Source organism: Caulobacter sp. LjRoot300 (assembly GCF_964253875.1).
In the GTDB taxonomy this organism is placed as follows: domain Bacteria; phylum Pseudomonadota; class Alphaproteobacteria; order Caulobacterales; family Caulobacteraceae; genus Caulobacter.
In genome coordinates, this window is the sequence record NZ_CAXUSA020000001.1 from 1,009,054 (window position 1) to 1,065,326 (window position 56,273).

Annotated in this window: 49 protein-coding genes and 2 pseudogenes (2 of these 51 only partly in view); 29 read left to right on the forward strand and 22 right to left on the reverse strand. The window is 69.9% G+C overall.

Annotated features, from left to right (window positions below; translation table 11 throughout):
- Both ACSQ2G_RS04660 and ACSQ2G_RS04665 read right to left on the reverse strand, forming a co-directional pair.
- Positions 1-153, reverse strand: partial view of a DUF4019 domain-containing protein gene (locus ACSQ2G_RS04660; RefSeq protein WP_436028668.1) — the start only. It extends 621 nt beyond the left edge of the window; only the first 153 of its 774 coding nucleotides appear in the window; its start codon is at positions 151-153; the stop codon falls past the left edge of the window.
- Positions 154-159: 6 nt separating this feature from the next.
- Positions 160-2,415 carry a glycoside hydrolase family 3 N-terminal domain-containing protein gene (locus ACSQ2G_RS04665; RefSeq protein WP_436028940.1) on the reverse strand — a complete coding sequence of 752 codons (2,256 nt, stop codon included), beginning with the start codon at positions 2,413-2,415 and terminating at the stop codon, positions 160-162.
- 180 nt (positions 2,416-2,595) lie between these two features.
- Here ACSQ2G_RS04665 and ACSQ2G_RS04670 point away from each other — a divergent pair, with 180 nt between their 5' ends.
- Positions 2,596-2,829: a hypothetical protein gene (locus ACSQ2G_RS04670; protein ID WP_310081796.1), complete on the forward strand. Its 234-nt coding sequence runs from the start codon at positions 2,596-2,598 to the stop codon at positions 2,827-2,829.
- 130 nt (positions 2,830-2,959) lie between these two features.
- Here the strand turns inward: ACSQ2G_RS04670 and ACSQ2G_RS04675 are convergent, their stop codons facing one another.
- Both ACSQ2G_RS04675 and ACSQ2G_RS04680 read right to left on the reverse strand, forming a co-directional pair.
- Positions 2,960-3,892, reverse strand: a complete 933-nt coding sequence (locus ACSQ2G_RS04675) for an oxygenase MpaB family protein (RefSeq protein WP_436028670.1) — start codon at positions 3,890-3,892, stop codon at positions 2,960-2,962.
- Between the two features lie 209 nt (positions 3,893-4,101).
- Positions 4,102-5,694 (reverse strand): fatty acid--CoA ligase, encoded by a 1,593-nt coding sequence (locus ACSQ2G_RS04680; protein WP_436028672.1) that lies wholly within the window; start codon positions 5,692-5,694, stop codon positions 4,102-4,104.
- Between the two features lie 296 nt (positions 5,695-5,990).
- Here ACSQ2G_RS04680 and ACSQ2G_RS04685 point away from each other — a divergent pair, with 296 nt between their 5' ends.
- From ACSQ2G_RS04685 to ACSQ2G_RS04715, 7 genes are all read left to right on the forward strand, one after another.
- Positions 5,991-7,724 (forward strand): sensor histidine kinase, encoded by a 1,734-nt coding sequence (locus ACSQ2G_RS04685; protein ID WP_436028674.1) that lies wholly within the window; start codon positions 5,991-5,993, stop codon positions 7,722-7,724.
- A 373-nt stretch (positions 7,725-8,097) separates the two neighbouring features.
- Positions 8,098-8,793 carry a pyrimidine utilization protein B gene (gene rutB, locus ACSQ2G_RS04690; RefSeq protein ID WP_436028676.1) on the forward strand — a complete coding sequence of 232 codons (696 nt, stop codon included), beginning with the start codon at positions 8,098-8,100 and terminating at the stop codon, positions 8,791-8,793.
- A 143-nt stretch (positions 8,794-8,936) separates the two neighbouring features.
- Positions 8,937-9,326: a pyrimidine utilization protein C gene (rutC, locus tag ACSQ2G_RS04695; protein WP_436028678.1), complete on the forward strand. Its 390-nt coding sequence runs from the start codon at positions 8,937-8,939 to the stop codon at positions 9,324-9,326.
- Positions 9,326-10,135 carry a pyrimidine utilization protein D gene (gene rutD, locus ACSQ2G_RS04700; protein WP_436028680.1) on the forward strand — a complete coding sequence of 270 codons (810 nt, stop codon included), beginning with the start codon at positions 9,326-9,328 and terminating at the stop codon, positions 10,133-10,135. The genes rutC and rutD overlap by 1 nt, the downstream gene beginning before the upstream one ends.
- A 156-nt stretch (positions 10,136-10,291) precedes the next feature.
- Positions 10,292-11,356, forward strand: a complete 1,065-nt coding sequence (gene rutA, locus ACSQ2G_RS04705; RefSeq protein ID WP_436028682.1) for a pyrimidine utilization protein A — start codon at positions 10,292-10,294, stop codon at positions 11,354-11,356.
- A 48-nt stretch (positions 11,357-11,404) separates the two neighbouring features.
- Positions 11,405-11,584: a CopG family transcriptional regulator gene (locus tag ACSQ2G_RS04710; RefSeq protein WP_436028684.1), complete on the forward strand. Its 180-nt coding sequence runs from the start codon at positions 11,405-11,407 to the stop codon at positions 11,582-11,584.
- Between the two features lie 10 nt (positions 11,585-11,594).
- Complete coding sequence (locus tag ACSQ2G_RS04715) at positions 11,595-11,900, forward strand: type II toxin-antitoxin system RelE/ParE family toxin (RefSeq protein ID WP_436028686.1); 306 nt, start codon at positions 11,595-11,597, stop codon at positions 11,898-11,900.
- Here the strand turns inward: ACSQ2G_RS04715 and ACSQ2G_RS04720 are convergent.
- Both ACSQ2G_RS04720 and ACSQ2G_RS04725 read right to left on the reverse strand, forming a co-directional pair.
- On the reverse strand, positions 11,897-12,403 hold the full coding sequence (locus ACSQ2G_RS04720; protein WP_436028688.1) for an FKBP-type peptidyl-prolyl cis-trans isomerase: 507 nt from the start codon (positions 12,401-12,403) through the stop codon (positions 11,897-11,899). The two genes, ACSQ2G_RS04715 and ACSQ2G_RS04720, sit on opposite strands and share 4 nt — an antisense overlap.
- Positions 12,404-12,590: 187 nt before the next feature.
- On the reverse strand, positions 12,591-14,525 hold the full coding sequence (locus ACSQ2G_RS04725) for a M61 family metallopeptidase (protein ID WP_436028690.1): 1,935 nt from the start codon (positions 14,523-14,525) through the stop codon (positions 12,591-12,593).
- A gap of 264 nt (positions 14,526-14,789) precedes the next feature.
- Here ACSQ2G_RS04725 and ACSQ2G_RS04730 point away from each other — a divergent pair.
- Positions 14,790-15,132, forward strand: a pseudogene (locus ACSQ2G_RS04730) (endonuclease domain-containing protein).
- A 72-nt stretch (positions 15,133-15,204) separates the two neighbouring features.
- On the opposite strand, the gene ACSQ2G_RS04735 reads toward ACSQ2G_RS04730, so the two are convergent.
- A complete protein-coding gene (locus ACSQ2G_RS04735) occupies positions 15,205-15,573 on the reverse strand; it encodes a response regulator (RefSeq protein ID WP_436028692.1) in 369 nt (122 codons plus the stop codon).
- 218 nt (positions 15,574-15,791) lie between these two features.
- Between ACSQ2G_RS04735 and ACSQ2G_RS04740 the strand changes: the two genes are divergently transcribed.
- The 5 genes from ACSQ2G_RS04740 to ACSQ2G_RS04760 all read left to right on the forward strand — a co-directional run bounded on the left by ACSQ2G_RS04740 (position 15,792) and on the right by ACSQ2G_RS04760 (position 20,556).
- Positions 15,792-16,421: a PepSY-associated TM helix domain-containing protein gene (locus tag ACSQ2G_RS04740; protein ID WP_436028693.1), complete on the forward strand. Its 630-nt coding sequence runs from the start codon at positions 15,792-15,794 to the stop codon at positions 16,419-16,421.
- 11 nt (positions 16,422-16,432) lie between these two features.
- Entirely contained in the window at positions 16,433-16,984 is a 552-nt protein-coding gene (locus tag ACSQ2G_RS04745) for a DUF2271 domain-containing protein (protein ID WP_436028695.1), read from the forward strand.
- Between the two features lie 11 nt (positions 16,985-16,995).
- Positions 16,996-17,871: a DUF4198 domain-containing protein gene (locus ACSQ2G_RS04750; RefSeq protein WP_436028696.1), complete on the forward strand. Its 876-nt coding sequence runs from the start codon at positions 16,996-16,998 to the stop codon at positions 17,869-17,871.
- Positions 17,872-18,013: 142 nt separating this feature from the next.
- A complete protein-coding gene (locus ACSQ2G_RS04755; protein ID WP_436028698.1) occupies positions 18,014-19,006 on the forward strand; it encodes an FAD:protein FMN transferase in 993 nt (330 codons plus the stop codon).
- A complete protein-coding gene (locus ACSQ2G_RS04760; protein WP_436028700.1) occupies positions 19,003-20,556 on the forward strand; it encodes a flavodoxin domain-containing protein in 1,554 nt (517 codons plus the stop codon). The genes ACSQ2G_RS04755 and ACSQ2G_RS04760 overlap by 4 nt, the downstream gene beginning before the upstream one ends.
- Positions 20,557-20,634: 78 nt before the next feature.
- Here ACSQ2G_RS04760 and ACSQ2G_RS04765 read toward each other — a convergent pair whose 3' ends face one another.
- Positions 20,635-21,174: an NTP transferase domain-containing protein gene (locus ACSQ2G_RS04765; protein ID WP_436028702.1), complete on the reverse strand. Its 540-nt coding sequence runs from the start codon at positions 21,172-21,174 to the stop codon at positions 20,635-20,637.
- 145 nt (positions 21,175-21,319) lie between these two features.
- Here ACSQ2G_RS04765 and ACSQ2G_RS04770 point away from each other — a divergent pair, with 145 nt between their 5' ends.
- Complete coding sequence (locus ACSQ2G_RS04770; RefSeq protein ID WP_310081818.1) at positions 21,320-22,378, forward strand: LacI family DNA-binding transcriptional regulator; 1,059 nt, start codon at positions 21,320-21,322, stop codon at positions 22,376-22,378.
- Between the two features lie 60 nt (positions 22,379-22,438).
- Here ACSQ2G_RS04770 and rpiB read toward each other — a convergent pair whose 3' ends face one another.
- From rpiB to ACSQ2G_RS04785, 3 genes are all read right to left on the reverse strand, one after another.
- Positions 22,439-22,885 carry a ribose 5-phosphate isomerase B gene (gene rpiB, locus ACSQ2G_RS04775; protein ID WP_436028704.1) on the reverse strand — a complete coding sequence of 149 codons (447 nt, stop codon included), beginning with the start codon at positions 22,883-22,885 and terminating at the stop codon, positions 22,439-22,441.
- A 158-nt stretch (positions 22,886-23,043) separates the two neighbouring features.
- Positions 23,044-24,108: an alpha/beta fold hydrolase gene (locus ACSQ2G_RS04780; protein ID WP_436028706.1), complete on the reverse strand. Its 1,065-nt coding sequence runs from the start codon at positions 24,106-24,108 to the stop codon at positions 23,044-23,046.
- Between the two features lie 275 nt (positions 24,109-24,383).
- Positions 24,384-25,229, reverse strand: coding sequence for a helix-turn-helix transcriptional regulator (locus tag ACSQ2G_RS04785; protein WP_436028708.1), 846 nt, complete (start codon positions 25,227-25,229; stop codon positions 24,384-24,386).
- A gap of 78 nt (positions 25,230-25,307) precedes the next feature.
- Here ACSQ2G_RS04785 and ACSQ2G_RS04790 point away from each other — a divergent pair, with 78 nt between their 5' ends.
- Positions 25,308-26,198 (forward strand): SDR family oxidoreductase, encoded by an 891-nt coding sequence (locus tag ACSQ2G_RS04790; RefSeq protein ID WP_436028710.1) that lies wholly within the window; start codon positions 25,308-25,310, stop codon positions 26,196-26,198.
- A gap of 168 nt (positions 26,199-26,366) precedes the next feature.
- On the opposite strand, the gene ACSQ2G_RS04795 is transcribed toward ACSQ2G_RS04790, so the two are convergent.
- Positions 26,367-26,744, reverse strand: coding sequence for a DUF427 domain-containing protein (locus ACSQ2G_RS04795; protein WP_436028712.1), 378 nt, complete (start codon positions 26,742-26,744; stop codon positions 26,367-26,369).
- 211 nt (positions 26,745-26,955) lie between these two features.
- Here ACSQ2G_RS04795 and ACSQ2G_RS04800 point away from each other — a divergent pair, with 211 nt between their 5' ends.
- From ACSQ2G_RS04800 to xylD, 4 genes are all read left to right on the forward strand, one after another.
- Positions 26,956-28,107 carry a fumarylacetoacetate hydrolase family protein gene (locus ACSQ2G_RS04800; RefSeq protein ID WP_436028713.1) on the forward strand — a complete coding sequence of 384 codons (1,152 nt, stop codon included), beginning with the start codon at positions 26,956-26,958 and terminating at the stop codon, positions 28,105-28,107.
- A 37-nt stretch (positions 28,108-28,144) separates the two neighbouring features.
- Entirely contained in the window at positions 28,145-28,891 is a 747-nt protein-coding gene (xylB, locus tag ACSQ2G_RS04805) for a D-xylose 1-dehydrogenase (protein WP_436028715.1), read from the forward strand.
- Positions 28,892-29,055: 164 nt separating this feature from the next.
- Positions 29,056-29,934: an SMP-30/gluconolactonase/LRE family protein gene (locus ACSQ2G_RS04810; protein WP_436028717.1), complete on the forward strand. Its 879-nt coding sequence runs from the start codon at positions 29,056-29,058 to the stop codon at positions 29,932-29,934.
- On the forward strand, positions 29,921-31,702 hold the full coding sequence (xylD, locus tag ACSQ2G_RS04815) for a xylonate dehydratase XylD (RefSeq protein WP_436028719.1): 1,782 nt from the start codon (positions 29,921-29,923) through the stop codon (positions 31,700-31,702). The genes ACSQ2G_RS04810 and xylD overlap by 14 nt, the downstream gene beginning before the upstream one ends.
- A gap of 183 nt (positions 31,703-31,885) precedes the next feature.
- Here xylD and ACSQ2G_RS04820 read toward each other — a convergent pair whose 3' ends face one another.
- Positions 31,886-32,029, reverse strand: coding sequence for a hypothetical protein (locus tag ACSQ2G_RS04820; protein WP_436028720.1), 144 nt, complete (start codon positions 32,027-32,029; stop codon positions 31,886-31,888).
- A 273-nt stretch (positions 32,030-32,302) separates the two neighbouring features.
- Between ACSQ2G_RS04820 and ACSQ2G_RS04825 the strand changes: the two genes are divergently transcribed.
- Positions 32,303-33,742, forward strand: a complete 1,440-nt coding sequence (locus tag ACSQ2G_RS04825; protein ID WP_436028722.1) for a sugar porter family MFS transporter — start codon at positions 32,303-32,305, stop codon at positions 33,740-33,742.
- 230 nt (positions 33,743-33,972) lie between these two features.
- Positions 33,973-35,598 (forward strand): family 43 glycosylhydrolase, encoded by a 1,626-nt coding sequence (locus ACSQ2G_RS04830; protein WP_436028724.1) that lies wholly within the window; start codon positions 33,973-33,975, stop codon positions 35,596-35,598.
- Between the two features lie 581 nt (positions 35,599-36,179).
- Here the strand turns inward: ACSQ2G_RS04830 and ACSQ2G_RS04835 are convergent.
- Together ACSQ2G_RS04835 and ACSQ2G_RS04840 are read right to left on the reverse strand one after the other, a co-directional pair.
- Positions 36,180-36,938 carry a YceI family protein gene (locus tag ACSQ2G_RS04835; protein ID WP_436028726.1) on the reverse strand — a complete coding sequence of 253 codons (759 nt, stop codon included), beginning with the start codon at positions 36,936-36,938 and terminating at the stop codon, positions 36,180-36,182.
- A gap of 223 nt (positions 36,939-37,161) precedes the next feature.
- Entirely contained in the window at positions 37,162-37,761 is a 600-nt protein-coding gene (locus ACSQ2G_RS04840; RefSeq protein WP_436028727.1) for a TetR/AcrR family transcriptional regulator, read from the reverse strand.
- Positions 37,762-37,949: 188 nt separating this feature from the next.
- Here ACSQ2G_RS04840 and ACSQ2G_RS04845 point away from each other — a divergent pair, with 188 nt between their 5' ends.
- From ACSQ2G_RS04845 to ACSQ2G_RS04855, 3 genes are read left to right on the forward strand one after another with little or no spacing between them, the layout of a single operon-like run.
- The gene (locus tag ACSQ2G_RS04845) at positions 37,950-39,116 is read left to right on the forward strand and encodes an efflux RND transporter periplasmic adaptor subunit (protein WP_436028729.1); all 1,167 of its coding nucleotides are present in this window, start codon (positions 37,950-37,952) and stop codon (positions 39,114-39,116) included.
- A gap of 12 nt (positions 39,117-39,128) precedes the next feature.
- Complete coding sequence (locus tag ACSQ2G_RS04850; protein ID WP_436028731.1) at positions 39,129-42,323, forward strand: efflux RND transporter permease subunit; 3,195 nt, start codon at positions 39,129-39,131, stop codon at positions 42,321-42,323.
- A 1-nt stretch (position 42,324) separates the two neighbouring features.
- Complete coding sequence (locus tag ACSQ2G_RS04855) at positions 42,325-43,734, forward strand: efflux transporter outer membrane subunit (protein WP_436028733.1); 1,410 nt, start codon at positions 42,325-42,327, stop codon at positions 43,732-43,734.
- A gap of 309 nt (positions 43,735-44,043) precedes the next feature.
- Here ACSQ2G_RS04855 and ACSQ2G_RS04860 read toward each other — a convergent pair whose 3' ends face one another.
- Entirely contained in the window at positions 44,044-44,547 is a 504-nt protein-coding gene (locus ACSQ2G_RS04860) for a lipocalin-like domain-containing protein (RefSeq protein ID WP_436028735.1), read from the reverse strand.
- Between the two features lie 92 nt (positions 44,548-44,639).
- Here ACSQ2G_RS04860 and ACSQ2G_RS04865 point away from each other — a divergent pair, with 92 nt between their 5' ends.
- Positions 44,640-45,203 carry a CGNR zinc finger domain-containing protein gene (locus tag ACSQ2G_RS04865; RefSeq protein WP_436028737.1) on the forward strand — a complete coding sequence of 188 codons (564 nt, stop codon included), beginning with the start codon at positions 44,640-44,642 and terminating at the stop codon, positions 45,201-45,203.
- 5 nt (positions 45,204-45,208) lie between these two features.
- Here ACSQ2G_RS04865 and ACSQ2G_RS04870 read toward each other — a convergent pair.
- Both ACSQ2G_RS04870 and ACSQ2G_RS04875 read right to left on the reverse strand, forming a co-directional pair.
- Positions 45,209-45,314 (reverse strand): annotated as a pseudogene (locus ACSQ2G_RS04870) (hypothetical protein); the annotation flags it as partial.
- Between the two features lie 6 nt (positions 45,315-45,320).
- Positions 45,321-45,788 carry an Lrp/AsnC ligand binding domain-containing protein gene (locus tag ACSQ2G_RS04875; protein WP_436028738.1) on the reverse strand — a complete coding sequence of 156 codons (468 nt, stop codon included), beginning with the start codon at positions 45,786-45,788 and terminating at the stop codon, positions 45,321-45,323.
- Positions 45,789-46,335: 547 nt separating this feature from the next.
- Here ACSQ2G_RS04875 and putA point away from each other — a divergent pair.
- The gene (gene putA, locus ACSQ2G_RS04880; protein WP_436028942.1) at positions 46,336-49,449 is read left to right on the forward strand and encodes a bifunctional proline dehydrogenase/L-glutamate gamma-semialdehyde dehydrogenase PutA; all 3,114 of its coding nucleotides are present in this window, start codon (positions 46,336-46,338) and stop codon (positions 49,447-49,449) included.
- 155 nt (positions 49,450-49,604) lie between these two features.
- Here the strand turns inward: putA and ACSQ2G_RS04885 are convergent, their stop codons facing one another.
- Entirely contained in the window at positions 49,605-50,279 is a 675-nt protein-coding gene (locus ACSQ2G_RS04885; protein ID WP_436028739.1) for a glutathione S-transferase family protein, read from the reverse strand.
- A 201-nt stretch (positions 50,280-50,480) separates the two neighbouring features.
- On the opposite strand from ACSQ2G_RS04885, the gene ACSQ2G_RS04890 reads away from it, so the two are divergent.
- Both ACSQ2G_RS04890 and ACSQ2G_RS04895 read left to right on the forward strand, forming a co-directional pair.
- On the forward strand, positions 50,481-51,809 hold the full coding sequence (locus ACSQ2G_RS04890) for a glycoside hydrolase 5 family protein (protein WP_436028741.1): 1,329 nt from the start codon (positions 50,481-50,483) through the stop codon (positions 51,807-51,809).
- 220 nt (positions 51,810-52,029) lie between these two features.
- Positions 52,030-53,640 carry a carboxylesterase/lipase family protein gene (locus tag ACSQ2G_RS04895; RefSeq protein WP_436028742.1) on the forward strand — a complete coding sequence of 537 codons (1,611 nt, stop codon included), beginning with the start codon at positions 52,030-52,032 and terminating at the stop codon, positions 53,638-53,640.
- Positions 53,641-53,679: 39 nt separating this feature from the next.
- Here ACSQ2G_RS04895 and ACSQ2G_RS04900 read toward each other — a convergent pair whose 3' ends face one another.
- The 3 genes from ACSQ2G_RS04900 to carA form a co-directional block, all read right to left on the reverse strand.
- Positions 53,680-55,041 (reverse strand): S41 family peptidase, encoded by a 1,362-nt coding sequence (locus ACSQ2G_RS04900; RefSeq protein WP_436028743.1) that lies wholly within the window; start codon positions 55,039-55,041, stop codon positions 53,680-53,682.
- A complete protein-coding gene (locus ACSQ2G_RS04905; protein WP_436028745.1) occupies positions 55,038-55,496 on the reverse strand; it encodes a MarR family winged helix-turn-helix transcriptional regulator in 459 nt (152 codons plus the stop codon). Before ACSQ2G_RS04905 ends, ACSQ2G_RS04900 begins: the two co-directional genes overlap by 4 nt.
- 138 nt (positions 55,497-55,634) lie before the next feature.
- A protein-coding gene (gene carA, locus ACSQ2G_RS04910; RefSeq protein ID WP_436028747.1) for a glutamine-hydrolyzing carbamoyl-phosphate synthase small subunit crosses the window boundary here: on the reverse strand, positions 55,635-56,273 show its 3' portion. 528 nt of this gene lie beyond the right edge of the window; the window shows 639 of its 1,167 coding nt (coding positions 529-1,167); its start codon lies off the right edge, out of view; it ends in the stop codon at positions 55,635-55,637.

The window sequence follows — 56,273 nt, forward strand, 5'->3', positions numbered from 1 at the left end:
GCCCAGCTTTCGGCGCGCCTCGCGAAGGCGCTCATTCACCGTGTGGACCGAGAGACCCAGCGCCACGGCGATCGACTTGGCGTCATGTCCCTTGAGGAGAAGCCGCAACGTCTCCTTCTCGCGTTCGCTGAGCGTTTGGGAAGGCTCATGCATCTTTCCCTAGGCCCCCAGCAGCTCGAAACTCGCCGTCAGGCCGTCGACCGCGCTGTTGGCCACCCACAGGTCGAACATCCCCGGCTCGGCGATCCAGCGGTCGTTGTCGCCGACGAACATCAGCGAGCCGCGCTCGAGGCTGAAGCGGACGTCGCGCTTCTCGCCCGGCTTCAGCGCCACCCGCAGGAACCGCTTGAGCTCGCGCACCGGCCGCGTGCGGCTGGCCACCCGGTCGCGGACATAGAGCTGGACCACGTGCTCGCCGGCGACCTTGCCGGTGTTGGCGACATTGACCGTGATCGACAGCTTGTCGTTCCAGGCCAGGCGGGTGGTCGACAGCCGCACGTCGCTGAGCGCGAAGCTGGTGTAGGACAGGCCGTGGCCGAACGGGTACAGCGCCTCGTTGCGGGTGGTGCGCCAGCGGGCCTTGTACTCCTGGCTGTCGTCGGCCTGGGGCGCGGGGCGGCCGGTGGTCCGGTGGTTGTAGGCGTAGGGCTCCTGGCCGCTCTCGTGCGGGAAGCTGACCGGCAGGCGGGCCGACGGATTGACCTTGCCGAACAGCACGTCGGCCACCGCGTGGCCGGTCTCGGTGCCCAGGAACCAGGTGGCCAGCACGGCCGGGGCGGCCTTGACCGCGCCCTCCAGCACCAGGGCCCGGCCATGGCGCAGCAGCACCACCGTCGGCTTGCCGGCCGCCGCCACCAGCTCGGCCAGTTGCTGCTGCGCCCGGGGCAGGCCGATCTCTGTGCGCGACTGGGCCTCGCCCGACATATTCTGGCCCTCGCCCACCGCCAGCAGCACGATGTCGGCGGCCCGCGCGGCGGCGACGGCCTGGTCGTAGCCGCCGGGGATGGCGTTCTCGACGTCGCAGCCCCGGGCGATGGTCAGCTGCGAGGGGTCGGCCATCGCCTCGCGGATCCCGGTCGCCAGGTCGACGCCCAGGCTCTTGTCGCCGAAGAAGGCCCAGGGCCCCAGGATGTTGTCGCGGTCCTCGCCGAACGGTCCGATCAGGGCGAGCTTGCGCCCCCGGACCGGCAAGGGCAGCAGGCCGCCGTCGTTCCTCAGCAGCACGATCGACCGCGCGCCGGCCTCGCGCGACAGCGCCCGCATGGCCGGGGTGGCGGTGTTGGCCGCCTGGGCCTTGGGGTCGATCGAGCGGAACGGCCGGTCGAACAGGCCCAGGGTCTCCTTCAGGCTCAGCACCCGGCGCACGGCGTTGTCGACGGCGGCCATCGGAACCAGCCCCTGGGCGACCAGTTCGGGCAGGTAGCGGCTGTAGAGGCCGCTCTGCATGCTGATGTCGACCCCGGCCAGGATCGCCAGCCGCGCGGCGTCCTTGTCGTCGGCGGCGTAGCCGTGGGCCACCAGCTCCTGGTCGGCGGTGTAGTCGGAGATGACCACGCCCTTGAAGTTCCACTCGCCGCGCAGGATGTCGGTCAGCAGATGCCGGTTGGCCGTGGCCGGCACGCCGTTGATGTCGTTGAACGCCGACATCACCGCCAGGCAGCCGGCGTCGAAGGCGGCCTTGAACGGCGGCAGGTGCACCTCGCGCAGGGTCTCCTCGGAGATGTCGACCGTATTGTAATCCAGCCCCGCCGACACCGCGCCATAGGCGGCGAAGTGCTTGGCGGTCGACAGCAGGCTGTCGGGCGCCCTCAGGTCGGGGCCCTGGAAGCCGCGCACCCGGGCCTGGGCCATCACCTCGCCCAGGAACACGTCCTCGCCCGAGCCTTCCGCGCCCCGGCCCCAGCGCTGGTCGCGGGCCACGTCGACCATCGGCGCGAAGGTCCAGTGGTTGCCATGGGACGAGGCCTCGACCGCCGCCGCCCGCGCCGTGCGCTCGGCCAGGCCGGGGTCGAAGCTGGCGGATTCGGCCAGGGGGATCGGGTAGATGGTCTTGAAGCCGTGGATCACGTCGGCGGCGAACAGCAGCGGGATGCGCAGGCGCGACTGCTCGACGGCGGCGGTCTGGGCCAGCAGCGCCCCCTCGACCCCGACGCCGTTCACCAGCGCGCCGACCCGCCCGGCGCGGATGTCGGCCAGGATCTGCTGGGTGTTGCGCTGGTTGACCAGCGGGTTGATGTCGCCGACCGGCGGCCGGATCATGTCGGAATAGCACGACAGCTGGCCAGCCTTCTCCTCGATGGTCATCCGGGCGATCAGGGCCTCGACCCGCGGCGAGGCCGCGCGGGCCGCTCCCGCCCCGGTCAGGGCGTACCCCGCCAGGCCCGTCGCGCCGGCCAGGACCGCCCGCCGGTCCATGCCCTGCCGCTCGGGCCCCTGCCGCTCGGGCCCCTGCCGCTCGGGCCCCTGTCGCCCGCCACCCGTCGCCATGAAGCCTCCCCGCACTGGAATCGCCGCAACCTCGCCAGAAACGCCGCCAGGTGCAATGGTGCGTTATCTGAGGGGCGAACCCATGCCTTCAACCTTGGAGAAGCTCTCATGACCACCCGCTGGCGCATCGATGTCCGTCTCGGCGACGCTCCGCCGGAAGCGCCGCTTCGCAGCATGATGGTCGAGGCCCCGACCGAGGTCGAGGCCCTGCGGATCGTCCTGGCCCAGGCCGAGCAGGACAAGGCCGACGCCGAGGAACTGCTGCAGGACGGCCAGGAGGAGGTGTTCTCCCGCACCGAGGTGCGTCAGGGGCACGTGGAGCACCAGGGGCAGACGGATTGATGCAGCGTTTTCACCCTCTCCCAAAGGGAGAGGGCGGGGCCCGCCGCGAAGCGGTGGGAGGGTGAGGGGTTACGCCCTTACCGCTTTATCGCCAACGCCCTGCCGGCGCGCCGTCAGGCGCAGAACCCCCTCACCCTCCCAAGCTTCGCTTGGGCCCCTCCCTCTCCCCATGGGAGAGGGTCTTGTAAAGATAGTCCTCCGCCAACCCCATCCGCAGGCACGCCTCCACCGCCGGCGTCCCCTGGAGCGGCAGGCGGTCGGCCGCGGCGCCGGCCAGCTTGACCAACCGGCCCTCGATCGCCCCCAGGTCCCACTCCCGGCTCAGCCCGACCACCGCCCGCACCTTCGCCGGCGTGATCGCCACCGCCGCCCGGATCAGCGTTCCCTGCAGGCCGCGCAGCGGGGCCGGCAGGATCGCGGTCTTGCGCATCAGGCCCAGGAACTCCTGGACGATCCCGTGCCGCTCCAGCTTCGGCAGCATGGCCGCCAGGTGCGCCTCCCATTCGGCCACCGAGGCCGGCGCCCCGACCGCCCCGTACAGCGCCGCGACCGGCGCGGCCTCGGCGTAGAAGCGGTCGCGGTCGGCGGCGCTCAGCGGCCGGACATAGGCGTGGTAGGCCTCCAGGAAGCCGAAGCTGGCCGTGGCCTGCACCCAGTCCAGCAGTTCCACGTCGCTGGCGCGGTAGGCCGTCCCGGCCGGGGTGTCGCCGGCCACCCGGTCGTGCATCCCCCGCACGCCGGCGATCATCGCCTCGGCCGTCGAGCGCGCGCCATAGACCGTGATCATCGCCGCCAGGCCGGTGCGCTTCAGGCGCGGCAGCGGATCGCTCCGAAAGCTGGAATGCTCCCAGACGCCGGTACGCACGCGCGGCTCGGCCAGCTCCAGGATCACGGCGGCCACCCCGCCGACGAATAGCGACACCGGGTTCTTGAACACCCGCCACGACACCGAGTCCGGCGCGACCAGGGCCGGCTCGCCGGCGGGCCGGCGGAAGTCGACACGCGGAGCCCCCTCGGGCTGGTAGAGGCCCTGGATGAGACCCGCGATGCGACCGCTCGCCATATACCCGCCTCCTTATGGCCAGGGACCAGATCCCGTTGTCATCCCGGAAGCCTCGCAGAGGCTGTCCGGGACCCAGGGGACTGGGCTGGGGCGGTGCGGCGGTCCTGGATCCCGGACAAGCGCTGCGCCCGCCCGCCGTCTGGCGGGCCGCTCGCGCGACCCGAGGCCGGGATGACAACGGTTGAGGCGGCGGGGCGTCCAGCCGCCATTCAGTTCACCCGCCGGCTCTTGCCCGCCCAGTACGGCTCGCGCAGCTCGCGCCGCAGGATCTTGCCCGAGGCGTTGCGCGGCAGGGCTCCGACGAAGTCGATGGTCTTGGGGGCCTTGAAGCCGGCGATGCGGCCCTTGGCGAAGGCGATGATGTCGGCCGGGTCCTCGGGCGCGCCGGGCTTGAGCGCCACCACCGCCTTGACCGCCTCGCCCCAGACGTCGTCGGGCACGCCGATCACCGCCACCTCGGCCACGTGCGGATGGCCGTAGACCGCGCTCTCGACCTCGGCCGGATAGATGTTCTCGCCGCCCGAGATGATCATGTCCTTCACCCGGTCGTGGATGAACAGGTAGCCGTCGGCGTCGAGATAGCCGGCGTCGCCGGTCCGCAGCCAGCCGTCGGCGTCGATGGCCAGGGCGGTCGCCTCGGGCAGCTTCCAATAGCCGGCCATGTTGGCGGGCGAGCGCACCGCCACCTCGCCGACCTCGCCCGGCGGCAGGACCTGGCCGTCCTCGCCGACCACCTTCAGCTCGGCCCCGGGCATCGGCAGGCCGGCCGAGCGCATGCGGGCGTTGCCGGCCGGGTCGTGGTCCCGCGGCGGCAGATAGACCACCGTGCCGGTCGTCTCGGTCATGCCGTACTGCTGGACGAAGCCGCAGCCGAACACCTCGATGCACTCGCGCAGCAGGTCCAGCGGGATGGGCGCGGCGCCATAGAGGATGTGGGTCAGGCGGCTGTAGTCGACCTGGCGGGCGCGGGGCTGGCGCACGACGATCTGCAGGGCGGCGGGGACCATGAACATCTTGGAGACCCGGTCCTTCTCGATGAAGTCCAGCACCTTGGTCGGGTCGAACTCGCGGGCCACCACGCCCTTGGCGCCGTTGATCAGCCCCACCACGCCCCAGCCCGTGCCGCCGATGTGGGCCACCGGCATGGCCACCAGGCTGACGTCGTCCGGCCCCCAGCGGTTCCAGTCCATGTCGGCCTGGGCCGCCAGCCGGCGCGTCTTCAGGATGTTGGAATGGGTCAGCATCGCGCCCTTGGGCCGGCCCGTCGTGCCCGAGGTGTAGAGCTGGACGGCGATGTCGGCCGGGGTGATCGCCGCGTCCGGCGGCTCGCACGCCGCGGCGTCCCGCCAGGCCTCGAACACTGGATGCCCGTAGTCGTTGGCCTCCATGGCGACGACGACCGGATGGTCCAGCATCAGCACGGCCACGTCGCGGACATGGGCCAGCAGCTCGGGGCCGACGAACACCATGCGGGCCTCGGCGTCGCCCAGGATGTAGGCGATCTCGCGCGGGGCCAGGCGCCAGCCGATCGGGGCCAGCACGACGCCGGCCTTGGCCGCCCCGAACAGCAGCTCGAAATAATGATCGCTGTTCTTGCCGACATAGGCGATGCGGTCGCCCTTGACCAAGCCCTCGGCCAGCAGGGCGTTGGCGACCTGGTCGGTGTGGCGGTCGAACTGGGCGAAGCTGGTCGCGCGGCCCTCGAACACCAGGGCCGTCGCCTCGGGCCGGACCTGGTGGTGATAGCGGGCGACGTCGCCCAGGGTCTTCATGCGATCGAAATCGACGGCGGGTCCGGACATGGTGGGCGGGCCTCCTCGCGCGGTCCGAGGCGATCTGCGTCGCCTTCGGGTTGAACCGCCGCCAGCATGGGGCCCATTCCCGGCGCGCGGCTAGGGAAAAACGCGGCGCGGCGTGGGGTTTCGTCAGGTCTTGGGTCCCAGGCGCCGGGCGTTGGCCGAGGCGGCGGCGTGGAAGAGGCTTTCGCTCCGCCGTGCGGAATAGGGCCGCCGACCTCGTCGCATCGCCCGCCGGCCCTCTGTCTGTTAACCGCTTGACCCCGCCCGGCGACCGCCGTCTCTTGAGCCCAGCCCGCAGGATGAGCCCGTTCGCCTTGCCAGACCTGGTCGCCCCCGGCCCCGCGTCGCCTCCGCCCTCGCCCGCCGCCGGCACGGTGCGGCGGCGCCTGCTGCTGATGGCGCTCAGCCTGGTGGTGCCGGCCGTGCTGTTCATGGTGCTGCTGGCCCGCGCCGAGTTCGGCGAGAGCCGGGCCCGCTACGAGCGGCAGCTGATCGCCACCACGCGGGCCCTGGTGCTGGCCACCGACCGACAGATCGGCCAGGGCCAGAGCGTCCTGCAGGCCCTGGCGGTGTCGCCGGCCCTGATCTCCGGCGACCTTCCCGCCTTCGAGCGCCAGGCCCGGGCCGCCGTGCAGGGCGACGGCGGCTGGATCGTGCTGATCGACGGCGACCGGCAACTGGTCGACACCCGCCTGCCCCCCGGCGCCCCGCCGCCCCGGGCCCGCCTGCCGGACGACCGCTGGCGGACCATCCGCGAGGGCCGCACCTCGGTCTCGAACCTGATCGTGCGCAAGGACGACAGCGGCCCGGCCCCGGCCTTTGTGTCGATCGACATGCCGGTGATCGTCGACGGCCAGCTGCGCGACCTGGCCTATGTCCAGACGCCCGAGGCCTTCGCGACCCTCTTCGCCAGCCAGAACATCCCGCCCAGCTGGACAGCCAGCATCGTCGACCGCAACGCCTCGGTGGTGGCCCGCTCCAAGGACCTGAAGCGCTTCCTGGGCCACAAGGTCAGCGGCGAGATGCGCCAGGCCATGGCCCGGGGCAACGAGGGCGTGTCGCTGAGCCATACGCTGGACGGCACCCCCACCCTCTCGGCCTTCAGCCGCTCGCCCGCCAGCGGCTGGGCCTTCATCGTCGGGGTGCCGCGCACCGAACTCAGCCGGGCCAACTGGTCGTCGGTGGGCGGGCTGACCCTGGCCAGCCTGGTGTTGCTGATCATCGGCGCGGCGGTGGCCCTGGCGGTGTCGCGGGAGATCTCGGCGGCCGTGCGCGGCCTGGGGGCCGACGCCAAGGCGGTGGCGGCCGGCGGCGAGATCGCCGTGGTCCCGGACCGCTTCCAGGAGATCGCCGAGGTGCGCGCGGCCCTGCACGACGCCTCCGTCCAGCTGCGGGCCCGCGAGGCCGAGGAACTGCGCGCCCACCAGCGCCAGCAGCTGATGATCAACGAGCTGAACCACCGGGTGAAGAACACCCTGTTCACGGTGCAGTCCCTGGCCCGCCAGAGCCTGGGCCGCCCCGACGACACGCCGGGCCTGCACGCCTTCAACGAGCGCATCATGGCCCTGGCCCGGGCCCACGACCTGCTGACCCGCAGCGTCTGGGAGGGCGCCGACCTCCAGGAGATCCTGGAGGAGACGCTCGAGCCCTATCTGGACCGGACGATCCTGGCCGGCCCGCCGGTGGCCCTGACGCCCAACGCGGCCCTGGCCCTGTCGATGGTGTTCCACGAGCTGGGCACCAATGCGGGCAAGTACGGCGCCCTGTCTCTGCCCGAGGGCGTCGTGACGGTGGTCTGGCACGTGGACCCGGCCGCGCGCCACCGCCTGACCCTGCACTGGGAGGAGCGCGGCGGGCCCACCGTGTCGCCGCCCGCCCGCAAGGGGTTCGGCTCGCGCCTGATCGCCGCCACCCTGAAGTCCGACCTGGCCGGCGAGGCCCGGATCGACTACCGGCCCAGCGGCCTGGTCTGCGTCCTGACCCTGTCGCTGCGCCGGCCGGACGAGGAGGAAGCCGAAGGGCGGGACGCCTAGGGTCAGCCAGGTCGAACTCGCCTCCCTAGACGTTCGTCATTCCGGGCCTTGTGCCCGGAACCCCTGGTTCAGCCTACGCGTGAAGCGCCTTGGCGCGCTGGCGCGCCACACATCCGCACCTGCGGCGGACGAAGGGGTTCCGGGCACAAGGCCCGGAATGACGGCGGAAAGGGCGGAGCTCGGCGCCGAAGCCGGCGGGCAGCCCCTCAAACCAGGCGACATTTAGTAAGTCGTTTCTGAATTAGCTCAAGACTTAGGCGCCCGCCGAGGCAATTGCGGTTCGCCGCTCATCGATCGATTGCGCCCGGCTTCGCGATGGTCTTACCTGCGTCGCTCACCCCGTGGGGAAGGTCCCCGCGCAAGGATTGGGCCCATGACCACACCCGACGCCCTGATGCTGCCGGCCCGGCCCGAGCCGATCGCCCTGCCGGTCGACAAGACCGCGGTGATCGTCATCGACATGCAGAACGCCTACGCCTCGCCCGGCGGCTATCTGGACCTGGCCGGCTTCGACATCAGCGGCGCGGCGGCGGTGATCGACAAGATCAAGGGCGTGCTGGAGGTGGCGCGCGGGGCCGGCATGCCGGTGATCTATTTCCAGAACGGCTGGGACAGCGACTATGTCGAGGCCGGCGGCCCCGGCTCGCCCAACTGGCACAAGTCCAACGCCCTGAAGACCATGCGCGCCCGGCCCGAGCTGCAGGGCAAGCTGCTGGCCCGCGGCGGCTGGGACTACGAACTGGTCGACGCGCTCAAGCCCCAGCCGGGCGACATCCAGCTGCACAAGACCCGCTACAGCGGCTTCTTCAACAGCCAGCTGGACAGCGTGCTGCGCTCGCGCGGCGTGCGCCACCTGGTGTTCGTCGGCATCGCCACCAATGTCTGCGTGGAGTCGACCCTGCGCGACGGCTTCTTCCTGGAATATTTCGGCACCGTGCTTGAGGACGCCACCCACCAGGCCGGCCCGGAGTTCGTGCAGCAGGCGGCGCTCTACAACATCGAGAAGTTCTTCGGCTGGGTCTCGACTACGGCCGACTTCAAGGGGGCGGTGGGGCAGCGGGAGGTCTAGAAACTCCAAACCGTTGTCATCCCGGAAGCCTCGCAGAGGCTGTCCGGGACCCAGGGGACTGGGCTGATGCGGTGCGGTTCACCTGGATCCCGGACAAGCGCTGCGCGCTTTCCGGGATGACAACTGGAAATCGGAGAAACCACATGCCCAAGACCGTCATCATCCCGCCCGGCACGGGCACGCCCATCGCCCCGTTCTCGCCCGGAACCCTGGCCGACGGGATCGTCTATGTCTCGGGCACCCTGGCCTTCGACAAGGACAACAACGTCGCCTTCCCGGAGGACGCCGAGGCCCAGACCCGCCAGGTGCTGGAGACGATCAAGTCGGTGATCGAGACCGCCGGCGGCACGATGGACGACGTGACCATGAACCACATCTTCCTGACCGACTGGTCCAACTACCAGACCATCAACAAGGTCTATGCCGAGTACTTCCCCGGCGACAAGCCGGCCCGCTACTGCATCCAGTGCGGCCTGGTGAAGCCCGGCTTCGTGGTCGAGATCGCCAGCGTCGCCCACATCGGCAAGAAATGATGCAGTCCGGGACCGTCGACGGCCTGTACTACGAGGTCCACGGCGGCCCGGCGGCGGATCGCGCCACGGTGATCCTGTCGGCCGGCCTGGGCGGTTCCGGGGCCTTCTGGGCGCCGCAGATGGAGGCGCTGCTGAGCCGCTTCCGCGTGGTGCTGTACGACCATCGCGGCACGGGGCGCAGCGTGCGCGCGCTGCCCGCCGGGCCTTACAGCGTCGCCGCCATGGCCGACGACATCGTCAAGGTGATGGACGCCCTGGGCCTGGACCGCGCCCACCTGGTGGGCCACGCGGCGGGCGGCAACGCCGGCCTGGCCCTGGCGCTGGCCCATCCCGACCGCATCGGCCGGCTGGTGGTGGTCAACGGCTGGTCGCGGCCCGATCCGCACATCAAGCGCTGCTTCGACACCCGCCTGGCCCTGCTGAACAACACCGGCATCGCCGCCTATGTGCACGCCCAGCCGCTGTTCCTGTACCCGGCCGACTGGCTGAGCGCCAACCACGCCCGCCTGGAAGCCGAGGAGGTCCACCACATCCACGGCTTCCCGGACCCCGACGTCATGCGGGCCCGCATCCAGGCCCTGCTGGCCTTCGACATCGACGCCGACCTGGAGCGCATCGCCTGCCCAGTGCTGGTCAGCGCCAGCGCCGACGACATGCTGGTCCCCCTGGCCTGCTCGCGCCGCCTGGCCGAGCGCCTGCCCAACGCCGTGCTCGACGTCGCGCCCTGGGGCGGCCACGGCTTCACGGTGACCGCGGCGGAGGCGTTCAATGCGAGCGTCGTCCGCTTCCTGAGCGGGGCCACGGCATGACCATCCAACCCACACCTGTCATCCCGGACGAAGCGCGCAGCGCGAAGATCCGGGACCGACGCGTGAGCGCAGACGCTTGCGGCGGTCCCGGATCGGCGGCCCCTTGGGCCTTGTCCGGGATGACAGCCGCTTTGCGAATTTAAGAGGGGAAGAAAAATGGAAATCGGCGTCTTCATTCCGATCGGCAACAACGGCTGGCTGATCTCCGAGGCGGCCCCGCAGTACATGCCGTCGTTCGCGCTGAACAAGGAGATCGTCCAGAAGGCCGAGAAATACGGCTTCGACTTCGCGCTCTCGATGATCAAGCTGCGCGGGTTCGGCGGCAAGACCCAGTTCTGGGAGCACAATCTCGAGAGCTTCACCCTGATGGCCGGCCTGGCCGCCGTGACCGAGAAGATCAAGATCTTCGCCACCGCCGCCACCCTGACCATCCCGCCGGCCATAGTCGCCCGCATGGCCTCGACCATCGACTCGATCGCCCCCGGCCGGTTCGGCATCAACCTGGTCACCGGCTGGCAGAAGGCCGAATACGACCAGATGGGCCTGTGGCCGGGCGAGGGTCACTATACCGACCGCTACAACTACCTGGCCGAATACGCGACCGTGCTGCGCGAACTGCTGGAGACGGGGGTCAGCGACTTCAAGGGCAAGTACTTCCAGATGACCGACTGCCGGGTCAGCCCGCATCCCGAGGACACCAAGCTGATCTGCGCCGGCTCGTCCAACGAGGGCCTGGCCTTCACGGCCCAGTACGCCGACTACAGCTTCGCCCTGGGCAAGGGCACCAACACCCCGACCGCGTTCGGCGGCGTCAACGACCGGCTGAAGGCCGCCGCCGACAAGACCGGCCGCGACGTGGCCTCCTACATCCTGTTCATGATCATCGCCGACGAGACCGACGAGGCGGCGATGGCCAAGTGGCAGGCCTACCGGGCCGGCGCCGACCAGGAGGCCCTGGCCTGGCTGACCAACCAGGCCGCCCCCAACGCCGCCGCCGGCTCGACCACCAACACCGCCCAGCTGGCGGCGCCGGAATCGGCGGTCAATCTCAACATGGGCACGCTGGTGGGCTCGTACGAGAACGTGGCGCGAATGCTGGACGAGGTCGCCGCCGTCGACGGCACGGCCGGCGTGCTGCTGGTGTTCGACGACTTCGTGGCGGGCGTGGAGAACTTCGGCACCAGGATCCAGCCGCTGATGGCGTCGCGGGCGGGGGTTTAGGGAGAGACGCCCTGCCCCTTCTGTCGCCATTATGGTAGGCTTTTAGGCATGAAGCCGGAGCCGTCCATCTTCGACGAGGTTGATATCGACGCCGACAAGGCGGCCGATGCCGAAGGCGTGGCCGATCTCGACGCGGGCCGAGTGATCCAGCACGACGCCATGAAGGCCTGGCTGCTGTCGCTGGGGACGGCCGACGAGCTTTTGCCGCCCCAGCCCGCCACGTCTTGATCTGGCGTCCATGGCGATGACCGAGGACGGCGGCCGCACCTATCGGGTTGTCTGGTCGGTTCGTTCGCGGCGAGACGTCGAAGGCATCCATGCCTACATCGCGCAGGTCGCGCCCCTGGCAGCGCGAAGGTTCGTGTCACGTCTGATCGCGACGGCGGAGAGCCTGGACGATCAGCCTCTTCGCGGACGGATCGTCCATGGCGAGGTTCGCGAAATCGTGGCCGTGCGGCCCTATGTCATCCGCTATCGGGTCAAGGTGCGCGCCGTGCAGATCATTCGGATCAAGCACGGCGCGCAAGAACCCGACGAGACCTAATCCACCGCCAGCATGCCGATCAGCTGCAGCCGGAACACCAGCACGCTGTTGGCCGGGATCGGGCCGGCGGCGCGTTCGCCATAGGCCAGGCTGGCCGGGATCCACAGGGTCCATTCGTCGCCGACATGCATCATCGGCAGCGCCTCCAGCCAGCCCGGGATCAGGCCCTCGGCCGGCATGATCGCCGCCTGGCCGCGCTGGAACGAGCTGTCGAACACCGTGCCGTCCAGCAGCTTGCCCTCGTAGTGCACCTTGACGATGTCGCCGACCTTGGGCGACGGGCCGGTCTTCGGACCCGAGGTGGTGATCTTGTACTGCAGGCCCGAGGCCGTGGTGACCACGCCGGGTGCCTTGGCGTTCTTGGCCAGGAAGGCCTGGCCCTCGGCCAGGGTCTTGGACGTGTCGACGGCGGCCCCCAGCTGGGGCGGAGCGGACGCTTCCTGGGCCAGGACCGGGCTCGAGAGCAGGGAAAGGCCCAGGGCCAGACCGGCGATACGGTTCATCGGAAACTCACGCTACCTTGAGGGAGGAGAAACGGCCGTCGCTCTCGCGAACTTGAAAGCCAAGCCTGAAGCCCGGGTTGTTTTCCACGGAACCTCGACGGCTTCAAGATCGGTTCTCATGGGACCCAGCCCCCGATCGGGGACAGGCGCATGCGCCTGTCCCCAGCTGCCCCCAGGGGCGGGCCGCCTACTTCCGCGCCGTATAGATGTCGTCCAGCCGCGCCGGCGCACCCTCGATCCGTTCCAGGCGCGGATAGCGCAGCCCGCCGTGGTAGTCGATCTTGACCGTCCGGTAGCGCTCGCCGTCCTTGATCAGCAGCTCGACCGGCGGCGCGTCGGCCTTGGCCGTGGCCTTGACCGCGTCCTTGATCAGGTCGTCGCCATAGGCCGTGCCGTTGACCGCCACGATGGTCTCGCCGGCCGTCAGCCCCGCCTTGAAGGCCGGGGTGTCCCAGTTGACCGCCGACAGCACGCCGTCCTTGCCGATCGTGATCCCCAGCGAATAGCTGAGGTTGACGATCTTGCCCTTGGTCTCGGCCGCCTTGAAGTACTCGGTCGGGGTGTCGGTATAGACCAGCTTGTAGCCGCCGCGGGTCAGGCCATCCAGCGGCGCATGCTCCGAAAGGCCCTCGATGCGGGTCTTCAGGAACGTCGCCCAGTCATAGGGCGTGACGCCGTTCAGGGTCTGGACCACGGTGTCGAAATCGTAGGTCAGCACCACGTACGAGCCGTTCTCGACGCCGAAGAAGGCCTTGGCGAAGTCGTCCAGCGACTTCTTGCCGCCGGTCTTCTCGCGGATCAGCGTATCGGCGTCGAGCCAGACCAGCTGGCCTTCGGAATAGTAGTCCTCGCTGCGCTGCCAGCTGGTCCACGAGGCCGGCTTGCGGTTGGCGATGATCGGGTCGTTGGTGGTGTCCAGCACGTTGCGCCACTGGCGGCCGGCGCGGGTGTCGTACAGGGCGGCGGTGGCGGCCAGGGCGTCCAGGCCCTGCTGCTTGGTTACCAGGCCCGAGCGCGAGGCCAGCACATTGCCCCAGTACTGGGTCTGGCCCTCATAGACCCACATCAGGCTGTCGCGCATCGGCTCGTTCAGCGTCGGGGTGTAGAGGTCGGCCGCGCGGCGGAACTTGCCGTTCCACGAGTGGGTGTATTCGTGGGCCAGCAGGTCGCGGCCGACGAAGGTCTTGTCCCAGTCGGTGAAGTATTTCGGCACGACGCCGTTTTCGCTGGAGCGGTGATGCTCCAGGCCGATGCCGCCCATCTTGTCGGTCAAGGCCAGCAGGAAGTCGTAGTGGTCGTAGTGGTGCGCGCCGTACAGCTTGTAGGCCTGCTGCACCAGGTTGCGGTGGATCTGCAGCTGCTCGGGCTTGATCTCCAGATATTCCGGCTTGTCGGCGACGATGTTCAGGCGCACCGGCACGGCCGCGCCCGGGTCCAGGTCGACCTGCTTGTAGTAGCGGCCGGCGAACATCGGCGAGTCGACCAGGGTCTCGAAGGTGGTGGTCTTGAAGGTGGTGGTCTGGCCGGCGGTCGAGGCCTTCTCCAGCGCCGTGCCGAAGCCCCAGCCCTCGGGCAGCTTGACGGTCGGCTCGACCTGGATGCGGCGGGTGTAGTAGCCGGCCGGGTAGAAGCCCAGCTGCAGCCACTGCACGTTCAGCATGTCGTCGGCGACCTCGATCCGGCCGACGTCGGACTTCACTGCGGTCAGGAACTGGAAGCTGACCTGGATCTCGGTGGCGCCGTCCGGCACGTCGAAGTGGAAGGCGTGGACGGCGACCGGGTCGCGGGTCCACGGCAGGGTCTTGCCGTTGGCGGTGATGACGAGACCAGCAAGCTTGTCCAGGTCGTTGCGGGGCGAATGGCCGCCGGGCACCCATTGCGGATAGAGGATGGTCATCGGGCCGGGCTTGGCGACCGGGATGGTCTCGCGGACCTGGAAGATCTTGCGGTCCAGGTCGGTGGCGTCCACCGACAGCTTCAGCACGCCGGGATAAGCCACGTCCTGGGCGGCGGCGATCGGCGGGGTCGGCGGAGCCTGGACCGGAAGCCGTTCCTGGGCGATGGCCGCCCCGAAGGTCAGGGACAGGGCAAGGGCGGAGGCGGTAAAGAACAGCGTTTTCAACAAACGACCCCAATGCGACGCGCGGGCGTCTCCCCGCGACGAAAGGCGGCATACTTCTCCTCTAAAGCAGGGCTTGTCGAGGTCGTCCGTGGCCGGGACCGTCGGGTTGACGGCGTTTTGGGCGCCGGCGACCGGAATCCCTCTCTCTTTGAGAGAGGGAGGGGCCCGCCGCGAAGCGGTGGGAGGGTGAGAGGTTTCACCGCTTGCCGGAAAATCCCGATTCCTTCGGTTGCGCGGTCCTATAGGCGCTCCCAGGCTGTCGCCATGGACGCCACCGCCAACGCCCGCCGTCTTCGCCAGAACCAGACCCTGGCCGAGAGAAACCCTGTGGAAGCTCGTCCGCGACCGCCGGGCCGGTGGATTCAGGTTCCTGCGCCAAGTCCCGATCGACCGCTACTTCGCGGACTTCGTCTGCGAGGCGGGCAAGCTCATCGTCGAGCTGGACGGCCCCGCCCATGAAGGTCGCGAGGACTACGACGAACGCCGCACCCAGACCCTGGAGCTGTTCGGATATGCGGTGCTGAGGTTCCCCAACGAACGGGTCCTGGCCGATCCCGGTGGCGTCCTCGACGACATCCTGGCCGCGCTTCGATCGGGCAGGCTGTAACCTCTCACCCTCCCACCGCCTGCGGCGGCGGGCCCCTCCCTCTCTCCATGAGAGAGGGAAAAGTAGGCCCCTTCACGCCGCGTGCGGCCACCGCGCCTCCAGCGCCCGCACCGCGCCCAACAGGCGGTCGGGCGTGATCGGCTTTTCGAGGCGGGCGTCGCCGCGCTCGTCGTCCTGCAGCAGGTGCTCGTCGCGGGCCGAGGCCAGCAGCACGGCCGTGCGCGCGCCCCGCCTCCGGCGCGTGGCCCGGATCAGGTCGCCGCCGTTCATGCGCGGCATCGCGAAATCGGTGATCAGCAGGTCCGGGTCGAAGGCGTCCATGGCCTCCAGCGCCTGCTCGCCGTCGCGGCAGATCAGCACGTCGAAACCCGCCTCGCGCAGGGTGATCTCGTGGATGGCGGCCAGGAGGATATCGTCTTCCGCGACTAGGATCTTGCGCAACGCCCGCCCCAACATGCTTAACGACTGGTTAAGCACGATTAGCCCGCCCCAGCGGCGCCGTCGCCGTGCGCTATCGTCGCACTCGGCAACCCAGAAGCCTTATGTTTCAAGGGAAAACCCAGGCGTGTGACCGCGAGCGTGCGGGAAGGCTTGCTTTTGCAAGTCGTTCTCAAGTATGGCCTTGGAGCTCAGCCTGAAGCTCTCGCGCCCCGGATTTCGTGAAGACCGCACCCGCCCAGCAAAGCCGCTCGTTCTGGCTCAAGCAGCTGCACCAGTGGCACTGGATCAGCGCGGCCCTGAGCCTGGTCGGCATGCTGCTGTTCGCGGTCACCGGCTTCACCCTCAACCACGCCGGCCAGATCGAGGCCCAGCCCAAGGTCATCAGCCGCAAGGCGACCCTGCCCGCCGACCTGCTGGCCCAGCTGGCCAAGGGTCCCTCCGAGGGCAAGCGCCCCCTGCCGATCCAGGTCGAGACCTGGCTGGACGAGGCCGTCGACGCCGACATCGCCCGCCGCGAGGGCGAATGGTCGCAGGAGGAGGTCTATGTCGCCCTGCCCCGTCCCGGCGGCGACGCGTGGATCAGCATCGACCGCGAAACCGGCGCGGTGGAGCACGAGAAGACCACGCGCGGCGCGATCAGCCTGCTCAACGACCTGCACAAGGGCCGCAACGCGGGCAAGGCCTGGGGCTGGTTCATCGACGTCTTCGCCGGGGCCTGCGTGGTGTTCGCGGTCACCGGCCTGATCCTGCTGCAGTTCCACGCCCGGGCCCGCCCCCTGACCTGGCCCCTGGCAGCCGGCGGGCTGGTGATCCCGCTGCTGCTCGTCATCCTCTTCGTCCACCTGTGAGGCGTCCCGCCATGAAGCGCACCCCGAAGCTTTCGCTGTCCCTGCTGACCTTCGCTGGAGCCGCTGTCGGCGCCGCGCCCGCCCTGGCCGCCGACCTCGCCGTCACCGTCGAGGTGCCGCGCCTGACCGTCGCCGAATACCACAAGCCCTATGTCTCGATCTGGATCGAGAACCCGGCCGACGCCGCGGCCGCCGGCACCCTGGCGGTCTGGTACGACGCCGGCTCCAAGGAGGACAAGGGCGTCAAGTGGCTGAAGGACATGCGCCAGTGGTGGCGCAAGACCGGCCGCACGATGAGCTTCCCGACCGACGGGATCAGCGGCGCGACCCGCGCGCCGGGTCCGCAGAAGCTGGTGTTCGCCGGCGCCAAGGGCCCGCTGAAGGACCTCAAGCCCGGCCAGTACACCCTGGTGGTCGAGGCGGCCCGCGAGGTCGGCGGCCACGAGGCCGTTCGCGTGCCGTTCGTTTGGGGCAAACCTGGAAAGCCCGCCACCGCCAAGGGGACGGCCGAACTGGGCGCCGTCACCGTCGCCGTCAAATCCGTCACCGTCGCCGTCAAATAGAGAGAAACGTCATGTCCCTGCGCAATCGCCTTCTCGCCGTCGCGGCCGCCGGCCTCGTCCTGGCCCTGCCGCTGGCCGCCAGCGCTCACCGCGGCTGGATCGTGCCGTCGTTCACCGTGCTGTCGGGCGACGGCGCCTGGGTGACCGTCGACGCGGCGATCTCCAACGAGCTGTTCTACGCCGACCACAATCCGATGCGGCTGGACGCGGTGGTCGTCACCGCCCCGGACGGCTCGGTCGACAAGATCCAGAACGCCCTGACCGGCAAGTACCGCTCGACCTTTGACGTCCAGCTGGCCAAGCCGGGCACCTACAAGATCGGCTCGGCGACCAGCAGCGTCATGGCCAGCTGGACCGAAGGCGGCCAGGTCAAGCGTTTCCGCGGCTCGCCCGAGGACTTCGCCAAGCAGGTCCCGGCCGGCGCCGCCGACCTGAAGACCATCAAGAGCTTCAACCGCAACGAGACCTTCGTCACCCGCGACGCCCCCACCACCACGGTGTTCGCGCCGACCGGCAAGGGCCTGGAGCTGGTCCCGGTGACCCACCCCAACGACCTGGTGGCCGGCGAGGCCGCGACCTTCAAGTTCCTGCTGGACGGCAAGCCGGCGGCCGACCTGGAGGTGACCTTCGCCCCCGGCAATTCGCGCTATCGCGCCACGCCCGGCGACTTCAAGGTCAGGACCGGCGCCGACGGCGCGTTCAAGGTCACCTTCCCCGAAGCGGGCATGTACTGGATGAACGCCATGTCGCGGACGGGCGAGACCGGCCGGGGTCCGGGCGGCGGCATGGGCGGTCCGGGCGGCGGCGCTCCGGCCCCGGCCACGCCGCTGGCCGGCAACGGCACGAGCGCCAGCTACACCGCCACGCTCGAAGCCCTGCGGCCTTAGGTGCTCATGTGTTGTCATCCCGGAAGCCTCGCAGAGGCTGTCCGGGACCCAGGCGACTGGGCGAAGGCGGTGCGGCTGTCCTGGATCCCGGACAGCGCTACGCGCTTCCGGGATGACAACACGAGTTGATCTGCGATTTGCCATGACCCGCGTCCTCGTCCCCCAGCTCGCCGAGCCGCCCGCCCGTCCGATCGGCGGCGCGGTGCTGGCGCTCGCCGGCGCGACGATGGGCACGACCTGGTCGGTCCGGCTGGTGGCCCCGCCGACCGCCGACGCCCAGGCCCTGACCGCCATGGCCCAGCGGGCGCTGGACGAGGCTGTTCGGCAAATGAGCCCGTGGGAGCCGCTGTCGGACCTGTCCCGCTTCAACCGCGCCGCCGCCGGCGGCTGGACCGCCCTGCCCCCGGCCTTCGCCCTGGTGCTGCGCGCCGCCCTGGAGATCGCCGAGCGCACCGACGGCGCCTTCGACCCGACCCTGGGCGCCTTGGTCGACTTATGGGGCTTCGGCCCCCGCCCGTTCTCCGGCGCGCCGCCGGACGCCGACGACGTCGCCAAGGCCCGCGAGGCCACCGGCTGGCGCCGTCTGGTCCTGGACGGCGACAGCCTGTTCCAGCCGGGCGGCCTGCGCCTGGACCTCAACGGCATCGCCAAGGGCTTCGCGGTCGACCAGGTCGCCGCCGCCCTGGACCGGGCCGGCGCCCGCTCGTACCTGGTCGAGGTCGGGGGCGAGCTGCGCGGGACCGGGGCCAAGCCCGACGGGCAGCCCTGGTGGGTCGAGCTGGAGCGCCCGCCGGTGGCCAATGACGGCGTGCGGACCCTGGTCGCCCTGCACGGCCTGTCGGTCGCCACCTCGGGCGACTACCGCCGGTTCTTCGAGCACGGCGGCCGCCGCTACGCCCACACCCTGGATCCCGCCACCGCCGCGCCGGTCGCCAACCCCACGGTCAGCGTCACGGTGCTGGACGCAAGCTGCATGCGCGCCGACGCCTACGCCACGGCCCTGACGGTGATGGCGCCGGACGCCGCCCTGACCTTCGCGGCGCAGCACGGCCTGGCCGCGATGATCCTCGCCCACGGCCCGACCGGCCTGGAGGAGCGCCTGTCGACGGCCCTGGCGGCGATGCTCGACGCATGAACGCATGGGAAGCCCTGACGCCCGAGGCCCGCCGCCTGTCGACCGCCGGCCTGGTGCTGTGCGGCTACCTGCTGTTCTGCCTGGCCATCGCCTGGCGCCAGGCCCTGCGCAAGCGCGCCGCTCGCCGCGCGGCCGACGCCCTGTCGGCGGGGACCGGCGCGCCGATCCTGGTCGTCCACGCCAGCCAGACCGGCTTCGCCGAGGAACTGGCTCTGGCCACCGCCCGGCTGCTGGGCGAGGCCGGGGCGCGGGTGACGCTGAAGAGCCTGGCCGAGGTGACCGCTTCGGACCTGGCTGGAGCCGCCCGCGCCCTGTTCGTGGTCAGCACCACCGGCGAGGGCGACGCCCCCGACACGGCCCGCCGCTTCATCCGCGACGTCATGGGCGCCGAGCCCGCCTTGCACGGCCTGGGCTACGGCGTGCTGGCCCTGGGCGACAGCGGCTACGCCCGGTTCTGCGCCTTCGGCCGGACCTTGGACGCCTGGCTGGCCCATCGGGGCGCGACGCCGCTGTTCGACCGGGTCGAGATCGACGACGGCGACCCGGCCGCCCTGCGCCACTGGCAGAGTCACGTCGGCGTGCTGGCCGGCGTCACCGACGCGCCGGACTGGACCCGCCCGCGCTACGGCCGCTGGCGGCTCGTCGAGCGTCGGCAGCTGAACCCGGACAGCCCCGGCGACGGCGCCTTCCACATCCGGCTCGAAGCCGCCGACGGCGCGACCTGGGAGGCCGGCGACATCCTGGAGATCGGCCCGCGCAACGACCCCGCCGAGGTCGCGGCCCTGCTGGCGCGGCTAGGCCTGGATCCGGCGGCCCCGGTCGTCGCCGAGGAAGCCGCGACCCTGGCCGAGGTCCTGTCCTGGCGCCGGCTGCCGCACGACGACGGCTTCGCGGCCGCCCCCAATCGGACTTTGGGGCCCCAGGCCCTGGTCGACGCCCTGCCGCCCCTGCCCCACCGCGAATATTCGATCGCCTCGCTGCCGGCCGACGGCGGGGTCGAGCTGCTGGTCCGGGCCATGAGCCGGGCCGATGGCAAGCCGGGCCTGGGCTCGGGCTGGCTGACCGTCCACGCCGCCGAGGGCGCCGAGATCGCCGCCCGGGTGCGGACCAACCGCGCCTTCCACGCCCCCTCGGACGACCGGCCGCTGATCCTGGTCGGCAACGGCACCGGCTTGGCCGGCCTGCGCGCCCACCTGAAGGCCCGCGCGGCGGCGGGACGCTGTCGCAACTGGCTGGTGTTCGGCGAGCGCACGGCGGCCCACGACTATTTCCACCAGGGCGAGATCGAGGCCTGGCGCGCGGACGGCGTCCTGCAACGCCTCGACCTGGCCTTCTCCCGCGACCAGGACCGCAAGGTCTATGTCCAGCACCGGCTGATGGAGGCCGCCGACGCCCTGCGCGCCTGGGTCACCGACGGGGCGGCGATCTATGTCTGCGGCTCGCTGGAGGGCATGTCGAGCGACGTCCACGCGACATTGACGGCCGTGCTGGGCGCGGAGACGATGGAGCGCCTGGCCGACGAGGGGCGCTATCGGCGGGACGTGTACTGAAGACGGGGACATGCACTTGTGCGTGTCCCCAGCAGGATCCAGGGCGGTATTGGGGACACGCACAAGTGCGTGTCCCCGTCAGGTATTCAGACGGTCCCGCTCCTCCGGCGTGTTCGCCCCCCGCAGCCGGGCCCGCACCGCCTCGTCGCACGGCAGCGCCGCCAGCCCCGCCCGCTCGACCAGCCGCCGCAGCGGCCAGCCGGCCTCGGCGTCGGTCGGCAAGGCGGCGAAGGTCAGCATCATCGGCACCGGCAGGCCGTCATAGACCGCCCCCGGCGCGGCCGCCGCCAGCAGCGGGGCCAGGTCCTCGACCGTCACGGTCGGGGCGTCGACGGCCAGGACCAGGGCGCGGGCCAGGCCGTGCGCCGCCAGGGCCCGCGTCCCGGCCAGCACGCCGCCGACAGGACCCGCGCCGGGGGCCGGATCGTCGACATGCTCCAGGCCCAGGTCGCGCCCGGCCGTCAGCACGCGCACGGCGCCGGCCGCTGTCGCCAGGGCCGCCACGCGATCGACGGCCCTCTGGCCGCCCCAGTCCAGGGCCGCCTTGTCGGCGCCCATCCGGCGCGAGGCGCCGCCGGTCAGGATGATCGCTCCGAAGGGGACAGCGTCGTGGGTCATGCCGTCAATCTAGGCCATGGGAAGATCGCCGTCTGCATCTGCCGGGCCGCGCGGGCTTCCCTGCCGGTTCAAAGACTTGCGGCTTGTCTTCCAAGACATGGCCGAAACGGTCTAGTGTCCGCCGCGACAAAGGGACGGACCATCGATGAACGACCGCAACGAGCGTCAACGCCGCCGCACGACCCAGAGCGCGACCATCCGCGACGTGGCCGCCCTGGCCGGGGTGTCGCCGATGACGGTGTCGCGGGTGATCAATCGCGAGACGACGGTCAAGTCCGAGACCAAGGCCCTGGTCGACGCGGCGATCCGCGACCTGAACTACGCCCCCAACCCCGCCGCCCGCAGCCTGGCCGGCTCGGCCCCGTTCCGCATCGGCCTGCTCTACGACAACCCCTCGACCGGCTACCTGTCGGAGTTCCTGGTCGGGGCGCTGGACGAAAGCAGCCGCACGGGCGCCCAGGTGGTGATCGAGAAGTGCGCCGAGCCCGAACTGGCCGGCGCCACCTTGACCCGCCTGCTGAAGACCGGCGTCGACGGCCTGATCCTGCCCGCCCCGCTGTGCGAGAGCGCCCAGGTCCTGGCCGAGGTGAAGAAAGCCGGCGCGGCCGCCGTGGCCGTGGCCCCGGGCATGCCCAGCGCCGACATGGCCACCATCCGCATCGACAACGAGGCCGCCGCCTTCGAACTGGCCCAGCACCTGCTGACTCTGGGCCACAAGCGCTTCGGGATCATCAAGGGCCACCCCAACCAGACGGTCAGCCAGCAGCGCCTGGACGGTTTCCTGTCGGCCCTGAAGGCGGCCGGCGTGCCCGACGAGGCCGTGCGGATCGAGCAGGGCTACTTCACCTATCGCTCGGGCCTGGAGGCCGCCGAGCGGCTGCTGGGCGAGGACGACCGGCCCACCGCCATCTTCGCCGGCAACGACGACATGGCCGCGGCCACGGCGGGCGTGGCCCACCGCATGGGCCTGGACGTGCCCGAGGACGTGTCGATCGTCGGCTTCGACGACACCTCGATCGCCGCCAACATCTGGCCGGCCCTGACCACCGTCCACCAGCCCATCGCCGCCATGGCCCGCGCCGCCGTCGACCTGGTGCTGGAAGAGATCCGCCGCAAACGCGGCAAGGCCGGCGAGCCCCGCCAGCTGATGCACCCGCACACCCTGATCGTGCGGGACTCGACGGGGCCGGCGCCGGAGGGGTGAGGGGCGGCGGAAGGCCTTGGTCGGACGCTTAGCCGCTTGGCGGCGGCTTTTGCGGTCAGTTCACGTCGCGGGGACCGGCGCCGCGCCGAGCTTCTCCACGCGCGGGCCATGGCGGCCACTGGCGAACGCCGTCGCGAGAAAAACCGTCACGCAGGCCATGGCCATGTCGAGTCCTATCAGGCGGGCGCCGAGGGCGATGACATTGGCGTCGTTGTGTTCTCGACTGAGCCCCGCGGAGACCGGCTCGCTGACCAGCGCGCAGCGACAGGCCGGATGGCGATTGACCGCGATGGAGATGCCGATGCCCGTCCCGCAGAGCGCGATCCCACGGTCGGACTGGCCGCTCGCGATATGCTCGGCGAGTTTGTAGCCATAGTCGGGATAGTCGACGCGCTCGCCGCTCTCGGGGCCTAGGTCCGCCACCTCATGGCGCTCGCCCGTCAGCCATGCCGCGAGCTCGGCCTTGAGCTTGATCGCGGAATGGTCGGAGGCGATGGCGATGCGCATGGGGGCTTGGCTCCTCGATCGCCAAATCGCTGGGTGGAACGAGGGGATGAGTCGCCTCTTGCCGCAATCTAGCATCACGGTTGCCATTCCACCGCCGGATTGGTCGCGACCTCCGGTCCGTTCACCACCCCACCGCCGACCTTCAGCAGGCCCATAGGCTACTTGCCGTCTACGGGCTCCGCGGCGTCCGGTCGCCGCGCCTGCTCGACGACACGCTTGATGGCCTGGATGACGACTTCGGGGCTGTCCTTCTGGATGAAGTGACCGGCCTTTGGCGCCAGCGTCCAGACGCCCCGCGTGGACCTTCGGGCCAGGGCTTGATGTCCGGCGCGCCACCACCGCGCCGACGTCTCGTGAACGGCCTCGGACTCCCAGGCGTTTCCCGGGGCGACGCCGGCCGAAAGCACTTCCAGCGGCAGAGCTCCGAACGATCGGCTCAGGGCCCGCTCCTGCTTCCAGCTGGTGCTGTCGTCGGCATGGTAGGGGAAGTAGTTGTTGGACTGGTCGATCTCGGCCTCGTACCACCAGGGCCGGGTGTTGACGTGGAGGAAGTAGTCGCGTTCGGCCGGCGTCAGGTCGGGCGGGATCTTGAAGCAGCCGTGGGGCGCTTGCGCTGAAAGCAGCCCCTGGCGGGCGAGCGCGCCGCACTGCAGGAAGTGAGCGCCGCCGCGCCGGGTTTCTTCCTCGCGGGTTCTGGCGTCCTCCGGCGAAAGCTTCGGCCATTGGCCCGCGAAGCCGGGTTCGACGAGCACCATGCCCGCCACGTCGGCAGGAAACCGGTCGGCGTACACGGTGGCGTAGAAGCCGCCGATAGAATGGCCGACGAGAACGATCGGCCCCCTGATCCCCGCCGTCTTCAAAAGCGCATGCAGATCGTCCGTCACGTTCATCGCCGTCACGGGCTTGGCGGGCGGGTCGCTGAACCCGAAACCGGCCCGGTCATAGAAGCAGGTGCGCGTGATCGCGGTGATCGCGGGCTGCACCTTTCGCCAGTTGAAGATCAACCCTTCGCCGCCTTGCTCGAACAGGACGGTCGGCGCGCCATGACCAACGCAGTGCAGGTTCAGCCTGCGGCCATCGCCGATGTCGATGAGGTGAGGGCGGAGCAACTCCGGAGCCATGTGGGTAGAGGCCGGCTTCCGCGGCGGCTGGGCCTCCGCCGCGACAGCGCGTAGCGGACCCAGCATCACGGCAAGGCCAAGGACGAGAGGGAAAATCTTCACGGCTTCAACGCTCCGTTCACGGCGGGAGCTTGGCATCGAGGTCGTGCCTTGGCCACTGACGATCAGGCCTGATCGCCGCCAGTGGACGTGGCGCGGGGACGTGCTCTCACCCCGGGGCCTCGAACGGGTGCGTACAGGGCTTGCCGTGAGTGCATGTCCCCAACGGATCCGCTGATTTGCCTGCAGGTCCGTGGACGAAATTGGGGACACGCACTCACCCCTATCCTTGGGATTGAGCTTGCGACGCCCTGCCGTGAGAGCGCGTCCCCGCCCGCTCACGTCGCCCCCTCCATCAACGACCGCACCAGCTCGGCGTCCGCGTCGGTGGCCGGGTTGTAGACGACCATGCTCAGATCCGGCCGGCCGTCGACGGCGAAGGCGGAATATTCCATCGCCAGCGGGCCCAGCACCGGGTGCCGCAGGTGCTTGGTGCCCTCGCCATGGGCGAGCACGTCGTTCTCCAGCCAGAAGCGCTTGAACTCGGGGCTGGTCAGGCAGAGCTCGTCGACCAGCTGGCTGACCTCGGAGACCGCGCCGGCCCGGACCGCGTCGGCGCGGAAGGTGCTGACCACGAAGCGGGCGACGCTTTCCCAGTCGTGCTGCGCGGCGCGGACCCGGGCGTCGCCGAACATCAGGCGCAGGACGTTGCGCTGGTCCGGCGGCAACGCCCCGTAATCGGTCAGCACCACGGCGGCGGCGCGGTTCCAGGCGACGATGTCCCAGGTGGCGGTCCTGACCATGGCGGGGCTGAAGGCCATCGCGTCCAGCACCCGCTGCAGACGGGGCGACACGCCCTGGCTGGCCTTGTAGCGAACCTCTGGCGGCCGCCCCAGACCCAGCAGGAACACGTGCTCGCGCTCGACGTCGGTCAGCATCAGGGCGCCGGCGATCCGGTTCAGCACCTCGGCCGAGGGCGCCCCGCCCCGGCCCTGCTCGAGCCAGGTGTACCAGGTGGGACTGATGTTGGCGCGCTGGGCGACCTCCTCGCGGCGCAGGCCCGAGGTCCGCCGGCGCGCCGCCGGGAACCCCAGGGCGGCCGGATCCAGGCGGGTGCGACGGTCCTTGAGATAGGCGCCCAGCCGATTGTCGCGCTCGACCTCCATGCCGATCCTGTTGGTCATTATACTAGGATAAAGTCACTACTTTAACAGGATCAGTCTAGGGCGATATCCGTCTCCGAACAACAGCGGAGAGCTTCCATGCGTGTCTTCCTCACCGGCGCGACCGGCTTCATCGGCTCGGCCATCGTGCCGGAACTCCTCAAGGCGGGCCACCAGGTGCTGGGGCTGACGCGGTCGGAGGCGGGCGCCCAGGCGTTGGTCGCCGCCGGGGCCCAGGCCCACCGCGGCAGCCTGGAGGACCCAGGCAGCCTGCGGGCCGGCGCGGCCCAGGCCGACGGCGTGATCCACTGCGCCTTCGACCACGATTTTTCGAACTTCGCGGCCAATTGCCAGAAGGACAGCCGCGCCATCGAGGCCCTCGGCTCGGCGCTGGCCGGCTCGGACCGCCCCCTGGTCATCACCTCCGGCACGGGCATGGGCGCCCCCGGCGACGGCCGGCCCGCGACCGAGGACGTCTTCAACCTGGACCATCCCAATCCCCGCAGCGCCTCGGAGATCACGGGCGCGGCGGCCCTGGAGGCCGGGGTCAACGTCTCGGTCATGCGGCTGCCGCAGGTCCACGACCCGGTCAGGCAGGGCCTGGTGACCTATACTGTGGCGATCGCTCGCCAGAAGGGGGTCTCGGCCTATGTGGGCGACGGCCTCAACCGCTGGCCCGCCGCGCCCGTGCAGGACGTCGCCCGGCTCTACCGGCTGGCGCTGGAGCGGGCGCAGGCCGGCGCCCGCTACCACGCGGTGGCCGAGGAAGGCGTGACCGCCCGCGAGATCGCCGAAGTCGTCGGCGCGGGCCTCAAGGTTCCGGCCGTGTCCCTGACGCCGGAAGAGGCGGCGGGCCATTTCGGCTGGATGGCGATGTTCGCGAACCTGGACATGCCGGCGTCCAGCGCCTGGACGCGGGAGACGCTGGGCTGGTCTCCCACGGGCCCGACCCTGATCGCCGACCTGAAGGCCATGGATTACGGGGTCTAGGTTCGCCCTTAACCTGTTGTCATCCCGGAAGCCTCGCAGAGGCTGTCCGGGACCCAGGGGACTGGGCCGAAGCGGTGCGGTTCACCTGGGTCCCGGACAAGCGCTACGCGCTTTCCGGGATGACAACAAAGGAACCGAATCTGAATCCCAAGATGGACCTGGCGACGGTCACCCCTCCTCGACGATCCCGTCCACCCGGTCCGGATAGAACGCCAGGTGATCCTGGATCGCCGCCACGGCCGGATGGGCCGACTCGTAGGTCCAGACCGCGTTGACCGACCGCTCGCCGCCCGACGACAGGCTGTAGTAGGACGCCTCGCCCTTGTAGGGGCAGTAGGTGGCGTGGTCGGTGCGGGCCAGCAGCGCCATGTCGACGTCCTGGCGCGGGATGTACTGCATCGGCGGATAGGACGCCTCGCGCAGCGTCAGGGCGTCGCGGGTGTCGGCGACGACCTTGCCGCCCAGGGTGACGACCACGCGCCGCGGATTGCGCGTGATGCTGATCGGGTGGTCGGGGCCCGGGATCCTGATCGGCCGGTCGGTCATGGCGTTGTCCTGCTTGAGCTTGAGCCCTTTACGTGGTTCTACCCATGGCGGTCCGCCAGGGCGTGTCGATGGACGCGGCGCGATTTGCCCGTCGCGGCGGGACTTGCGCTGGGCGTAGTGTTAGCGCTAACAACGTGGTCGACAAGTGACGGGGGGGCGTGGGCGGCGAGTCAAGACCGGTCCCAACGCGCCCGCTAGGGAGAGACGACCGGTGGCCCTCAGTGATTTTCTGCCTGACGACTGGCGCGACGCGACCCTGCTGGGCCGTATCGATTTCGGCCAGGGCCCGACCCCGGTCCTGATCCGCGACGGCCGCGTCGAGGACGTCAGCCGGATCGCGCCCACGACCTCGGACCTGATGAACGCCTTCGCGCCCGGCGCGGCGATTCCGCGCGGCGAGGACCTGGGCCCGCTCGAAGCCCTGGACCTGCGCGCCGTGTGGGAGAACCCGGAAGGCGCGGCCGCCAAGCTGCTGGCCCCGGTCGACCTGCAGGTGCTGAAGGCGGCCGGCGTGACCTTCGCGGTCTCGACCCTCGAGCGGGTGATCGAGGAGCGCGCGCGGGGCGACGCCGCCGCCGCCCTGAAGATCCGCGAGCAGCTGTCGGCCAGCATGGGCGGCGACCTGCGCAGCGTGAACCCGGGCTCGGACGGCGCCGAGCGCCTGAAGCAGACCCTGATCGCCGACGGCCTGTGGTCGCAATATCTGGAAGTGGCCATCGGCCCCGACGCCGAGATCTTCACCAAGGGCCCGACCCTGTCGTCGGTGGGCTGGGGCGACCAGGTCGGCGTGCGCAGCGACAGCCACTGGAACAATCCCGAGCCGGAGGTCGTGCTGCTGTGCGACGGGTCGGGCCGGATCCGCGGCGCCTCGCTGGGCAACGACGTCAACCTGCGCGACTTCGAGGGCCGCTCGGCCCTGCTGCTCAGCAAGGCCAAGGACAACAACGCCTCGTGCGCGATCGGCCCGTTCTTCCGGCTGTTCGACGACGCGTTCTCGCTGGACGACGTGCGCTCGGCGGAAGTGACGCTGAAGATCACCGGCCGCGACAACTTCGTGCTCGACGGCCACAGCAACATGAGCCTGATCAGCCGCGACCCGGCCGTGCTGGCCGGCCAGGCCTATGGCAAGCAGCACCAGTATCCCGACGGCTTCGTCCTGTTCCTGGGCACGATGTTCGCCCCGATCCAGGACCGCGACGCGCCGGGCCAGGGCTTCACCCACAAGGTCGGCGACCGCGTGCGGGTGGCCACCCCCAAGCTGGGCGTGCTGGAGAACGAGGTGACCACCTGCGATCTCGCCGCCCCGTGGACGTTCGGCGTCTCCGCCCTGATCCGCAATCTGGCCGGCCGCGGCCTGCTGTGATCTCCCTGAAAATCGTCTGCTCCTGGTCGTGAAGCGTATGTCCTCTGCCATCTATCCCAGCCTCAAGGGCAAACGCGTCGTCATCACCGGCGGCGGTTCGGGCATCGGCGCCGGCCTCGTCGCCGGCTTCGCGCGCCAGGGCTCCGAGGTGATCTTCCTCGACGTCGCCGACGAGGATTCGAGGGCCCTGGCCCTGCAGCTGTCGGACTCGCCGATCGCGCCGGTCTTCGTCCGCTGCGACCTGACCGACCTGGCCGCGGTGGCCAAGACCTTCGCCGAGATCGGCCCCATCGACGTGCTGGTCAACAACGCCGGCAACGACGACCGCCACAAGCTGGCCCAGGTGACGCCCGCCTACTGGGACGAGCGCATGAACGTCAACCTGCGCCACATGCTGTTCTGCACCCAGGCCGTGGCCCCGGGCATGAAGGCGCGCGGCGGCGGGGCGGTGATCAATTTCGGCTCGATCAGCTGGCATCTGGGGCTGGAGGACCTGGTCCTCTACGAGACCGCCAAGGCCGGCATCGAGGGCATGACCCGGGCCCTGGCCCGCGAGCTGGGCCCCGACGACATCCGCGTCACCTGCGTGGTGCCGGGCAACGTCAAGACCAAGCGCCAGGAGAAGTGGTACACGCCCGAGGGCGAGGCCGAGATCGTCAAGGCCCAGGCCCTGAAGGGCCGCCTGGTCCCCGACCACATCGCCTCGCTGGTGATGTTCCTGGCCTCGGACGACGCGTCGCTGTGCACCGGCCACGAATACTGGATCGACGCCGGCTGGCGTTGATCGCACAAGATTGTCATAGCGGGGGCGACGCCCTCCTCGGTGTCATCCCGGAAGCCTCGTAGAGGCTGTCCGGGACCCAGGGGCGGCCGCACCGCATTCGCCCAGTCCCCTGGGTCCCGGCCCTACGCTTCGCTTCGGCCGGGATGACAACGGAGAGAGAATTAATGCCCGAACCCATCTGCGTCTGGGACCTGAAGGCCACCCTCGGCGAGGGGCCGATCTGGATCGCCGCCGAGCAGGCCCTGTGGTTCGTCGACATCAAGGGCCATAAGGTCCACCGCTTCCATCCGGAAAGCGGCGAGACCCGGAGCTTCGACGCGCCCGACCAGGTGACCTTCCTGGCGCCGCTGGCCGGCGGCGGCTTCATCGCCGGGCTGAAGAGCGGCCTGCACCGCTTCGACCCCGCGACCGGCGCCTTCGTCCATCACGGCGAGATCGAGCCGCCCGAGCTGGACAACCGTCCCAACGACGCCACCGTCGACGCCCAGGGCCGCCTGTGGTTCGGCACCATGCACGACGCCGAGACCACCCTGACCGGCGCCCTCTACCGCCTCGGCCCCGATGGCAAGCCGGTCAAGCAGGACGACGGCGTCTGCATCACCAACGGCCCGTGCGTCAGCCCCGACGGTAGGACCTTCTACAACACCGACACCCTGGGCGGGATCATCTGGGCCTACGACCTGAGCCCGGAAGGCGAGCTGTCGAACAAGCGCCAGTTCTTCAAGCTGGAGATGGACGACGCCTGGCCCGACGGCGCGGTGGTCGACGCCGAGGGCTTTGTCTGGACGGCCCTGTGGGGCGGCCACGGCGCCCTGCGGCTGTCGCCGGCCGGCGAGATCGTCGACCGCGTCACCCTGCCGGCGATCAACGTCACCAAGCCCTGCTTCGGCGGTCCCGACCTGAAGACGATCTATTTCACCACCGCCCGCAAGGGCCTGAGCGACGAGCAGCTGGCCGCCTATCCCCTGTGCGGCGGCCTGTTCGCCCTGCCCGTCGCCGTGGCCGGCCAGCCCCAGTACGAGGTGCGCCTTGACCTCCCCTAACAGAACGCCCCGCCGGTTCCGTTCGCGCGACTGGTTCGACAATCCCGACCACATCGACATGACCGCTCTCTATCTGGAGCGGTTCATGAACTACGGGATCACCCCGGAGGAGCTGCGCAGCGGCAAGCCGATCATCGGCATCGCCCAGACCGGCAGCGACATCTCGCCGTGCAACCGCATCCATCTGGACCTGGTGACCCGGATCCGCGACGGCATCCGCGACGCCGGCGGCATCCCGATGGAGTTCCCGGTCCACCCAATCTTCGAGAACTGCCGTCGCCCGACCGCGGCCCTCGATCGCAACCTCTCCTATCTCGGCTTGGTCGAGACCCTGCACGGCTATCCGATCGACGCCGTGGTCCTGACCACGGGATGCGACAAGACCACTCCGGCCGGCATCATGGCCGCCACCACGGTCAACATCCCGGCCATCGTGCTGTCGGGCGGCCCGATGTTGGACGGCTGGCACGACGGCGAGCTGGTCGGCTCGGGCACGGTGATCTGGCGCTCGCGGCGCAAGCTGGCGGCGGGCGAGATCAACGAGGACGAGTTCATCCAACGCGCCGCCGACAGCGCCCCCTCGGCCGGCCACTGCAACACCATGGGCACGGCCTCGACCATGAACGCCGTGGCCGAGGCCCTGGGCCTGTCGCTGACCGGCTGCGCGGCGATCCCCGCCCCCTATCGCGAACGCGGCCAGATGGCCTATCGCACCGGCCAACGGATCGTCGACCTGGCCTATGAGGACATCAAGCCCAAGGACATCCTGACCAAGCAGGCGTTCGAGAACGCCATCGCCCTGGTCGCGGCGGCCGGCGGCTCGACCAACGCCCAGCCGCACATCGCCGCCATGGCGCGCCATGCGGGCCTGGAGATCACCGCCGACGACTGGCGCGCGGCCTACGACATCCCGCTGATCGTCAACATGCAGCCGGCCGGCAAGTATCTGGGCGAGCGCTTCCACCGGGCCGGCGGCGCGCCGGCGGTGCTGTGGGAGCTGCTGCAGCAGGGCCGCCTGCACGGCGGCGTCCTGACCGTCACCGGCAAGACCATGGCGGAGAACCTGGAAGGTCGCGAGACCAGGGACCGCGAGGTGATCTTCCCCTACGCCCAGCCGCTGGCCGAGAAGGCCGGCTTCCTGGTGCTGAAGGGCAACCTGTTCGACTTCGCGATCATGAAGTCCAGCGTGATCGGCGCCGACTTCCGCGCCCGCTACCTGAGCAAGCCCGGCCAGGAGGACATCTTCGAGGCCCGGGCGATCGTGTTCGACGGCTCGGATGACTATCACGCCCGGATCAACGACCCGGCGCTGGAGATCGACGAGCACTGCATCCTGGTGATCCGCGGCGCCGGCCCGATCGGCTGGCCCGGCTCGGCCGAGGTGGTCAACATGCAGCCGCCGGACGCCCTGCTGAAGCGCGGCATCATGAGCCTGCCCACCCTGGGCGACGGTCGCCAGTCGGGCACCGCCGACAGCCCCTCGATCCTCAACGCCTCGCCCGAGAGCGCGGTGGGCGGCGGGCTGTCGTGGCTGCGCACCGGCGACACCATCCGCATCGACCTGAACACCGGCCGCTGTGACGCCCTGGTGGACGAGGCGACGATCGCCGAGCGCCGCAAGGAAGGCGTCCCGGCCGTACCGGCGACCATGACCCCCTGGCAGGAGATCTACCGCGCCCATACGGGCCAGCTGGAGACCGGCGGGGTGCTGGAGTTCGCGGTCAAGTACCAGGATTTGGCGGCGAAGCTGCCGCGGCATAACCACTAGCAATGCTGGGGACAGGCCCATGGGCCTGTCCCCGCCCCCGCAGACCCTCCCCCCGTGGGGGAGGCGATCTCGCAGCGATCGGTGGGGGGAGGTGGGGGATCGTCGATCCGGGTTGGGGCCATCGGCCGATCACTCCCCCCTCTGTCGGCTTCGCCGACACCTCCCCCATAGGGGAGGAGCGCCCTATCCCCCCACCGCCCCGCCGCCGAAGTCGAACTGCTCGGGCCGGGCCTTGCCGCCGCCCAGGGCGTAGGTGAAGCCGAAGAACACCGCCCGCAGGCGACCCGGCGCTCGACACGCTGCCGCAAGGCCGCGTGTCGATGACACCTGGTGTCGTGGAACGAGTCGAGCATGTCCTTGGCGGTGACCACCGGCTCCAGTTCGCCATCGCGACCGCCGGGGCAAATGTCTTTTCGGCAATGTTCGCGCTCCCACGCGCGGCGACGGGGATGACAACGTTGCCAACCCGTCTTAAGCCTGGACGCCTTGAGGACGCTTGCGACCTGATACCGCTAACATTAAGGTCGGGCCAACCAAGAGCCCAAGACGGGACTCGTTAGGGATCAAACGCGGCCTTCGGGCCTTTCGGGGAAGACCAAAGTGGCATCAGTGATAAACGCCGGGCCCAGCCCTGGCATGAGCGCCGACGGCGCCAAGGTCAACATGGCCTTCATCGCCGCCATCGTGGCCGTCGCCACCATCGGCGGCTTCATGTTCGGTTACGACAGCGGCGTCATCAACGGCACGCAGGAAGGCCTGGAGAAGGCGTTCAGCCTCAGCAAGCTGGGCACCGGCCTGAACGTCGGCGCCATCCTGATCGGCTGCGCCTTTGGCGCTTTCGCAGCGGGCCGCCTGGCCGACGTGTGGGGCCGCCGCACGGTGATGATCATCGCGTCCCTGCTGTTCCTGGTCAGCGCCCTGGGCACCGGCGCCTCGCACACCTCGATGGTGTTCATCGCCTTCCGCCTGCTGGGCGGCCTGGGCGTCGGCGCGGCCAGCGTGCTGTGCCCGGTCTACATCTCGGAAGTCACGCCCGCCAACATCCGCGGCCGGCTGTCGTCCGTGCAGCAGATCATGATCATCACCGGCCTGACCGGCGCCTTCGTGGCCAACTACATCCTGGCCCACACCGCCGGCAGCTCGACCGCGCCGTTCTGGCTGGGCCTGCCCGCCTGGCGCTGGATGTTCTGGATGCAGACCATCCCGGCCGGCGTCTTCTTCTTCAGCCTGCTGGCCATCCCGGAAAGCCCGCGCTACCTGGTCGCCAAGGGCAAGGAAGCCGAGGCCGAGAAGATCCTGTCGCGCCTGTTCGGCGCGGGCCAGGGCGCCGGCAAGGTGGCCGAGATCCGCGCCTCGCTGGCCTCCGACCACCACAAGCCCAAGCTGTCGGACCTGCTGGACCCCACCACCCGCAAGGTCCGCCTGATCGTCTGGGCCGGCCTGGTCCTGGCCGTCTTCCAGCAGCTGGTCGGCATCAACATCGTCTTCTACTACGGCTCGGTGCTGTGGCAGTCGGTGGGCTTCACCGAGGATGACAGCCTGAAGATCAACATCCTGTCGGGCGCGCTGTCGATCCTGGCCTGCCTGGCCACCATCGCCGTCATCGACAAGATCGGCCGCAAGCCGCTGCTGCTGATCGGCTCGGCCGGCATGGCCGTGACCCTGGGTATCCTGACCTGGTGCTTCTCGACCGCCACCACGGTCAACGGCGCCCTGCACCTGGCCGACAACACCGGCGTGATCGCCCTGTTCGCGGCCAACGCCTATGTGGTGTTCTTCAACCTCAGCTGGGGCCCGGTGATGTGGGTCATGCTGGGCGAGATGTTCCCCAACCAGATGCGCGGCTCGGCCCTGGCCGTCGCCGGCTTCGCCCAGTGGATCGCCAACTTCGCGATCTCGGTCAGCTTCCCGTCGATGGCCGCCCGGAGCCTGCCGATGACCTACGGCTTCTACGCGCTCAGCGCCCTGGTCTCGTTCTTCCTGGTCCAGAAGCTGGTCCAGGAAACGCGCGGCAAGGAGCTGGAGGCGATGGAGGGCTGACGGGCTTCTTCCCGCCCCCCTTGCGGCGAGGAACAGGTATTCAAAGAAACGCCCGGGAGGTTCCGCCTCCCGGGCGTTTTCTTGTGCGGTTTTCGGCGCGTCGGACGTCGTTTTCAGGGGCCGCTCCACACCTGGAAAACGGCTAATGACACCGGTGGACAAGACGGTTTCCTTGTCGCTAAGTGGCCGCTAACAAGCCGTGCGACAGCCAAAATCGGGAGGAAGTTTTCATGGTCGACGTCAACCGCCGCGGCGCCCTGGGCTCCCTGCTGACCGGCGCGGCCGTCGCCGCCGTTCCCGGCGCCTCGCAAGCCGCCCAGATGGGCACGCTGCCCAGCGCGCCGACGCCCGGCGCCGGACCGACCTGGGCCAAGGGGATCGAAGGCCAGCGCAAGGCCGACCTGGGCGACGGGACCTTCCTGAACCCGATCCTGGCCGGCGACCATCCCGACCCGTCGATCCTCAAGGACGGCGACGACTACTACATGACCCACTCGTCGTTCGACGCCTATCCGGGCCTGCTGATCTGGCGCTCCAAGGACCTGGTGAACTGGACGCCGGTCGGCTCGGCCCTGAAGACCAATGTCGGCTCGATCTGGGCCCCCGAGCTCTGCAAGCACAAGGGCCGCTACTACATCTACCTGCCGGCCAAGTTCCCCGACAACAACACCAGCTACGTGATCTGGGCCGACGCCATCGAGGGCCCGTGGAGCGAGCCGGTCGACCTGAAGCTGCCTCGCTATATCGACCCCGGCCACGTGGTCGACGAAAACGGCGTGCGCTGGCTGTTCCTGTCGGGCGGCGACCGCATCCAGCTGGCCCCCGACGGCCTGTCGACGGTCGGCCGGCCCGAGCACGTCTACAATCCCTGGCGTTATCCCGACGACTGGGACGTCGAGGGCTTCTCGCCCGAGGGCCCCAAGGTGATGAAGCGCGGCGACTACTATTACCTGGTCACGGCCGTGGGCGGCACGGCGGGACCGCCGACCGGCCACATGGTCATCGTCGCCCGCGCCAAGTCGCTGGCCGGTCCATGGGAGGACGATCCGAAGAACCCGGTCGTGCGCACCACCAACAACAGCGAGAAATGGTGGTCGCGCGGCCACGCCACCCTCGTCGAGGGCCCGGCCGGCGACTGGTGGACCGTCTATCACGGCTATGAAAACGGCTTCTACACCCTGGGCCGCCAGACCCTGCTGGCCCCGGTCACCTGGACCAAGGACGGCTGGTTCGAGGTCGGCGGCGGCGATCTTTCCAAGCCCCTCGCCAAGCCCAAAGGCGGCAAGGTTGTGCCGCACGGCATGGCGCTGTCCGACGACTTCAGGGCCGACAAGTACGGGGTGCAGTGGAGCTTCTTCGATCCCAAGCCAGGCGAGCGCGACCGGATCAAGCGCGAAGGCGGCGTCCTGACCCTGAAGGGCGCGGGCGAGGCGCCCTCGACCGGCGCGCCGCTGATCTTCGTCAACGGCGACCAGGCCTACGAGATCGAGTGCGAGATCGAGGTCGATCCGGACACCCGCGCCGGCCTGATCCTATTCTACGATCGCCAGCTCTATTGCGGCCTGGGCTTCGACACGAAGAACTTCGTCACCCATCAATACGGCATCGAGCGCGGCCGTCCGGCCAATCCGCACGGGTCGAGGATGCTGATGCGGCTGCGCAACAACCGCCACATCGTCAGCTTCCACACCAGCGGCGACAATGGCGCGACCTGGAAGCGCTTCGACCGCGGCATGGAGGTCTCGGGCTACCACCACAATGTGCGCGGCGGCTTCCTGATGCTGAAGCCGGGCCTCTACGCGGCCGGCAAGGGCTCGGCGCGGTTCAGGGGGTTCAAGTACCGGGCGCTGGCGTAGCTTACGTCAGGCGCCCCAAAAGGTTGTCATCCCGGAAGCCTCGCAGAGGCTGTCCGGGACCCAGGGGACTGGGCCGAAGCGGTGCGGTTACCCTGGGTCCCGGACAAGCGCTGCGCGCTTTCCGGGATGACAACGAAAATGGGCAGGATCACGAACGCATGCTCAAGCTCCTCCTCCTCGCCGCCGCTCTGTTTGGGGATGCGCCCAAACCGCGTGCTCGAAGATCGTCGCGGAAGAGTTAGTGAAGGCGGTTCCGTAGGACGCCCCCTCCGTCGCGTCGCTGCTAGCGACACGCCACCTCCCCCGTTTCACGGGGGAGGAGAAGGTCGTCGCCGCATCCTCCTCCCCCGCATCGCGGGCAGGGCTATCGCATATGGGTTTTCCACGAAATGAGTTGTCATCCCGGACAAGCGAAGCGCAGATCCGGGACCGCCGGAAGCTCTGAGTTCACGCCCCGGTCCCGGATCTTCGCGCTGCGCGCTCGTCCGGGATGACAATCGTTTTGGCCATATGCGATAGCCCCCGCATCGCGGGGGAGGTGGCGCGCTGCGAATACGCAGCGTGACGGAGGGGGCGCTCGGCTACTGGGCCGGCGCCGCCGGAGCCTTGGCGTCGGGCAGCGGCGGGCCGCTGAACTCGGCCTCGATCTGGACGTCGACCGCGTCGCTGACGCCCATGGTCGTGCCGGGGGCCGGGACGCCGAAGCCGATGCCGAACTCCGAGCGGTTGAACGTGCCCTTGGCCGAGAAGCCGATACGGGCGTGCGGGTCCATCGGGTGGCCGGCGTAGCCGCCGTTGAAGGTGGCGTCCAGCACCACCGGCTTGGTCACGCCGTGCAGGGTGAAGTCGCCGGTGACCTTGGCGGTGTTGGCGCCGGTGACCTCGACCTTGGTCGAGCGGAAGGTGATGGCCGGATATTGCGCCGCGTCCAGCCAGTCCTTGCCGGTCAGGGCGTCCTTGAAGCCGGCCGGCGGGTTGGGCAGGGTCAGCGACTTGGGATCGATGGTCGCCTCGACGCTGGAGGCCGACGGGTTGACCGGGTCGAACTTCAGCTTGGCGTCGAAGTCGCTGAACCGGGCGGTGTAGTGCGAGAAGCCCAGGTGGTTGACCTTGAACTCCAGGTTGGCGTGGGCGGGGTCCAGCTTGTAGTCGCCGGCCGGAACCTTGGGCATGACGAACTTGTCCGCCGCCGGCGCGGCGGCCGGCGTCGCGGCCGATGGGACCGGCGCCTCGGCCTTCTTGGCGGCGGGCGGCGAACAGGCCGCCAGGGCCAGGGCGGCGGCCCCGGCGGTCAGCCAAAGCACCCGGCGCGCGTGCGGACGGACGGTGGAATAGGTCATGGCGTCTTCCCTTCTGGTTGGCGACCCGCGGGGCCGGCGCGCCGTTCACGGTCAACTCCGAGGCGCACGATCCCACGAAGGACGCACGACGGCGCGGCTTCCCGACATTGGGGTCGCTTTTTTCTGGTCACAACTTGACGTTACGGAAGGGGTAGGGATCCTGTCTACCCACGTCGATGGATCCCGCCCCTTATGGAGACGGTCCTTGAGCAGTTTCGCGATCTTAGCCCAGCAGTTGCCGGATCGTCGCGGTCAGCACGCGCGTCAGGGGTTCGCGGTCGGTGTCGGGATGGTTGACCGCCCGGATGATCATGCCGTCGAACAGCAGGCCCACCACCTCGCAGCGGGCCTGGAATTCGGCGTCGGTCCATTCGGCCCGGCGGCCGCGGTCCAGCATGGTCTGGGCGTAGGCCCGCTCCTGCTCGTCGGCGGCCCGCAGGATCGCGGCGACCTTCGGATTGCGGCTGGCCTCGGCCAGGACCTCCAGGGTCAGGGCCGCGCGGCTCAGGTCGAAGCACTTGCCGACGGCTTCGGGCAGGTGCTCGACCAGGGCGTCGACCAGGTCACCGGGCTGGCTTTCCATCTCGGCGAACTTCTCGCGCATCTCGGCCAGGTCCTGGGCGACGATGGCGGCGATGATCGCCTCCTTGTTCTCGAAGTAGCGGTAGATCTGGCCCACGCTCAGGCCGGCGGCCTTGGCGATCTCGGCCATGCTGGCGCCATGGAACCCGGCCTGCCGCACGCAGTCGCACGCGGCGTCCAGGATCTGCTGCCGCCGCGCCTCAGGCGTCGGCCGCAGCGTGGTGTTGGCGTCGTCGCTCATCGAAAGCATCGCTTCCCAATTAAATTTCCGTCACGTCAAGCTGGACGGAACCCCCGAGGTTGACTTGCGACAACCTCGGACCTATGTCCAGCCCCGTTGAGAATGAACGTTCATTCTCATGTTGGTCACCAACGGGGCGTCGTCAAGGCTGGATGCCTGCGACGCCCTGTCGCTCCTGGGGTTTCTGCATGTCCTTCGACCGTTCTCGCGCCGTCCTCTCGGCGGCCTCCCTGGCGGCCATCGCTCTGACCCTGGCGGCCTGCGGCCAAGGCAAGGGCGCCGCCGGCGCCATGGGCTCCGGCGGACCGACCCCGGTCGGCGTCGTCGTCGCCAAGACCGAGCCGGTGACCCTGACCAGCGAACTGACCGGCCGCACCTCGGCCTACCTGGTCTCGGAAGTGCGCCCGCAGGTCGGCGGCATCATCAAGACCCGCCTGTTCCAGGAAGGCGGCTATGTCCGCGCCGGCCAGCCGCTGTACCAGATCGACCCGGCCACCTTCCAGGCCGCCTACAACAGCGCCGCCGCCGGCCTGGCCCAGGCCCAGGCCACCGCCACGGCCGCCAAGCTGAAGGCCGACCGCTACAGGGAGCTGGTCGCCATCAACGCCGTCTCCAAGCAGGACAACGACGACGCCCAGGCCGCCAGCCAGCAGGCCATCGCCAACGTCGCCGCCCAGAAGGCCGCCCTGGACAACGCCCGCATCAACCTGGGCTGGACCAAGGTCGTCTCGCCGATCTCGGGCCGCATCGGCAAGAGCTCGGTCACCCCCGGCGCCCTGGTCACCGCCAGCCAGGCCACCGCCCTGGCCACCGTGCAGGACCTGTCGAAGATCTATGTCGACTTGACCCAGTCCTCGGCCGAGATGCTGAAGCTGCAGGCGGCGATGAACAGCGGCGAGCTGGGCCGCAGCGGCTCGGCCCAGGTGACCCTGAAGCTGGAGGACGGCTCGACCTATCCGGTCCCGGGCCGCCTGGAGTTCTCGGACGTCACCGTCGACCCGACCACCGGCTCGGTCGGCCTGCGCGCCACCTTCGACAACCCGGGCGGCGTGCTGCTGCCGGGCATGTACGTCCGCGCCGTGCTCGGCAAGGGCGTGGCCAACAGCGGCATGCTGATCCCACAGGCGGCCGTCAGCCGCGATCCCAAGGGCGCGGCCACCGTGATGGTGGTCGGGGCCAAGGGCGCGGCCGAGCCCCGCCAGATCGTCACCAGCCAGACGGTGGGCGACAAGTGGCTGGTCACCTCGGGCCTGAAGCCCGGCGACCAGGTCATCGTCGAAGGCCTGCAGAAGGTCCGCCCCGGCGCTCCGGTGAAGCCGGCCGTCATCACCGCCTCCGCCCCCGCTGCTCAATAAGGCCGGCACGTCATGCTTTCCCGTTTCTTCATCGACCGGCCGATCTTCGCGTGGGTCGTCGCGATCGTCATCATGCTGGCGGGGGCCCTGGCCATCCGCAGCCTGCCGATCGCCCAGTATCCCGACATCGCCCTGCCCCAGGTGGCGGTCAACGCCATCTATCCCGGCGCCTCGGCCAAGACCGTCGAGGACAGCGTCACCCAGGTCATCGAACAGAAGATGAAGGGCCTGGACGGCCTGGACTACATGTCGTCGACCAGCGACAGCTCGGGCTCGGCCACCACCACCCTGACCTTCAAGGCCGGCACCAACATCGACATCGCCCAGGTGCAGGTGCAGAACAAGCTGCAGACGGCCACCGCCCTGCTGCCGCAGGAAGTGCAGCAGCAAGGCCTGACCGTGACCAAGTCGGCCCGGAACTTCCTGCTGATCATCGGCATGTATTCCGAGGATCCCAAGACCACCAACACCGACCTGGCCGACTACATCGCCAGCAACCTGCAGGATCCCCTCAGCCGCGTCGACGGCGTGGGCGAGGTCCAGCTGTTCGGCGCGCAGTACGCCATGCGCATCTGGTTGGATCCCAACAAGCTGACCAGCTACAACCTGACCCCGGCCGACGTCATCGCCGCCATCCGGGCGCAGAACGCCCAGGTCTCGGCCGGCCAGCTGGGCGGCGTGCCCAACCTGCCGGGCACCGCCCTGAACGCCACGATCACCGCCCAGTCGCGCCTCTCCACCCCGGCCGAGTTCCAGGAGATCATCGTCAAGAACAGCGCCGGCGGCGCCATCGTGCACCTGCGCGACGTCGCCCGGGTCGAACTGGGGGCTGAAAGCTACGGCTTCGGCGCCAAGTACAACGGCAAGCCCGCCGCCGGCCTGGCCATCCGCCTGGCCCCCGGCGCCAACGCCCTGAACACCGCCGACGCCGTCAAGGCGCGGGTCGAGCAGCTGTCCAAGACCTTCCCGGCCAGCTATCGCTACGTCGTCCCCTACGACTCGACGCCGTTCGTGAAGCTGTCGATCGAGGAGGTGGTCAAGACCCTGGCCGAGGCCATCGTGCTGGTCTTCATCGTCATGTTCCTGTTCCTGCAGAACTGGCGCGCCACCCTGATCCCGACCATCGCCGTGCCGGTCGTCCTGCTGGGCACCTTCGGCGTGCTGGCGGCCTTCGGCTACTCGATCAACACCCTGACCATGTTCGGCCTGGTGCTGGCCATCGGCCTGCTGGTCGACGACGCCATCGTCGTGGTCGAGAACGTCGAGCGGGTGATGAGCGAGGAGGGCCTGTCCCCGATCGAGGCCACCCGCAAGTCGATGAACGAGATCACCGGCGCCCTGATCGGCATCGCACTGGTCCTGGCCGCGGTGTTCGTGCCCATGGCGTTCTTCGGCGGCTCGCAGGGCGTGATCTATCGTCAGTTCTCGATCACCATCGTCTCGGCCATGGCCCTGTCGGTGATGGTCGCCCTGATCCTGACGCCGGCCCTGTGCGCCACCCTGCTCAAGCCGGCCACCCATGGCCACGGCGACGCCTTGAGGACCGACCACCCGGGCCCGCTGGGCGCGGTGACCAACCTGTTCAACCGCTTCTTCAACTGGTTCAACCGCAACTTCAACGACACCAGCCGGCGCTACCAGGGGACCGTTCGCGGCCTGCTGGGCAAGAGCGGCCGGTGGATGGTCGCCTATGGCGTGGTCATCCTGGTGATGGGCTTCCTGTTCATCCGCCTGCCCAGCGCCTTCCTGCCCGAGGAAGACCAGGGCACGATGTTCACCCTGGTCCAGCTGCCGCCCGGCGCGCCGGAAGAGCGGACCCAGGCCGTGCTCGACCAGGTGCGCAACCACTTCCTGGTCGACGAGAAGGAGTCGGTCCAGGCGGTCTTCACCGTCGCCGGCTTCAGCTTCGCCGGCGCCGGCCAGAACGCCGGCCTGGCCTTCATCCGCCTGAGGGATTTCGACGAGCGCAAGGCCGCCAACCTCAAGGCCCCGGCCGTCGCCGGCCGGGCCATGGGCAAGTTCATGCAGATCCGCGACGCCATGGTCTTCGCCGTCGTGCCGCCGGCCGTGCCGGAACTGGGCACCTCGTCGGGCTTCGACTTCCAGCTGCAGGACATCGGCGGCGTCGGCCACGACGCCCTGATCGCCGCCCGCAACCAGGTGCTGGGCATGGCCGCCCAGGATCCCGCCCTGGCCGGCGTGCGTCCCAACGGCCAGGATGACACCCCGCAGCTGAAGATCGACATCGACCAGGCCAAGGCCGGGGCGATGGGCCTGACCACGGCCGACATCAACGCCGCGCTCAGCGCCGCGTGGGGCGGTTCGTACGTCAACGACTTCATCGACCGCGGCCGGGTCAAGAAGGTCTATGTCCAGGCCGACGCGCCCTACCGCATGCGGCCCGAGGACCTGGACAACTGGTACGTCCGCACCAGCACCGGCACGATGGCGCCGTTCTCGTCCTTCGCCACCACGCGCTGGATCTACGGCTCGCCGCGCCTGGAGCGCTACAACGGCCTGTCGTCGGTCAACATCCAGGGCTCGCCCGCCCCGGGCAAGAGCTCGGGCCAGGCCATGGCCGCCATGGAGAAGATCGCCGCCCAGCTGCCGCCCGGCATCGGCTTCGAGTGGACCGGCCTGTCGGCCCAGGAACGCGAATCCGGCAACCAGGCCCCGGCCCTGTACGGCATCTCGATCCTGGTGGTGTTCCTGCTGCTGGCGGCCCTCTACGAGAGCTGGTCGATCCCGCTGTCGGTGATCATGGTCATCCCACTGGGCATCGTCGGCGCCCTGCTGGCCACCACCCTGCGCGGCCTCAGCAACGACATCTACTTCCAGGTGGGCCTGCTGACGACCATGGGCCTGGCGTCCAAGAACGCCATCCTGATCGTCGAGTTCGCCAAGGACCTGCACGAGCAGGGCATGGAGCTGGTCGAGGCGACGGTGGAGGCGGTCCGCATCCGTCTGCGCCCGATCATCATGACCTCGCTGGCCTTCGTCTTCGGCGTGCTGCCCCTGGCGATCTCCAACGGGGCTGGATCGGGCAGCCAGCACGCGATCGGCACCGGCGTGATCGGCGGCATGATCTCGGCCACCCTGCTGGCGATCTTCTTCGTCCCGCTGTTCTTCGTGATCGTCGAGCGGATCTTCAAACCCAAGCCGCGTCGCCACGACGAGGCCGTCACGACTCCGGTCGAGAGCCACTAAGATGCTTGTTCGCAACCTGACCCTCTCCCTGCTCGCGGCCTCGGCCCTGGGCGCCTGCACCCTGGCGCCCAAGACCGAGCGCCCGGCCCTGCCGGTGGCCAACGCCTGGCCGGTGGCCACGGCCGACGCCGGCCAGGCGGCCTCCGCCGCCGACCTGGCCTGGCGCGAGGTGTTCATCGACCCGCGCCTGCAGGGCGTGATCGACCTGGCCCTGAGCAACAACCGCGACCTGCGGGTGGCGGTGCTGAACATCGAGAAGGCCCGCGCCCAGTACCGCGTCCAGCGCGCGGCCCTGCTGCCCGGCGTCAACGCCACGGCGACGGGCACGCGGGGCGAGAACTCCACCGCCCAGACCCAGCCGGGCGTCTCGCGCGACGTCGAGGCCTATACGGCCGGCGTCGGCGTCACGGCCTGGGAGCTGGACCTGTTCGGCCGGGTCCGCAGCCTCAAGGACGCGGCCCTGCAGAGCTACCTGTCCACGCGCGAGACCAGCCGCTCGGTGCAGGTCAGCCTGATCGCCCAGACCGCCAACAGCTGGCTGGCCCTGGCCGCCGACCAGGACCTGCTGGCCCTGGCCCAGGAGACCCTAAGCACCCGCGAGCAGTCGCTGAAGCTGATCCGCAGCCGGTTCGACGCCGGCGCGGCCAACCAGCTGGACCTTCGCCAGGCCGAGACCCTGGCCGAGACCGCCCGCTCGGACGTGGCGACCTATGTCGCCCAGGTCGAGCAGGACAAGAACGCCCTGCGGCTGGTGGTCGGCGCTGACGTGCCCGCCGACCTGCTGCCGGCCGGCGGCCTGGTCACCGCCCAAATCCTGCCGGACCTGCCGCCCGGCATCCCGTCCGACGTTCTGACCCGCCGCCCCGACGTGCTAGCCGCCGAGCATGACCTGGCCGGCGCCAACGCCAATATCGGCGCGGCCCGGGCGGCGTTCTTCCCGAGCATCAGCCTGACGGCCTCGACCGGCGTCGCCAGCGGCTCGCTGAACAGCCTGTTCGACAGCGGCAACGGGACCTGGAGCTTCGCGCCGCGCGTCAGCCTGCCGATCTTCGCCGGCGGGGCCAATGTCGCCAATCTCGACAGCGCCAAGGCCAGCCGCGACATCGCCGTGGCCAATTACGAGAAGGCGGTGCAGACCGCGTTCCGCGAGGTCTCCGACGGCCTGGCCGTGCAGTCGACGATCCAGGACCGGGTCGGCTCTCAGGAGCGCCTGGTCGCCGCCGCCAACGACTCGGTCCGCCTGTCGCGGGCCCGCTACGGCGCCGGGATCGACAGCTCCCTGACCCTGCTGGACGCCCAGCGCACGCTCTACACCTCGCAGCAGGGGCTGATCGCCGCCCGCCTGGCCCGGGCCAGCAACCTGGCCACGCTGTACAAGTCGCTCGGCGGCGGGGCGCCCGCCGGCCGCTGAGTCACACCGATCCCCTGTCCCAGCGGGGGAGCGCTAGCGGCGTCGCCCCCCGACGCCGCCAAGCCGGAAGGGGCGCGCTCCCCCCAGATCCCGCGCGCCCCTTCCAACCCTTGCCGACGGCCCGGGGGATCGCTCCGACGAGCCCTGATTCAAAGCTCAAACGGTTGTCATCCCGGAAGCCTCGCAGAGGCTGTCCGGGACCCAGGGGACTGGGCTGACGCCTTGCGGTTCACCTGGATCCCGGCCTTCCGCTTCGCTCCAGCCGGGATGACAACTTGGAGGCATGGGTGGAGGCGCTCCAGAAACCCCTCACCGCTCGCGCCGCCACTCCGAGATCGGGATCGAGCCGTCGGGCCGCGGCGTCGGCACCTGGTAGCTGAGGCTGTCGGCGGTCAGGATGTACTTGCGCCGCTGCTCGGTCCCCTCCCAGTTGCGGAACGAGGCCCCCACGATCCGGAAGACCAGCACGTGGGCGGCCTGGTCGACGGCCACGGTTCCGTAGTGGGTGGACGACCCCAGCGCGGCGGCGGCGAACTCCTCCGGCGTGGACGTGGCCTTGTCGCCCGAGGCGACGCGCGGGCGGTCGCCGTTGAAGATCTGCAGGCTGTAGCGCCCCTGGGCGTCGATGATCAGCCGGCCCTTGGGATGCTCGCCATAGTCGCGGCGGCGCGCGCCGTCCGGCGCCAGGCGGTCGGCCGCCGTCAGGGTCCAGGTCCCGGCCAGGGAAGGCTCGGCTGCGGCCGCCGCCGTGGCCAGCGCCGTCGCGGCCAAGGCCAGGCCCGCGCCGAGACGGCGTCTATGGATCGACTTCATGTTCACGCTCCAGCATGTAACCTATTTATCAGGTTAGCTTGCCGATCCTTCGCCGAATAGCGTAACCTGTCAATCAGGTTTGGAGTGCAAGGATGGTGAAGGCGGAGATCCGCGACGGCTTCAAGTTTCGCGGCGGCAGTCCGGCCCTGGACCTGGCGGCGACCGTCACGGGCCGGCTGGGCCCCGCGCCGCGCGACCTGCTGGCCAGCCCCGCCGACCTCGACCGCTGGCTGGTGGCGGCGGACCTGGCCCTGGCCGCGCCGGGGGCCACCGAGGGCAATCTCGTCCAGGCCCGATCGCTGCGCGAGGCGCTCTACCGCCTGGCCCTGTCGCGGGCGCAAGGCGCGCCCCTGCCCGACGCCGACCGCGAACTGCTCAACGGCTACGCCGCCCTGCCCGCCGCGCCGCCGCAGCTGGACGCCGACGGCCGCGCCCGCCTGTCCGGCGACGTCCGCGGCCTGCTGGCCGAACTGGCCCGCGAAGGCGTGTCGCTGCTGGGCGGCGACTTCGGCCACCGCATCCGCCAGTGCGAAGGCCCGCCCTGCGCGGTGCTGTTCGTCGACACCTCGCGCAAGGGCGACCGCCGCTGGTGCTCGATGAGCGCCTGCGGGAACAAGGCCAAGGTGGCGGGGTGGCGGAAGCGGGAGCGGGGGTGACACCGTGCGTCCTTCGAGGCCCGCTGCGCGGGCGCCTCAGGATGAGGAAATCAGAGCCAACCTACATTCCTCATCCTGAGGTGCGAGCCGAAGGCGAGCCTCGAAGGACGCCCCGCCTCACAACGGCAGTTGCACCGTGCTCTTGACCTCTTCCAGCACCGCATAGGTCCGCGTCTCGCGCACGCCCGGCATCTTGACCAGGATGTCGCCGAGGAAGCCGCGATAGGCCTCCATGTCGCGGACTCGCGCCTTGATCAGGTAGTCGAAGCCGCCGGCCACCATGTGGCATTCCAGGATCTCGGGCGCGCGGCGCACGGCGGCGGCGAAGTCCTCGAACACCTCGCCAGTCGTGCGATCCAGCACCACCTCGACGAAGATCAGCAGGGCGCGATCGACCTTGGCCGGGTCGAGCAGGGCCGCGTAGCCGGTGATGAAGCCCCGCTCGCGCAGCCGCCGCACGCGGTCGAAGGTGGCGGCCGGCGACAGGTTGCAGCGCTTGGCCAGCTCGGCGTTGGTGACGCGGCCGTCGGCCTGCAGAACCCGCAAAAGCCGGCGATCGGTGTCGTCCAGAGCAGACATGGTCATTTCCCGCTTAGACCGAAGATCATTCGGAAACTTATACCAACAAACAAAGCACCTTCGCTACAGCAGGGATTATACCCTCGATCGTCCTAGCGAGCTTGGCCGCCACTCCCCCCGGCGCCTGGCGGACTCGGACCGGCCTCCGCCATCCCCCCGGCGGAGCGCAGACATGGCGCCCTCTCCCCCGTCGGCGCCGTGTGAGAGCGGAAGGGACGCGCGACCTCCCCCCGTATCGCGTCCCTTCCCACCTCTCCCCTTCCCGATCATGCTCCGGCCCAATGTCGACACTCGGTGCGCGGCCCTCGTCCTTCGACAAGCTCAGGATGAGGCTTCGACAGGCTCAGGATGAGGACCGTTGCAGGCCAGAACGCCGGAAAAACCTCATCCTGAGCCTGTCGAAGGACGAGGTTTTCGCCTCAGGTGGTGGATTTCATGACAGGCTGACGCAGCCTCGGAGCGAATGGCGATATTGGGCGCTTTCCCCGAAGATCATACAGCCTTGGCTCGTAACAAACGAAGCACCTTCGAACAATCCAGAGATATAGCGACGATATCCACCAACGAGGCGACCATGACCGATTGGGACTCCCTGGACGACGGCAAGTATCGTGACGAGGCGGCGGTGATCGCCGACCTGCTGGCCGCCCAGCCCCTGAGCAGCGAAGACCGCGCCGCGGTTCGCGCCGAGGCCGAGGCCCTGGTGCGCGGGGCCCGCCGCAGCGTCCGCAAGCAGGGCGTGGTCGAAAGCTTCCTGCAGGAGTTCAGCCTCGGCACCCGCGAGGGCCTGGCCCTGATGTGCCTGGCCGAAGCCCTGCTGCGCACGCCCGACGACGACACCCGCGACAAGCTGATCGCCGAGAAGATCGGCTCGGCCGACTGGGCCAGCCACCTGGGCGGCAGCGACAGCCTGTTCGTCAACGCCTCGACCTGGGGCCTGATGCTGACCGGCAAGATCGTCGAGCCCGACGACCAGGCGCAGAAGGACTTGCCCGGCTTCATCAAAAAGATCGCCGGCCGCCTCGGTGAACCGGTGATCCGCGCCGCCGTCGGCCAGGCCATCCGGATCATGGGCGAGCAGTTCGTGCTGGGCCGCACGATCGAGGCGGCCATCAAGCGCGCCGCCAACGACGGCGACATCTGCAGCTTCGACATGCTGGGCGAAGGCGCCCGCACCGCCGCCGACGCCGAGCGCTACGAGAAGGCCTATGCCGACGCGATTCAGACGGTCGGCAAGCTGTCCAACAAGGCCGGCCCCGAAGCCGGCCACGGCGTGTCGGTCAAGCTGTCGGCCCTGACCCCGCGCTATGAGGCGACGCAAGAGGCCCGAGTCTGGGACGAGCTCTATCCCCGCGTCCTGCGCCTGGCCCGGATCGCCGCCAAACACGACCTGAACTTCACCATCGACGCCGAAGAAGCCGACAGGCTTGCGCTGTCGCTGAAGCTGCTCGACCGGCTGTGCCGCGAGCCGGAACTCGGCGACTGGAAGGGCCTTGGCCTCGCCGTCCAGGCCTATCAGAAGCGTTGCCCCGAAGTGATCGCCCGTCTGGCCGCCTTGTCCAAAGACACCGGCCGCCGGCTGATGGTCCGCCTGGTCAAGGGCGCCTATTGGGACAGCGAGATCAAGCGCGCCCAGATCGCCGGCCGACCGGACTATCCGGTCTACACCACCAAGCCGGCCACCGACCTGTCCTACCTGGTCTGCGCCAAGGCCCTGATCGCCGCCGCGCCGCACCTCTACGCCCAGTTCGCCACCCACAACGCCCACACCCTGGCCGCCGTGGTGCGGATGGCCAAGAACGCCGGCGTCAGGATCGAGCACCAGCGCCTGCACGGCATGGGCGAGGCGCTCTACAAGGCCGCCGACGACCTCTATGACGGCGTGATCCTGCGGGCCTACGCCCCGGTGGGCGGCCACGAGGACCTGCTGCCCTACCTGGTCCGCCGCCTGCTGGAGAACGGCGCCAACACATCGTTCGTCCACGCCCTGCTCGACGAGCGGGTGCCGGTCGAGAAGGTGGTGGTCGATCCGATCACCGCCGTGGAGGCTCATCCCGACCGTCACGCCAAGATCCCGACGCCGGTCGATGTCTACGGTCCGGGCCGCCGCAACAGCGCGGGCCTGGACCTGTCGGTCAAGGCCGACCGCGGCCGCCTGGCCGCCCATGTGGCCGAGCTGGACAAGCTGACCCTGTCGGCCGGCCCGCTGGTCGGCGGCAAGCTGACGGCCGGCGCCCCGCCGATGCCGGTGCAGAGCCCCACCGACCACGACCGTGTCGTCGGCGTGGTCTCCGAGGCCCAGCTGCCGCAGATCGACCAGGCCTTCAAACTGGCCCGCGCCGCCCAGCCCGCCTGGGACCAGGCCGGCGGCCCGGCCCGCGCCGAGATCCTGCGCGCCATGGGCGACGCGCTGGAGGCCAATCTCGAGCGGCTGTGCGCCATCCTCTCGCGCGAAGCCGGCAAGACCCTGCCCGACGCCATCGCCGAGGTGCGCGAGGCCGTCGACTTCTGCCGCTACTACGCCAAGCTGGCGCAGGAACAGTTCGGCCTGGCGGGCGAGGTGCTGACCGGCCCGGTCGGCGAGACCAACAGCCTGCGCCTGGCCGGGCGCGGCGTCTTCGTCTGCATCAGCCCGTGGAACTTCCCCCTGGCCATCTTCACCGGCCAAGTCGCCGCGGCCCTGGCGGCCGGCAACGCCGTGTTGGCCAAGCCGGCCGAGCAGACCCCGCTGATCGCCATGGAGGCGGTGAAGCTGTACCACGCCGCGGGCCTGGACCACCGCCTGCTGGCCCTGCTGCCGGGACGCGGCGATACGGTCGGCGCGGCCCTGACCGCCCACGAGGGCCTGGACGGCGTGGCCTTCACCGGCGGCACCGACACCGCCTGGCGGATCAACCAGACCCTGGCCCAGCGCCAGGGCCCGATCGTCCCGTTCATCGCCGAGACCGGCGGCCTCAACGGCATGTTCGTCGACACCACCGCCCAGCGCGAGCAGGTGATCGACGACGTGATCCTGTCGGCCTTCGGCAGCGCCGGCCAGCGCTGCTCGGCCCTGCGCCTGCTGTTCCTGCCGCACGACACCGCCGACCACGTGATCGAGGGCCTGAAGGGCGCGATGGACGCCCTGGTCCTCGGCGACCCGGCCCTGGCCGTCACCGACGTCGGCCCGGTGATCGACGCCGAGGCCAAGGCGGCGCTGGACAAGCACCTGGTCCGCCTGAACCGCGAGGCCAAGGTTCTGCACCAGCTCAAGGCGCCGGAAGTGGGCACGTTCTTCGCCCCCGTCCTGGCCGAGATTCCCGCCGCCGACTTCCTGGAGCGCGAGGTGTTCGGCCCGGTGCTGCACGTGGTGCGCTACCGGCCCGAGGACCTGGAACAGGTCGCCGGCGCCCTGGCGGCCCGCCGCTACGGCCTGACCCTGGGCGTCCATTCGCGGATCGAAAGCTTCGCGGCCGACGTCCAGCGCCTGGTCCCGGCCGGCAACGCTTACGTCAACCGCTCGATGACCGGCGCCGTGGTCGGCGTCCAGCCGTTCGGCGGCGAGGGCCTGTCAGGCACCGGCCCCAAGGCCGGCGGCCCCCATGCCCTGCTGCGCTACGCCGTCGAGCGGGCGCTGAGCATCAACATCACCGCCCAGGGCGGGGATCCGACGCTGCTGAATCTGTAGGGTGAAGTTGCAGCGCGCTTATGAGTTGTCATCCCGGAAAGCGCGCAGCGCTTGTCCGGGACCCAGGACAGCCGCACCGCCTTCGCCCAGTCCCCTGGGTCCCGGACAGCCCCTGCGGGGCTTCCGGGATGACAACAGATTGGGGAGAGCGCGCCCTACGCGCCGCCCGACGCGGCCTTGAACACCGCCAGCTGGTCGGCGAAGGCGCGCTGGTAGGCGGGGCGGGCTTCGGCGCGGGCGACATAGGCGGCGAGGTTGGGATATTCGTCCAGCAGGCCCGGGCCCCTCACCCGCAACAGCACCGAGGCCATCATCAGGTCGCCGGCGCTGAACGCGCCGTCCAGCCAGTCGGCGTCGCCCAGATGCCGCGAAAGCTCGGCCAGCCGGGCGCGGATGCGATCGTGGACCATGGCCAGGCGCTCCTCGTACCAGCTCTTGTCGCGCTCGGTGAACATCACCCACTGCAGCTCGACGATCGACTGCTCCACAGTGCTGAGGGCGGCGAACATCCAGGTGATCGCCCGCGCCCTGCCGTTAGCGTCGTCCGGCAGCAGGCCCGGATGGCCTTGCGCGATGTGCAGCACGATGGCGCCGGTCTCGAACAGCACCAGGTCGCCCTTCTGGTAGGTCGGGATCTGGCCGAAGGGGTGGCGCGCGAGGTGGGCCGGCGCCTTCATTTCGGGGAAGGTCAGCAGTTCGACCTCGTAGGGCTGGCCGACTTCCTCGAACGCCCAGCGAACGCGCATGTCGCGCGCCAGGCCCTGGCCGCGATCGGGCGAGGCCTTGAAGGCGGTGATGGTGGGCTTCATGGGCGAGGTGACACTGTTCATGGCGATGATCTCCCGATCGCTGGCTTCCCACCGAGGACGCGTCACCCGCGCCCCGCCCGACAAGACACCCTAGCTTTTTCGCAGAGCCGCGGCCTCCTCGACCATTGGAACGAGAGCGACCATTCCGAAAGTGAATTTATTTAATCTCTTCCCTCATGCCGCCGCTTCCCCTTAGGTTGCACAAAACACGGGGAGTGAAACATGCTGTCGAGACGCCGCCTGCTGGTCGCCGGAGCCGCCGCCATGGCCGCGGGCGGAGCCGCCGCCGAGACCGCCAAGCCCTCGCCCGCCTTCGTCACCGTCGAGGACGGCCGCCTAAGCCTGGACGGCAAGCCCTATCGCTTCGTCGGCGCGAACCTGTGGTACGGGGCCTGGCTGGGCTCGCCGGGCGTGTCGGGCGACCGCGCGCGGCTGGGGCGCGAGCTGGACCGGCTGAAGGCCCTGGGCGTCACCAACCTGCGCATCCTGGGCGCGGGCGAGACCTCGCCGGCCAAGGTGGCGATCTCCCCCACCTTCCGCGGTCCCGGCGAGGACTACGACCAGGACCTGCTCAAGGGCCTGGACGTGGTGCTGGCCGAAATGGCCAAGCGCGGCATGAAGGCGGTGATCTACGTCAACAACTTCTGGGACTGGTCGGGGGGCATGCCGGCCTATCTGCGCTGGACCGGCAACGGCGAGTGGTTCCAGCAGGGCGACCCCGCCCACCCCTGGCCCGAGTTCGCCGACTATTCCGCCCGCTTCTACGGCGACGCCAAGGCCCAGGACCTGTTCCGCCACTACCTGCGCGCCCTCGTCGGCCGGGTCAGCAGCGTCACCGGCAAGCCCTATCGCGACGACCCGACGATCATGGCTTGGCAACTGGCCAACGAGCCGCGTCCGGGCGGCAGCGACGCGTTCGGCGTTCCCAACCTGCCGACCTATTACCGCTGGATCGCCGAGACCTCGGCCCTGATCAAGTCGCTGGACCCACGTCACCTGGTGACCACCGGCAGCGAGGGGGCCATGGGCTGCCTGCAGCGCGAGGCCTGCGTGGTCGAGGCCCACAAGCCGGCCAGCATCGACTACCTGACCCTGCACGTCTGGCCCAACAACTGGGGCTGGATCGACTTCAAGAACCAGCCGGCGACCTACGTGGCCGGCGAGGCCAAGTGCCGCGACTACGTCGCTCGCCACATCGCCATCGCCAAGACGATGGGCAAGCCGCTGGTCATTGAGGAGTTCGGTCTGATCCGCGAGGACCGCGCCTTCACGCCGGGCGGCCCGACCACCCACCGCGACCGGTTCTACAGGATGATGTTCGGCCTGGTCGAAGCCGACATGAAGGCTGGCGGTCCCTTGGCGGGCACCAACTTCTGGGCCTGGAACGGCGAGGGCCGCGCCCAGCATCCCGACGCCTGGTTCAAGATGGGCGATCGCGCCTATGTCGGCGACCCGCCGCAGGAGGAGCAGGGCCTGTTCGGCGTGTTCGACACCGACGCCTCGACCCTGGCCGTCGTGCGGGACCATGCGAAGGCGGTTCGCGCGCTCTAAGATCCTCCCCCTGTGGGGGAGGTGTCGGCGCAGCCGACGGAGGGGGGAGTTCGCCGAGGTGGGTCTGCTCCCCCCACCGGCGCCTTCGCGCCACCTCCCCCACAGGGGGAGGAGCTTAGTTTTGGCGCGGCCTGCGGCTCCAAAAAGTGGATGTCACCGGTGTCATGATCCGTGGTAGCCAATCCGCCGAGCGCGAGCCCAACCGCGCCGGAGGAAGCCCATGGATCATCTTCACCTTGATCGCCGCGGCCTGATCGCCGGCGCGGGCGCGGCCCTCGCCCTGGCCTCGGGGCCGGCCCTGGCCGCCAAGCCCGGGCTCGTCGTGGCCACCGCCCACGGCAAGGTGCGCGGCGCGGCCGGCGACGGCGTCCAGGTGTTCAAGGGCGTGCGCTACGGAGCCGACACCGGCGGCGCGGGCCGCTTCATGCCGCCCCGGCCGCCCCAGCCCTGGACGGGCGTGGTGGACGCCCTGGCCTATGGCGCGGCCTGCCCGCAAGGCAAGGGCGAGGAGGGCGAGGCGCTGAGCGAGGACTGCCTGTTCCTCAACATCTGGACCCCCGCCCCGCTCGCCAAGCAGGGCCTGGCCGACAGCCAGAAGCGGCCGGTGATGGTCTACATCCACGGCGGCGCCTACAACACCGGCTCGGGGGCCAGCCCCTGGTACGACGGAACCAAGCTGGCCAGGCGCGGCGACGTGGTGGTGGTCACGGTCAACCACCGCCTCAACGCCTTCGGCTACCTGTACCTGGCCCGCCTGTTCGACGATCCGAGCGTCGCCGACAGCGGCAATGTCGGCCAGCTGGACCTGGTCCTGGCCCTGCGGTGGGTGCGCGACAACATCGCCGCGTTCGGCGGGGATCCCGGCAACGTCATGCTGTTCGGCCAGTCGGGCGGCGGGGCCAAGATCGCCACCCTGATGGCCATGCCGGCCGCCAAGGGCCTGTTCCACCGCGCCGCCACCATGAGCGGCCAGCAGGTCACCGCCGCCGGCCCGTTCAACGCCACCCGGCGGGCCAAGGGTTTCGTCGACAAGCTGGGGATCAAGGACCTGGCCGCCCTGCGCACGCTGCCCGCCGACCAATTCCTGGCCGGGCTGAGGGCCGTCGACCCGATCGCCGGAAGCGGCGGGGTCTATATGGGCCCGGTGCTGGACGAGCGGTCGCTGACCCGCCACCCGTTCTTCCCCGACGCCGCGCCCCAGAGCCTGGACGTGCCGATGATGTGCGGCAACACCCACGACGAGACGCGCGGCTTCGTCGGCTACGACAAGAGCCTGCTGGACCTGACCTGGGAACAGGTGATCGAGAAGCTGCCGGCCCAGTTCAACGCCCGGATCGACATCGACCCGGCCACGGTGGTGGCCGCCTATCGCCGGATCTATCCGAACTACACGCCAGCCGACGTCTATTTCGCGGCGTCGACGGCGGGCCGCTCGTGGAAGGCGGCGATCATCCAGGACGAGGAGCGGGCCAAGGCCGGCGCCCCCGCCTTCGCCTACCAGCTGGACTGGCGCGCGCCCAAGGACGGCGGCGTCTGGGGCGCGCCCCATACGCTGGACATGCAGCTGGTGTTCGGAAACTTCGACGCCCCCGGGGTGATCACCGGCTCGGGTCCCGACGCCGTGGCCATGCACGAGCGCCTGGCCGACACCTTCGTCGCCTTCGCCCGGACGGGAAACCCCAACAACCCGTCGATCCCGGCCTGGGAGCCCTACACCCTGCCCAGGCGGCAGACGCTGGTGTTCGACAACACGACCCGGATGGAAGACGACCCGCGCGGGGCGGAACGCGAGCTGTTCAGCAAGGTCCCGTTCACCCAGTTCGGGACGTGATCTAGAGACCCTCTCCCGGAGGGAAAAGGTGAAGAGGCGCTACTTCCCCTTCGGATAGGTCCAGACGTTGGGGCTTCCCCGCCACAAGGTTTCCAGCTTGGTGTCGGAGAAGCGGGCCCGCAGCATCTCCGAGCCGTCGACCGCGAACAGTCCGTCGGCGGTCAGAGGCGTCAGGCCCCGTAACGGCCGGTCGGCCCGGGCCATCCACAGCTTGCCGTCGCGCAGGCTGATGGTGATCTCGCCGTAGCGCCCCGTCCAGGCCTTCAGTCGGTCAGGCGGGATCGAGACCGGCTTCAGCGCCGCCTCGACGGCGACCCGCGCCCAGCCGTACTCAGCCAGCGACTCCGGCGTCGCGCCGGGGGCCGCCGCCAACCGGGTCAGGGCCAGGGACTGGGCGACGTCCAGGGCCTGGGCCGACGCCGTCGCCACCGTCGGCGCCACGCCGGCTCCATCCCAATTGGTCTGGCTCACAGCGTGGACAGGGCGACCGAACGACACGCTGAGCATGAAGCCCGGCGCGACCGGCACGAACTTGTTGTTGTTGGCCGCCCCGGCGGTCTTGGCGCCGACCAGTTCGCCCAGCTTGAACTGCTGGACGTCGTAGGCGAAGGCCTCGGCGGCCGAGCCCGTACCGCCGTCGATCAGGACGTAGAGCGGCTTGCCCTTCAGGCGGCCGGCAGGCAGGTGTTCCAGCGTCCGCGACTGCTTGGGCGCCTCGCCGCCCTCCAGGAACGTCAGTTCCAGAACGTCGGGGTCCATGAAATGGCTGACCAGATAACGCACCGCCGGGTGCGAACCGCCCGGATTGCCACGCACGTCGATGATCACCGCATCGCCGTCCTTCAAGAACCGCAGGGCCTCGTCGTAGAGCGTCCCGGTCTCGTCATCCACCCACTCGAAGCCAGCGATCTTCAGGTAGCGGATGTTGCCGGGCAGTATGGACTGCGCGACCAGGCCATGATGGTCGCGGACGGCGAGGCGGCGCGCGAACGCCGCCTCGGCGGCCTCGTTCACCGAGCCGTCGCCGGACGGACTGGCGCTGGTCGCCGCGTACTGCGCCGGGTCGTAGAGCATGTACATGTGGCGATCGCCGCTGGCGGCGCGCAGGTCCTCGGTGACCCGCTCGGCGAAGACGCCCGCATCGCCGGTGTCGTAACGCCCGTCCCGCCGGGCCTTCTCGAGCCAGGCGACGATCGCGTCGTCCTTTTCCGGAAAGACGTAGGAGGCCCGCACCGCCTCGGCGATCTTGACCAGGGCCGCCTCGCGGTCGGCCTTGGACAGGGCGTTGGGCGCGGCCCGTTCCACGCCTAGCGCGACCTGCCTGGCCAAGGCCGGCGCGGCGGGCGCGCTCAGGGCCAGGACGACCAGGGGCAGGGGCAGGAGAAGATGACGCGATTTCATGAAGACTCCAAGCTGGGAGGTGAATCGTCGGAAAGCCGCGCGGCGGCTTGGTCGATGCGGTCGCCGAAGGACTGGCGCTCGAGGGCCGCGATCGTCTCGACCAGCAGCCGCGAGAGCGGCGCGGAAAGCTCGGCGTCGAGGCGGTCGGCGGCGGCGTTCACCGCTCGCCACTGCCGGGTCACGGCCGGCAGCATGGCTTGGGCCCGCGGCGTCAAGGCCACGATGCGCTCGCGTCCGTCCAGACCCGGCGACAAGTCCACCAAACCCGCCCTGACCATCTGGGAGACGGTCTGGCTGGCGGCCGAGTGGCTGATTCCGGCCTGGCGTGAGAGGGTGCGGATCGAAACGGGTCCCAGCGCGATCAACGCCTTCACCACCGGCGTGTAGCGCGGGCGGTAATCGAGGCCCGACGCGCGGTAGGCCTGCTCGACCGCCCCGTCGAGGATCTCGATCAAGTGGCGCAAAAGCGTGCCAAGCGTGGGTGTGGGCGGCGTCACGCCGGTTTATGTATAAGTGCTGTTATATCGAGTCAACGAACAGCGCTCGCGGTATGCGCCGCGAGCGCCGGGTCGATCGGAAGGTGAAGGCCTAGCCTATTTCGCCGCGTCCATCAGTCCCGCGAACCGCTCGAACAGGTACAGGCTGTCGGTCGGCCCCGGCGAGGCTTCCGGGTGGTGCTGGACGCTGAACACCGGCTTGTCGGCCAGGGCGATGCCCGCGTTGGTGCCGTCGAACAGCGAGACGTGGGTCTCGGTGACCGCCGCCGGCAGCGAGGCGCTGTCCACCGTGAAGCCGTGGTTCATCGAGACGATCTCGACCTTGCCGGTCGTCAGGTCCTTCACCGGGTGGTTGGCCCCGTGGTGTCCCTGCTCCATCTTCACGGTCTTGGCGCCCACCGCCAAGGCCAGCATCTGGTGGCCCAGGCAGATGCCGAACACCGGCTTGCCGCTGGCGACCAGTTTCTGGATCTCGGGCACCGCGTACGCGCCCGTCGCGGCCGGGTCGCCCGGGCCGTTGGACAGCAGCACGCCGTCAGGATTACGGGCCAGGATGTCCTCGGCCGAGGTGTCGGCCGGCACCACCGTGGCGCGGGCGCCGACGTGGGCCAGCGCGCGCAGGATGTTGCGCTTGACGCCGTAGTCGAGGACCACGACCTCGTACTTGGGCTTGTCCAGCTTGGCGTAGCCTTCCGGCCACGACCACAGGCCCTCGTCCCAGGTGAAGGTCTGGGT

Coding starts and splice junctions, on each gene's coding strand:
- ACSQ2G_RS04885 (WP_436028739.1), bottom strand. CDS start 50,279: ATGAACAGTGTCACCTCGCCCATGAAGCCCACCATCACCGCCTTCAAG.
- ACSQ2G_RS04665 (WP_436028940.1), bottom strand. CDS start 2,415: ATGGACCGGCGGGCGGTCCTGGCCGGCGCGACGGGCCTGGCGGGGTAC.
- ACSQ2G_RS04890 (WP_436028741.1), top strand. CDS start 50,481: ATGCTGTCGAGACGCCGCCTGCTGGTCGCCGGAGCCGCCGCCATGGCC.
- ACSQ2G_RS04895 (WP_436028742.1), top strand. CDS start 52,030: ATGGATCATCTTCACCTTGATCGCCGCGGCCTGATCGCCGGCGCGGGC.
- ACSQ2G_RS04875 (WP_436028738.1), bottom strand. CDS start 45,788: ATGACCATGTCTGCTCTGGACGACACCGATCGCCGGCTTTTGCGGGTT.
- rutB (WP_436028676.1), top strand. CDS start 8,098: ATGACCACACCCGACGCCCTGATGCTGCCGGCCCGGCCCGAGCCGATC.
- ACSQ2G_RS04765 (WP_436028702.1), bottom strand. CDS start 21,174: ATGACCCACGACGCTGTCCCCTTCGGAGCGATCATCCTGACCGGCGGC.
- ACSQ2G_RS04710 (WP_436028684.1), top strand. CDS start 11,405: ATGAAGCCGGAGCCGTCCATCTTCGACGAGGTTGATATCGACGCCGAC.
- ACSQ2G_RS04900 (WP_436028743.1), bottom strand. CDS start 55,041: ATGAAATCGCGTCATCTTCTCCTGCCCCTGCCCCTGGTCGTCCTGGCC.
- ACSQ2G_RS04835 (WP_436028726.1), bottom strand. CDS start 36,938: ATGACCTATTCCACCGTCCGTCCGCACGCGCGCCGGGTGCTTTGGCTG.
- ACSQ2G_RS04855 (WP_436028733.1), top strand. CDS start 42,325: ATGCTTGTTCGCAACCTGACCCTCTCCCTGCTCGCGGCCTCGGCCCTG.
- ACSQ2G_RS04680 (WP_436028672.1), bottom strand. CDS start 5,694: ATGTCCGGACCCGCCGTCGATTTCGATCGCATGAAGACCCTGGGCGAC.
- ACSQ2G_RS04760 (WP_436028700.1), top strand. CDS start 19,003: ATGAACGCATGGGAAGCCCTGACGCCCGAGGCCCGCCGCCTGTCGACC.
- xylB (WP_436028715.1), top strand. CDS start 28,145: ATGTCCTCTGCCATCTATCCCAGCCTCAAGGGCAAACGCGTCGTCATC.
- ACSQ2G_RS04865 (WP_436028737.1), top strand. CDS start 44,640: ATGGTGAAGGCGGAGATCCGCGACGGCTTCAAGTTTCGCGGCGGCAGT.
- ACSQ2G_RS04715 (WP_436028686.1), top strand. CDS start 11,595: ATGGCGATGACCGAGGACGGCGGCCGCACCTATCGGGTTGTCTGGTCG.
- ACSQ2G_RS04840 (WP_436028727.1), bottom strand. CDS start 37,761: ATGAGCGACGACGCCAACACCACGCTGCGGCCGACGCCTGAGGCGCGG.
- ACSQ2G_RS04810 (WP_436028717.1), top strand. CDS start 29,056: ATGCCCGAACCCATCTGCGTCTGGGACCTGAAGGCCACCCTCGGCGAG.
- ACSQ2G_RS04745 (WP_436028695.1), top strand. CDS start 16,433: ATGAAGCGCACCCCGAAGCTTTCGCTGTCCCTGCTGACCTTCGCTGGA.
- rpiB (WP_436028704.1), bottom strand. CDS start 22,885: ATGCGCATCGCCATCGCCTCCGACCATTCCGCGATCAAGCTCAAGGCC.
- rutD (WP_436028680.1), top strand. CDS start 9,326: ATGCAGTCCGGGACCGTCGACGGCCTGTACTACGAGGTCCACGGCGGC.
- ACSQ2G_RS04755 (WP_436028698.1), top strand. CDS start 18,014: ATGACCCGCGTCCTCGTCCCCCAGCTCGCCGAGCCGCCCGCCCGTCCG.
- ACSQ2G_RS04750 (WP_436028696.1), top strand. CDS start 16,996: ATGTCCCTGCGCAATCGCCTTCTCGCCGTCGCGGCCGCCGGCCTCGTC.
- rutA (WP_436028682.1), top strand. CDS start 10,292: ATGGAAATCGGCGTCTTCATTCCGATCGGCAACAACGGCTGGCTGATC.
- ACSQ2G_RS04850 (WP_436028731.1), top strand. CDS start 39,129: ATGCTTTCCCGTTTCTTCATCGACCGGCCGATCTTCGCGTGGGTCGTC.
- ACSQ2G_RS04770 (WP_310081818.1), top strand. CDS start 21,320: ATGAACGACCGCAACGAGCGTCAACGCCGCCGCACGACCCAGAGCGCG.
- ACSQ2G_RS04670 (WP_310081796.1), top strand. CDS start 2,596: ATGACCACCCGCTGGCGCATCGATGTCCGTCTCGGCGACGCTCCGCCG.
- ACSQ2G_RS04790 (WP_436028710.1), top strand. CDS start 25,308: ATGCGTGTCTTCCTCACCGGCGCGACCGGCTTCATCGGCTCGGCCATC.
- ACSQ2G_RS04785 (WP_436028708.1), bottom strand. CDS start 25,229: ATGACCAACAGGATCGGCATGGAGGTCGAGCGCGACAATCGGCTGGGC.
- ACSQ2G_RS04830 (WP_436028724.1), top strand. CDS start 33,973: ATGGTCGACGTCAACCGCCGCGGCGCCCTGGGCTCCCTGCTGACCGGC.
- ACSQ2G_RS04845 (WP_436028729.1), top strand. CDS start 37,950: ATGTCCTTCGACCGTTCTCGCGCCGTCCTCTCGGCGGCCTCCCTGGCG.
- ACSQ2G_RS04720 (WP_436028688.1), bottom strand. CDS start 12,403: ATGAACCGTATCGCCGGTCTGGCCCTGGGCCTTTCCCTGCTCTCGAGC.
- ACSQ2G_RS04685 (WP_436028674.1), top strand. CDS start 5,991: ATGAGCCCGTTCGCCTTGCCAGACCTGGTCGCCCCCGGCCCCGCGTCG.
- rutC (WP_436028678.1), top strand. CDS start 8,937: ATGCCCAAGACCGTCATCATCCCGCCCGGCACGGGCACGCCCATCGCC.
- ACSQ2G_RS04675 (WP_436028670.1), bottom strand. CDS start 3,892: ATGGCGAGCGGTCGCATCGCGGGTCTCATCCAGGGCCTCTACCAGCCC.
- ACSQ2G_RS04795 (WP_436028712.1), bottom strand. CDS start 26,744: ATGACCGACCGGCCGATCAGGATCCCGGGCCCCGACCACCCGATCAGC.
- ACSQ2G_RS04860 (WP_436028735.1), bottom strand. CDS start 44,547: ATGAAGTCGATCCATAGACGCCGTCTCGGCGCGGGCCTGGCCTTGGCC.